42 protein-coding genes and 1 pseudogene (1 of these 43 running past the window's edge) are annotated in these 57,671 nt (G+C 72.8%); 22 read left to right on the top strand and 21 right to left on the bottom strand.

Translation table 11 applies throughout. The features are described 5' to 3' along the window. The 3 genes in view from AKI01S_RS08140 to AKI01S_RS08130 are tightly spaced (at most 14 nt apart) and all read right to left on the bottom strand, a layout consistent with a single transcriptional unit that may run on beyond the window. Window positions 1-335, bottom strand: the 5' portion of a protein-coding gene (locus tag AKI01S_RS08140) for a WXG100-like domain-containing protein (RefSeq protein WP_067813503.1). Its footprint begins 157 nt before the window's first position; the window shows 335 of its 492 coding nt (coding positions 1-335); it begins with the start codon at window positions 333-335; its stop codon lies beyond the left edge, outside the window. A 4-nt stretch (window positions 336-339) separates the two neighbouring features. Next, window positions 340-666, bottom strand: coding sequence for a hypothetical protein (locus tag AKI01S_RS08135; protein ID WP_067813501.1), 327 nt, complete (start codon window positions 664-666; stop codon window positions 340-342). 14 nt (window positions 667-680) lie between these two features. Then, window positions 681-1,532, bottom strand: a complete 852-nt coding sequence (locus AKI01S_RS08130; RefSeq protein ID WP_067813498.1) for a YbaB/EbfC family nucleoid-associated protein — start codon at window positions 1,530-1,532, stop codon at window positions 681-683. A 355-nt stretch (window positions 1,533-1,887) separates the two neighbouring features. Here AKI01S_RS08130 and eccD point away from each other — a divergent pair, with 355 nt between their 5' ends. The 8 genes from eccD to AKI01S_RS08090 all read left to right on the top strand — a co-directional run bounded on the left by eccD (window position 1,888) and on the right by AKI01S_RS08090 (window position 9,767). Continuing rightward, window positions 1,888-3,285, top strand: coding sequence for a type VII secretion integral membrane protein EccD (gene eccD / locus AKI01S_RS08125; RefSeq protein WP_067813496.1), 1,398 nt, complete (start codon window positions 1,888-1,890; stop codon window positions 3,283-3,285). 12 nt (window positions 3,286-3,297) lie between these two features. Further along, complete coding sequence (eccB, locus tag AKI01S_RS08120) at window positions 3,298-4,707, top strand: type VII secretion protein EccB (protein WP_067813494.1); 1,410 nt, start codon at window positions 3,298-3,300, stop codon at window positions 4,705-4,707. Window positions 4,708-4,946: 239 nt separating this feature from the next. Next, window positions 4,947-5,267, top strand: coding sequence for a WXG100 family type VII secretion target (locus tag AKI01S_RS08115; RefSeq protein WP_083999156.1), 321 nt, complete (start codon window positions 4,947-4,949; stop codon window positions 5,265-5,267). Window positions 5,268-5,319: 52 nt separating this feature from the next. Further along, window positions 5,320-5,607 carry a WXG100 family type VII secretion target gene (locus tag AKI01S_RS08110; RefSeq protein WP_083999154.1) on the top strand — a complete coding sequence of 96 codons (288 nt, stop codon included), beginning with the start codon at window positions 5,320-5,322 and terminating at the stop codon, window positions 5,605-5,607. 176 nt (window positions 5,608-5,783) lie between these two features. Next, on the top strand, window positions 5,784-6,158 hold the full coding sequence (locus AKI01S_RS08105) for a hypothetical protein (protein ID WP_067813490.1): 375 nt from the start codon (window positions 5,784-5,786) through the stop codon (window positions 6,156-6,158). A gap of 32 nt (window positions 6,159-6,190) precedes the next feature. After that, on the top strand, window positions 6,191-7,405 hold the full coding sequence (locus tag AKI01S_RS52630; protein WP_067813488.1) for a hypothetical protein: 1,215 nt from the start codon (window positions 6,191-6,193) through the stop codon (window positions 7,403-7,405). 100 nt (window positions 7,406-7,505) lie between these two features. Beyond that, window positions 7,506-8,843, top strand: a complete 1,338-nt coding sequence (locus AKI01S_RS08095) for a S8 family serine peptidase (RefSeq protein ID WP_067813486.1) — start codon at window positions 7,506-7,508, stop codon at window positions 8,841-8,843. A gap of 219 nt (window positions 8,844-9,062) precedes the next feature. Beyond that, a complete protein-coding gene (locus tag AKI01S_RS08090) occupies window positions 9,063-9,767 on the top strand; it encodes a hypothetical protein (protein ID WP_218009601.1) in 705 nt (234 codons plus the stop codon). Here AKI01S_RS08090 and AKI01S_RS08085 read toward each other — a convergent pair. Then, complete coding sequence (locus tag AKI01S_RS08085; protein ID WP_067813482.1) at window positions 9,754-10,584, bottom strand: class I SAM-dependent methyltransferase; 831 nt, start codon at window positions 10,582-10,584, stop codon at window positions 9,754-9,756. The genes AKI01S_RS08090 and AKI01S_RS08085 overlap by 14 nt on opposite strands. 69 nt (window positions 10,585-10,653) lie before the next feature. Between AKI01S_RS08085 and AKI01S_RS08080 the strand changes: the two genes are divergently transcribed. Further along, window positions 10,654-11,253, top strand: a complete 600-nt coding sequence (locus AKI01S_RS08080) for a TetR/AcrR family transcriptional regulator (RefSeq protein WP_067813480.1) — start codon at window positions 10,654-10,656, stop codon at window positions 11,251-11,253. Between the two features lie 49 nt (window positions 11,254-11,302). On the opposite strand, the gene AKI01S_RS08075 is transcribed toward AKI01S_RS08080, so the two are convergent. Beyond that, window positions 11,303-12,079, bottom strand: a complete 777-nt coding sequence (locus AKI01S_RS08075; protein ID WP_157419720.1) for a hypothetical protein — start codon at window positions 12,077-12,079, stop codon at window positions 11,303-11,305. A 1,240-nt stretch (window positions 12,080-13,319) separates the two neighbouring features. Here AKI01S_RS08075 and AKI01S_RS08070 point away from each other — a divergent pair. The 3 genes from AKI01S_RS08070 to AKI01S_RS08060 all read left to right on the top strand — a co-directional run bounded on the left by AKI01S_RS08070 (window position 13,320) and on the right by AKI01S_RS08060 (window position 16,067). After that, window positions 13,320-14,528 (top strand): MinD/ParA family ATP-binding protein, encoded by a 1,209-nt coding sequence (locus AKI01S_RS08070; protein WP_245681525.1) that lies wholly within the window; start codon window positions 13,320-13,322, stop codon window positions 14,526-14,528. Continuing rightward, complete coding sequence (locus tag AKI01S_RS08065; RefSeq protein ID WP_067813473.1) at window positions 14,525-14,971, top strand: hypothetical protein; 447 nt, start codon at window positions 14,525-14,527, stop codon at window positions 14,969-14,971. Before AKI01S_RS08070 ends, AKI01S_RS08065 begins: the two co-directional genes overlap by 4 nt. A gap of 238 nt (window positions 14,972-15,209) precedes the next feature. Beyond that, window positions 15,210-16,067, top strand: a complete 858-nt coding sequence (locus AKI01S_RS08060; protein ID WP_083999144.1) for an immunity 49 family protein — start codon at window positions 15,210-15,212, stop codon at window positions 16,065-16,067. 54 nt (window positions 16,068-16,121) lie between these two features. Here the strand turns inward: AKI01S_RS08060 and AKI01S_RS08055 are convergent, their stop codons facing one another. The 8 genes from AKI01S_RS08055 to AKI01S_RS08025 all read right to left on the bottom strand — a co-directional run bounded on the left by AKI01S_RS08055 (window position 16,122) and on the right by AKI01S_RS08025 (window position 30,882). Then, window positions 16,122-16,535: a hypothetical protein gene (locus AKI01S_RS08055; RefSeq protein ID WP_067813471.1), complete on the bottom strand. Its 414-nt coding sequence runs from the start codon at window positions 16,533-16,535 to the stop codon at window positions 16,122-16,124. Window positions 16,536-16,546: 11 nt separating this feature from the next. After that, the gene (locus AKI01S_RS08050; protein ID WP_157419718.1) at window positions 16,547-17,812 is read right to left on the bottom strand and encodes a hypothetical protein; all 1,266 of its coding nucleotides are present in this window, start codon (window positions 17,810-17,812) and stop codon (window positions 16,547-16,549) included. Between the two features lie 9 nt (window positions 17,813-17,821). Further along, the gene (locus tag AKI01S_RS08045; protein WP_067813467.1) at window positions 17,822-18,229 is read right to left on the bottom strand and encodes a hypothetical protein; all 408 of its coding nucleotides are present in this window, start codon (window positions 18,227-18,229) and stop codon (window positions 17,822-17,824) included. 250 nt (window positions 18,230-18,479) lie between these two features. Next, window positions 18,480-18,935 carry a TY-Chap domain-containing protein gene (locus AKI01S_RS08040; protein WP_083999142.1) on the bottom strand — a complete coding sequence of 152 codons (456 nt, stop codon included), beginning with the start codon at window positions 18,933-18,935 and terminating at the stop codon, window positions 18,480-18,482. Continuing rightward, entirely contained in the window at window positions 18,935-19,417 is a 483-nt protein-coding gene (locus AKI01S_RS48960) for a DUF6301 family protein (protein WP_083999140.1), read from the bottom strand. The genes AKI01S_RS08040 and AKI01S_RS48960 overlap by 1 nt, the downstream gene beginning before the upstream one ends. A 9-nt stretch (window positions 19,418-19,426) precedes the next feature. Beyond that, window positions 19,427-30,163, bottom strand: coding sequence for a DUF8616 domain-containing protein (locus AKI01S_RS08035; protein ID WP_067813465.1), 10,737 nt, complete (start codon window positions 30,161-30,163; stop codon window positions 19,427-19,429). Window positions 30,164-30,178: 15 nt separating this feature from the next. Further along, on the bottom strand, window positions 30,179-30,484 hold the full coding sequence (locus AKI01S_RS08030) for a WXG100 family type VII secretion target (RefSeq protein WP_067813463.1): 306 nt from the start codon (window positions 30,482-30,484) through the stop codon (window positions 30,179-30,181). Further along, window positions 30,481-30,882 (bottom strand): YbaB/EbfC family nucleoid-associated protein, encoded by a 402-nt coding sequence (locus AKI01S_RS08025; protein ID WP_067813461.1) that lies wholly within the window; start codon window positions 30,880-30,882, stop codon window positions 30,481-30,483. Before AKI01S_RS08025 ends, AKI01S_RS08030 begins: the two co-directional genes overlap by 4 nt. A gap of 674 nt (window positions 30,883-31,556) precedes the next feature. Here AKI01S_RS08025 and AKI01S_RS08020 point away from each other — a divergent pair. Next, the gene (locus tag AKI01S_RS08020; RefSeq protein WP_169813928.1) at window positions 31,557-32,732 is read left to right on the top strand and encodes a cytochrome P450; all 1,176 of its coding nucleotides are present in this window, start codon (window positions 31,557-31,559) and stop codon (window positions 32,730-32,732) included. A 143-nt stretch (window positions 32,733-32,875) separates the two neighbouring features. Here the strand turns inward: AKI01S_RS08020 and AKI01S_RS08015 are convergent, their stop codons facing one another. Continuing rightward, entirely contained in the window at window positions 32,876-34,120 is a 1,245-nt protein-coding gene (locus tag AKI01S_RS08015; RefSeq protein WP_169813927.1) for an MFS transporter, read from the bottom strand. A 200-nt stretch (window positions 34,121-34,320) separates the two neighbouring features. Between AKI01S_RS08015 and AKI01S_RS50320 the strand changes: the two genes are divergently transcribed. Together AKI01S_RS50320 and AKI01S_RS08005 are read left to right on the top strand one after the other, a co-directional pair. Then, window positions 34,321-35,067: a sulfotransferase family protein gene (locus AKI01S_RS50320; protein ID WP_067813456.1), complete on the top strand. Its 747-nt coding sequence runs from the start codon at window positions 34,321-34,323 to the stop codon at window positions 35,065-35,067. 16 nt (window positions 35,068-35,083) lie between these two features. After that, window positions 35,084-35,905: a 3'(2'),5'-bisphosphate nucleotidase CysQ gene (locus tag AKI01S_RS08005; protein WP_067813454.1), complete on the top strand. Its 822-nt coding sequence runs from the start codon at window positions 35,084-35,086 to the stop codon at window positions 35,903-35,905. Here AKI01S_RS08005 and AKI01S_RS08000 read toward each other — a convergent pair. Continuing rightward, window positions 35,902-37,260 carry a DUF1266 domain-containing protein gene (locus AKI01S_RS08000; protein ID WP_067813452.1) on the bottom strand — a complete coding sequence of 453 codons (1,359 nt, stop codon included), beginning with the start codon at window positions 37,258-37,260 and terminating at the stop codon, window positions 35,902-35,904. The two genes, AKI01S_RS08005 and AKI01S_RS08000, sit on opposite strands and share 4 nt — an antisense overlap. Before the next feature lie 100 nt (window positions 37,261-37,360). On the opposite strand from AKI01S_RS08000, the gene AKI01S_RS07995 reads away from it, so the two are divergent. Next, window positions 37,361-38,155 carry a hypothetical protein gene (locus tag AKI01S_RS07995; protein WP_174567362.1) on the top strand — a complete coding sequence of 265 codons (795 nt, stop codon included), beginning with the start codon at window positions 37,361-37,363 and terminating at the stop codon, window positions 38,153-38,155. A 21-nt stretch (window positions 38,156-38,176) separates the two neighbouring features. Here the strand turns inward: AKI01S_RS07995 and AKI01S_RS07990 are convergent, their stop codons facing one another. After that, window positions 38,177-39,127: a DUF6177 family protein gene (locus tag AKI01S_RS07990; RefSeq protein WP_245681524.1), complete on the bottom strand. Its 951-nt coding sequence runs from the start codon at window positions 39,125-39,127 to the stop codon at window positions 38,177-38,179. Between the two features lie 164 nt (window positions 39,128-39,291). On the opposite strand from AKI01S_RS07990, the gene AKI01S_RS48950 reads away from it, so the two are divergent. Continuing rightward, on the top strand, window positions 39,292-42,249 hold the full coding sequence (locus tag AKI01S_RS48950; protein WP_169813926.1) for a glycosyltransferase family protein: 2,958 nt from the start codon (window positions 39,292-39,294) through the stop codon (window positions 42,247-42,249). A 27-nt stretch (window positions 42,250-42,276) separates the two neighbouring features. Here AKI01S_RS48950 and AKI01S_RS07980 read toward each other — a convergent pair whose 3' ends face one another. The 5 genes from AKI01S_RS07980 to AKI01S_RS07960 all read right to left on the bottom strand — a co-directional run bounded on the left by AKI01S_RS07980 (window position 42,277) and on the right by AKI01S_RS07960 (window position 51,522). Continuing rightward, entirely contained in the window at window positions 42,277-44,070 is a 1,794-nt protein-coding gene (locus AKI01S_RS07980) for a DUF4434 domain-containing protein (RefSeq protein ID WP_067813449.1), read from the bottom strand. A 36-nt stretch (window positions 44,071-44,106) separates the two neighbouring features. After that, the gene (locus tag AKI01S_RS07975) at window positions 44,107-47,307 is read right to left on the bottom strand and encodes a sialidase family protein (protein ID WP_067813447.1); all 3,201 of its coding nucleotides are present in this window, start codon (window positions 47,305-47,307) and stop codon (window positions 44,107-44,109) included. Between the two features lie 48 nt (window positions 47,308-47,355). Then, complete coding sequence (locus tag AKI01S_RS07970) at window positions 47,356-48,501, bottom strand: glycosyltransferase family 4 protein (protein ID WP_083999129.1); 1,146 nt, start codon at window positions 48,499-48,501, stop codon at window positions 47,356-47,358. Window positions 48,502-48,610: 109 nt separating this feature from the next. Next, on the bottom strand, window positions 48,611-49,897 hold the full coding sequence (locus AKI01S_RS07965; protein ID WP_067813445.1) for a nucleotide sugar dehydrogenase: 1,287 nt from the start codon (window positions 49,895-49,897) through the stop codon (window positions 48,611-48,613). A gap of 29 nt (window positions 49,898-49,926) precedes the next feature. Further along, complete coding sequence (locus tag AKI01S_RS07960; protein ID WP_245681523.1) at window positions 49,927-51,522, bottom strand: glycosyltransferase family 4 protein; 1,596 nt, start codon at window positions 51,520-51,522, stop codon at window positions 49,927-49,929. 181 nt (window positions 51,523-51,703) lie between these two features. Between AKI01S_RS07960 and wecB the strand changes: the two genes are divergently transcribed. From wecB to AKI01S_RS50305, 5 genes and pseudogenes are all read left to right on the top strand, one after another. Next, window positions 51,704-52,786 carry a non-hydrolyzing UDP-N-acetylglucosamine 2-epimerase gene (gene wecB, locus AKI01S_RS07955; RefSeq protein WP_083999127.1) on the top strand — a complete coding sequence of 361 codons (1,083 nt, stop codon included), beginning with the start codon at window positions 51,704-51,706 and terminating at the stop codon, window positions 52,784-52,786. Continuing rightward, window positions 52,779-53,519, top strand: a complete 741-nt coding sequence (locus AKI01S_RS07950) for a hypothetical protein (RefSeq protein WP_067813443.1) — start codon at window positions 52,779-52,781, stop codon at window positions 53,517-53,519. The genes wecB and AKI01S_RS07950 overlap by 8 nt, the downstream gene beginning before the upstream one ends. A 258-nt stretch (window positions 53,520-53,777) precedes the next feature. After that, window positions 53,778-55,946, top strand: coding sequence for a glycosyltransferase (locus AKI01S_RS07945; RefSeq protein WP_067813441.1), 2,169 nt, complete (start codon window positions 53,778-53,780; stop codon window positions 55,944-55,946). A 234-nt stretch (window positions 55,947-56,180) separates the two neighbouring features. Further along, window positions 56,181-57,020, top strand: a complete 840-nt coding sequence (locus tag AKI01S_RS52750; RefSeq protein ID WP_218009599.1) for a helix-turn-helix domain-containing protein — start codon at window positions 56,181-56,183, stop codon at window positions 57,018-57,020. Between the two features lie 273 nt (window positions 57,021-57,293). After that, a pseudogene (locus AKI01S_RS50305) lies at window positions 57,294-57,671 on the top strand (hypothetical protein); the annotation flags it as partial.

Below are 57,671 nucleotides of genomic sequence, written 5' to 3'. Positions count from 1 at the left end.
TGGATGATCACATAGATCTTCAGCATGAGCACCACGACCGCGCAGATGGTCAGCCCGGCCCCGATGAGCATCGCGGCGGTGCCCGCGTCCGTGAGGGCCTCGGCGGGGGCGTCCTCGCCGGTCCACTTGCGGCGGAACGCCTCCAGGCCCTCGCCCTTCTGGCTCCACACCCTGGCGGCGTGGTCCTGTGCCTCGCCCACGGGCGCGCCCAGGCGCCCGGCGAAGCCGAACCAGGACCCGGCCATCCTGAACAGCTTCTCCTCGTCGGTCTCGGGCCAGTTGTAACCGAGCATCCCGAGCGCGGAGGCCAGCTCCCCCGACAGTTTCAGTCCCATCGGGTCACCCCAGCATCTGCCGGACGCGGTTGACCTCGACCGTGGACCTGTCCTCGGCCTGGAAGTACACCGAGGCCATCTCCACGGTGCCGTCGGCGTAGTCCTTGAGCCCGTCGATGTTGCTCTCGATGCACTCCACGGCCGCCTCGTAGATCGCGCCGTAGCAGCCGCCGATCAGCATGCCGATCATGTCGCCGCCCCAGGGTTCGCCGTGCCCCTGGAGCTCGCCCTGGAACGCCTGCCACTCGGACCGCAGGTGCTGGGCGGCGGAGTGGATGCCCTCACCGCCCCGTTTGATCACCTTCGGGTCGACGTCCAGTTCAGGAGCCATGGGACGGTCCCTTTCTAGGAGCGCTTCTCGACGCTGTTCATCAGCGACGTGAGGGAGCGGGTGAAGGAGGAGAACTGCTCCAGGCTCTGGTCCTGGATGCGGCGGACCTGCTCGGCCATCTCGTGGGGGCCGAGGACGGCGGTGGCGTCGACGGCGTTGGCGCGCGCCTCGGCCAGGGCGGCGTTCCCGGCGGTGACCACGTGCGCGGCCAGGGCGTGCGACCCCTGCCGCACCACGCGTTCGGTGAGCTCGACCGTCTCGACGAGGCCGCCGCCGGAGACGGTGACCCGGACCTCGCCGTCGGCGGCGGTGCCGACGGCCGGGGCGCGGCCGCCGCTCGGGCCCGCCGGACCGGCCAGCCGCCCCACCTGCCCGACCAGCCCCTCCAGGTCGGGGAGCGGGGCGTGGTCGCCGACGTGGGCGCGGTCCTGGATCCCGGCCAGCGCCTCGTCGAGGCCGCGCATCATGACGCCGAGCCGGCGCAGCCCCTCGTTCTGGACCTCGCCGAGCCGTCGCAGCAGCGTGGCGGGGTCGGCCGCGCTGTCGGCGGGATCGCTGGTGACCTTGCCGCGCACGTCGTTGAGCGCGGCGTTCACGGCGGCGGCGAGGGAAGCGCCGATCTCGCCGGGCGGAAGCCGGAGCACGCGCGGGTCGAGTTCGAGTGACTCCAGACGGCCGCCGCTGACGGCCACGGCGCGCACTCGTCCCTCGGCGGCCTCGCCCTCGCCGCGTACCAGAGGAGTCTCCGAGCGGGCGGTCACGGGTTCGCGGGCGGTGAGGGCGTCGCCCAGCTCCCGGCGTGCCTCGGCGAGCCGCTGCTCGAACGGGACGTCGTCACCGTCGTCCGGTTCGTCGTCCTTCCACATCCGTGCTCCCCCCGAATCGGTCGCCAGGCGGGAGGAATCGTATCGAACCGTGCAGGAAACGCGTGATCAATGGATTCAGGGCGTTCCCCGCGGGTAGACAGACCGGTTCGGCTCTCCGCCGGGCGTGCTTTCCGGCGACTCTGACTCGCGGGAGGCCCCGGTGGTTCCAGCGCCGTCCGATTCAGGGGACGCGGGCCGTGCCGCACGCGCATACCGGGGGTGAGGGAGGCGTGACCAGGGCGTGTGGAGCGTCACAGCTTGTTACCTACGGCTTGACAGAACGTCTATGTTGTTACGGTTTCCTCCCGTGATGGGACGGTCCTTGGGACCACAGGTGTACTTGTGAGGGAGAACTGTGGCAACAGTCACCGGGGCAGAGCTGTGCCGGGTCACGGTGGTGGCTCCCAAGCGCCGCATCGACATCTCGCTTCCCGCCCACGTGCCGTTCGCCCAGCTCTTCCCGGCGATCCTGCACTACTCGGGCAACCAGATGGCCGACGCCGGACTCGCGCACGGCGGCTGGGTGCTGCAACGGCTCGACGAGGCCCCCTTCGACGGGGCGACGACCCCCGCGCAGGCCGGGCTCCGCGACGGCGAGATGCTCTACCTGCGCCCCGGGATGTCACAGCTTCCGGAGCTGGCCTTCGACGACGTCGCCGACGTGGTCGCCACCGCCGTCAACGACCGCCGCGACCGCTGGCGGCCCGAGTGGACCCGCAACTTCGCGCTCTCGGTCGCGGCCGGGTCGTCCGCCTTCGCCGCCCTCGTGCTGCTGCTGTCCGGGCCGTCGTGGATCGTCCCGGCGGTGTGCGCCGGCGTCGTCGCCCTGCTGCTGATGATCGCCTCGGTGTCGGTGTCCCGCGCCTCCGGGGACCGGCAGGCCGGAACGGTGCTCGCCTTCTCGGCGTTCCCGCACGCGTTCCTGGCCGGGCTGCTGGCCCCGGCGCGCGACACCGCGCTGGCCGACCTCGGCCCGCTGCACGCGCTGGCCGGGTTCGGCGCGGTCGTGCTCGTCGCGATGATCGCCCTGGTCGGGATCAAGGAAGGCGCGACGATCTTCTGGGGCACGGTCGTGGGCGGCGCGCTCGGCGCCGCCGGCTCCGGCGTCGCGCTGCTGTTCGACGACCTGTCGCCGACCGGCATCGCCACCGTCGCCGTGGTCGTGGCGATGATGCTGACACCGCTCACCCCGACGCTGGCGTTCCGGTTCTCCAAGGTCACGCTGCCGCCGGTGCCGCAGAGCGCCGAGGACCTCCGCCGCGACACGATCATGGTGGACGGCAGGCAGGTGCTCACCCGCACCGGCCTGGCCGACCGGTTCATCACCGGGTTCACCGTGGGGCTCGGCATCGTCGGGTTCCTCGGGCTGCTGCCCGCCGCGTTCGCCGACGGCTGGCTCGGCCCCGTCACCGCCGGGGTCATCTCGGCGCTGATGCTGCTGCGCTCGCGGCTGTTCCGCGGCCGGATCCAGCGGCTGGCGCTGCTGGTGCCGGGCGTGCTCGGCCTCGGCATCCTCGCCCTGGGCCTGGCCGCGGGCGGCTCGCAGATCATGATGGTCGTCGGCGCGCTGCTGCCGGTCCTGGCGATCGGCGGGACGTTCCTGGGCGTCGGCCTGTGGCTGCCGGGCAACCGGCCCTCGCCGTTCTGGGGCCGCGCGGCCGACATCCTCGAAATGCTGCTGATGGTGGCGCTGGTGCCGCTGGCCCTCGGGCTGTGCGGCCTGTTCGGCTTCATGCGCGGCCTGGCCGGTTAAGGGGAGAGGCCAGTGCAGACACGCAAGGACCTGCTGCAGGCGCACCGGCTGATGACCCAGCGCGCCTCGCTCGCGCTGATCTCCGGGGAGCCCGACAACCCCGAACTGCCGCTGCGCCGGATGAACATCGCCGGGTTCAGCGGCGTCATGATCGCCATCCTGGTCTGCGCGGCGTGCGGGATCTTCGGCATCATCCGGCCCGGCGGGGCCAAGGGCCTGGAGAAGGCCGGCATGCTGATCGTGGAGAAGGAGACCGGCGCCCGCTACGTGTGGTGCCAGGACGGCAAGCTCTGCCCGGTCACCAACTACGTGTCGGCCCGGCTGGTCGCCGGCGCCGACGCCAAGAGCCGGCGCACCGTCTCCACCAACTCGCTGTCGAAGTACGAACGCGGCCCGATGATCGGCATCCCCGGCGCGCCGAACACGCTGCCCGACCGCAAGAAGCTCACCCGCGGCCCGTGGTCGGTGTGCGTGCGCGCCGTCGACGGCACCTCGACGGGCCGCCAGTCGCTGGTGACGCTGATGGCGGGCCGCGGCGTCGGCGGCACCCGGATGCGCGACGACCAGGCGGTCGTCGTGCAGGCCGACGGCCAGAACTGGCTGATCTGGCGCAACCAGCGGATGCTCATGTCGCAGTCGGCGCTCATCACGCTCGGCGCGACGCCCGTCCAGATCTCCGGCAAGTGGCTGGACTCGGTCACCCAGGGCCCCAACTTCGCCCCGCCGGAGATCCCCGACCTCGGCCAGCCCGCCGCGGGCCCCAACGGCAAGGCCCAGGTCGGCCGGGTCTTCGAAGTGAAGACCTCGTCCGGCGGCCAGACCGCGTACGTGCTGCGCAAGGACGGCCTCGCCCCGCTCACCCCGATCCAGCGGGACCTGATGCTGGCCGACCGCGGCACCTGGAAGGCGTACGGCAACCAGCGTCCCGTGCCCGTTCAGATCGACACCAGCCAGGTCGGCCAGATGGGGCAGTCCGCGCAGCAGGTCCGCGACCAGCGCCTGGACGGCAAGGCCCCGTCGCTGGCCACCTACAAGGAGAACAGCCCGCTGTGCGCCGTCTACGACGACCCCACGGGCAACTCCGACGCCAAGCTGACGATCGGCGGAACGCTGCCGACCCCGCCGCCCGGCCCGCAGCCGACCGGCGCGGACCAGCTGGTGTTCCCGCCCGGCAGCGCGTCGGTCGCGGGCCGCGTCCCCAGCCCCGGCAAGGCCGACAAGGTGGACACCTACTATCTGGTGGCCGAGGGCAAGCGGTTCCCGATCAAGAATCCGGAGACCGCCGGGAAGCTCGGCTACACCCTTCCCGGCGACGCCGCCAAGGTGCCCGCCGGGGTCCTGGATCTCATCGCACAAGGGCAGCCGCTGGACCCCGACAAGGTCTCGATCAACCTGCCCCTGACCACCCAGGTGGGGAGCTGAAAAAATGATCGAAAAGGGCTGAACCAGGGTGAATGGCGATGCGTCTGATACGCCAGGGAATCGATGGACACCTTGCGATCAGGCCCTTTAGTGTGATGGGACTCTGCGGCGCGACCCCCGCCTACTCGGCCACAGGGGTCCTCGTGCTGCCGGGACGGGGGCTTGGCGTGAAAGACCCGGCGCCTCTGCCCAGATCGTTTCCCGCGGGTCATGGCACGACGAGTCACTGGAGGTGACGGATGACGCAGCAGTCCGCCGTCGACAGAGCGGCAATGAAGCAGGCCGCGGAGGACATTGACGCTTCCGCGAACATCATCAAGGGCCTGCAGACGCAGCTCGAAAGTCACAAGCAGCAGGTCCGCTCGGCCTGGGAGGGCAACGCCTCCATGGCCTTCGAGACGGTGTTCAACCGTTTCAACGAGGACTTCACCAAGGTGCTGCGGGCGCTGGAGGGCATGCACCAGAGCCTGGTCCAGACCAAGATCACCTACGAGTCCAAGGAAGAGATGTCCGAGCAGGCCGTGAACAAGGTTCAGGCCCTGCTCAACGGCCGCACCTGATCCGGCGACCTTCCGACGACCCGGTGAACCAGGCTGGACAAAGGAGAGACACATGAGCTACATGAGGGCAAACTTCGGCGGTCTGACCGAGGGGGAGGCCCAGTTCACCCAGGCGGCGCGCGCGCTCATGGACGAGCTGAGCGACCTTGAGGGCAAGCTCAAGACCAAGCTGAACCAGTGGGAGGGCGGTGCGCAGGAGGCGTACTGGCGCTTCCAGAAGGACTGGGACACCGCCGCCAAGGACATGCAGACCGTCGTGGCGCAGCTCGGTGTCGCCATCCGCGACGCCCACGACAACTACCAGGCGGCTGAGCGCGCCAACACCGGCATCTGGGGCTGACGCCCCTTTCCAGGGTGCTGGAGGTAGCGGAACGGGCCTTGGTCGGCGCGACCGACCGGGGCCCGTTCCACTCGACGGTCCCGCATCCCGGATCCGGTCGTCACCGTGCCGTCTCGTCTTCTCGGACGGCCGAACAGTTGTTGAGTCGGCATCGGCCGACAGGAGGTTGAGCAGACATGGCACCCCCCGAGCGTCCCCGTAGCCTGCCCGACGCGGGCAAGGAGATCAAGGTTGACCACGACAAGCTGAAGGACCTGGCCGACCAGCTCCAGAAGGACCTGGACGACCTGCGCAACCAGAAGCTGGTCGAGGCGTTGGAGGACCACGCCAAGCCGGGCCAGAAGGCGATCGGCAACTACAACGCCGGTCAGGGCCTGAACATGACGGTCAACACCGCGCAGAACGCCATTGGCAACACCTACGACCAGTTCCTCCAGTCGTACCAGAAGGTCATCGACGCGCTGCGCCGGTCGAACCAGACCCACCGCGACGCCGACGACAACGCCAAGAAGGCCGCCAACAACGTCGGCGGCAAGCGTTACGCGACCTGACGGGCACGGAGAACTTGAGAGGGGTGCGCTAGGTGACCACAGGTCAGAGCAACAACGTCACGATCCGCAACGGCCAGATCCACGGCGACAACCAGGGCATCGGCGGCTGGAACTCGCTGAAGATCTGGGAGGACCAGTTCGCGAAGCTCCAGCAGATCGTCGACGGCATGGAGCCGGACAAGGTCCGCACGGCGGGTAACACGTACGGCAACCTGTCCCGGCGTATCAACACCACGGCCGACCTGCTGTACAAGAAGGCCTACCAGATCATCGAGGTCTGGGGCGGCGAGGACGCCCAGGCCGCGATGAAGGAGATGAACACGGCCTACCGGCAGGCCAACGAGATCTACAACAAGAGCCACAAGACCAGCCAGGCGCTGACCAGCCACGCCTCCCAGCAGGAGGGCTGGAAGCAGGCGTGGGGTTCGCAGAGCTCCACCGCCAAGTGGGTCCAGGAGGTCGTGGACTGGTCCAAGCTCGTCCCCCCGGCGGCGGTGGGCTCGTTCCTCGGCCGCAACATGGGCGCGGGCGACGCCATGGAGCGGATCAACAACGGCACCACGGCGACCAACGACAACTTCCCCGACGACATCCGCCAGCAGATGCCGAACCCGAGCGTCCGGGATCCTGACCTTCCCGGGCCGACGGACCCGGGCGGGAAGCCGCCCGGCTCGCCGAAGATGCCGGGTGGGGGCGCCCCTCCCGGTGGCCCGCCTGGCGGTCCGAACGGTCCGGGTGGCACTCCGGAGCCCCCGAAGATGCCGGACCCCAACGGTCCGAACGGGCCCAACGGTCCCCACGGCCCGAACGACCCGCCCAAGTTCCCGAACGACCCGAACGGCCCCGGCGGCCCGAACGGACCTGGTGGTCCCAACGGCCCGAACATGCCCAAGGGCCCGGGTGGCGACCTGTCGAGCATGCCTCCGGGCGGCCCCGGCGGTGGCCCCCCTGGTGGTCCCGGCGGCATGCCTCCGGGTGGCCCCGGGGGCATGCCTCCAGGCGGTCCCGGTGGCGTGCCGGGTGGTCCCGGCGGCATGCCCGGCGGCGGCTTCGGCGCCTTCCCGGGTGCCGGCGGGTTCGGCAAGAACGGCGGGGCCGGCATGGGCATGGGCATGGGAATGCCCATGGGCGCGGGCGCCGGTGGCCCCGGCGGCCAGGAGAACGAGCACGAGCGTTCCACCTGGCTGACCGAGGACGAGGACGTCTGGGGCGGTAACGACGAAACCGCGCCCCCGGTCATCGGCTGACGCCGGATCCGGTGACGCGGGAACGGTACGGATGGGTCAGGGATAGCCTGACCCGTCCGTACCGTGAGCGAGGTTTGTCGCGATGAGCGAGGAGTGTCGGATGCGACGCTGGAGCCGGGCAGTCGTTCGGTCGACATTGGCCCTGGCCGTTCTGGGGGCGGTGGCCTCACCCGGTGCCGCTGCGGCGGATTCCAGGCCGTTGCCGGAGCAGTGGTGGTTCTCCACCTGGGGCGTCAACGACAAGCTCTGGCCCAAGGCCAAGGGGCAGGGCGTCACGGTGGCGGTCAGCGACACCGGCGTTCAGGGGGACATCCCTGACATGTCGGGTGCGGTGCTTCCGGGGACCGACCTGGAGACCGGCAGTGGCGACGGTCGCACCGACAAGAACTCCAGCTTCGGAGAGCCCGGCCACGGAACGCACATGGCCTCGCTCATCGCCTCGCAGGGCAAGAGCACCCGCTTCCTGGGGGTCGCGCCGGAAGCCAAGATCTTGCCGATCGTCGCGCAGACGGGTCCCTCCATCGCGAAGGGGATCCGCTACGCCGCCGACCGTGGCGCGAAGGTGATCAACCTGTCGCAGGCGCTTCCCGGCGCGTGCCCGACCGATATGCAGGAAGCGATTCACCACGCCCTGGGCAGGGACGCCGTGATCATCGCGGGCGCGGGTAACGACGGGCATGCCTCCAACCCGTCGATGTATCCCGCCAACTGCAGGGGCGTTCTCTCCGTCGGAGCCGTGGACCCGCAGTTCCGTCCCTGGCAGAAGACGGAGAAGCAGCCTTACGTGAAGGTCGCGGCGCCGGGAGTCCAGGTGGGCGGGCTCGATCCCGAGGGCAAGATCGTGCGCAACTTCAGCGGGACCAGCCAGGCGTCGGCGTTGACCGCCGGCATGGTCGCGCTCATCCGGTCCAGGTACCCGGAGATGAAGAACCGCGAGGTCGTCCGCCAGCTCATCGCCTCCGCGCTGGACGTCGACGCCAGGGGCAAGGACGACCGGACCGGCTACGGCATCATCCGTCCCAACCGGATCTTCATCGGCGACGTGCCGAAGACCTCGGCGAACCCGGTGTTCGACGAGTACGACCGGTGGGCCGCGAACCACAAGCCGGACGCCGAGAAGCCGCTGAAGGAGATCGAGACCCCGATCGCCTGGGACGCCGTCGCCTACCTGGGCGGCCTCGGTGGCGCGGCCGTGATCGCCGTGGCCGTCGTCGGATTCATGGCGATGCGCAAGAAGCGCCAGGGGCCGCGGCCCGCCACCGGGCCCGGCCAGGGGATGCCCCCGGCCGGTTTCGGCGGTGCTCCCTATCCTCCGCAGGGCGGGCAGCAGTACCCGCCGCAACCAGGGCAGTTCCCGCAGCAGCCGCAGACTCCGCAGGGCGCGCCGCAGGCCCCTCCGCCCGGACGGCCGCAGTTCCATCCGCCGCAGGACCGGTGACCAAGGGAACGGCCTGGGAGAAGGCCATCCGGTACGCCGTCGACAGCGGGGTCGGGGTCATCAACATCCCGTAGGGCTACGACGGCATCTGTGGCCTGCTCCAGGACGACGTCCACCACGCGTCGCGCAAGGACGCCGCCTTCGTCCTCAGCGGTCAGATGGAGGCGGGCGTCGGGGTGTGGCCGAAGCGGTCCGGCGGGTCCCTGAGAATGTTTCATCGTGATACGTGCTGGTGAGGAGTTGACCGTCGTCCGGCGGAAGCAGCCCTGGGGATACGAACTGCTGGACGGCGGGCAGCGGAGGGTCGCCTCCTGCGTGCCGACCGAGGGCGGGCGGCGGAGCCTGTGGCAGAAGGTCATGAGCGGCCATGACGGGCCTCCCTACGGAGACCCGACCGTGCCGCGCGACACCGCGCGGGTCGTGCTGGAGGTGCGGGACGGCGAGGGGCGGCCGATGTTCTTTTTGGAACGTGCCGAAGCCCGTCCCAAGGCCGATCCCCGGTCGGTCATGCCGGGCCAGCATCCCGCCCAGGCCGCGAACGACCCGCTGGAGTGGGACCGGTTCGCCGTCGTCACCGGCGCGAACGGGGAGCGGCTCGGCGCGGTGGAGCGCACGGACGCCCCGCTCTTCCCCGGTGGCCCCGCCCCCACGCTCACGCTGACCAGCAGGCGGACCTACGAGATGGTCGGGCAAGGTGGACGCGTCGTCGCCCGGGCCGCCGCCGAGCCCGTCGAGGCCGGCGTGAACGTGCGGGGCGGCCGCTTCTTCGAGATCGTGAACCCCGTCGGCGCGCGGGTCGCGCTGCTGGAGGGCACGGTCGCCGGTTACCTGGACCGGCGCGCGAAGCTCGTGTTCGAGCTGGACGTCCGTCCGGAGACGGCGCCGCTCGTCCTCGCGTTCCCGTTCGCGCTCAAGCTGGTCTGACCGGGGCGTCGGCGCGGGTCGCGGCGATCGTCACCGTCGTGTAGTCCATCGTGAAACCGCCGCCCGCCGCGTCGATGACCTCGCCGACGCCCGCCAGGAGCTCCCGCAGCTTCTCGGGGCCGAGCTGGCCGGCGAAGCCGCTCGTGGGGATCTGGTCCAGCCACTCGTCGCGGGTGTAGGAACGCCGCCAGCCGAACTCCCACCGCTCCGGGGCGCCGAACGCGTTCGTCCGGCGGATCCCGTCGGCCGCCTTGTCCAGCAGCGCCGTGTACGCCTGCGCGGACGCGGCCGTCTGCTGGAGCATCGGCAGCTCGGGCACCACCCGGCGCGCGACCTCGGCGAACGCCTCCGCGATCTCGGGGGAGGGGACGCCCACGTTCCAGAACGCCGCCAGCAGGCCGCCCGGCCGCAGCGCGTGGGCCGCCCGGGCCGCGCCCGCCGCCGGGTCGATCCAGTGCCAGGTCTGGCCGGAGACGACCGCGTCGAACGTCCGGCCGGCGGGGTCCCAGGACTCGAACGCCGCGACCTCCACCTCCAGCCCGTCCCGGCGCGCCCAGTCCGCCATGCGCGGGTCGACCTCGACGCCGAGCACCCGGCAGCCGGCCGCCCGGAGTTGCCGGGCGACGATGCCGGTGCCGCATCCGACGTCGAGCACGTCGGGTCCGGGGGCGGTGGCGACGAGCCGTTCCAGCAGGGCGTCGGGGTAGCGGGGGCGGGCGCGGTCGTAGCGCTCGGGGTCCGAGCCGAACGACTCCGCCCACTGCCGGGCCTGGTGCGGTTCGGAGGGCAGGGAACGTCCCGATCGCGAAGTGGGCATGCGCCCACTCTAGTGGGCAACTGCCCACTCGTCGATAGTGGAGGTCTACGGAAGGCGAGGGGGAGTGCGGTGCCGACAGGGGTGGCCATCCGGGACGTGCGTCAGCAGCTGTTCGCCGCGGCCGAGCGCGTTCTGCTCCGGGACGGCCCGAGCGGGCTGACCAGCCGGGCGGTCACGACCGAGGCGGGCTGCGCCAAGGGCGTCCTGCACCGGCACTTCGCCGACTTCGACGCCTTCCTGGCCGAACTCGTGCTGGACCGCATCGCCCGCGTCGAGGACCGGGCCGCGTTCCTGCGCGCCACCGCCGGGACCGGAACCGTCGTCGACAACCTCACCGGGGCGCTCACCGAGCTGTTCGGGTCGGTCGTCGTGGCGGTCGTCGGGCTCGTCATCTCCCGGGACGGCCTGCGCGCCCGGCTGCGCGAGGTCCGGCCGACCGGCATCCCGCTGGTGACCGAGGCCGCCGAGATGATCGCCTCCTACCTCGCCCGGGAACGCGAGCTCGGCCGGATCGCCGCCGACGCCGACATCGACGTGCTCGCCCCCACGCTGATCGGGGGTGGGCACCTCATGTTCGCCGACCGGACGGGCGAGCCGCCGGAACCCGCTGCCGTGCGCCGGGCCGTGCACGCGGTCCTCGCCGGTGTCCTGCGCGAACCGCGCGCCTGAACGGCGAGGGCCCCGGCCGGGACGGCCGGGGCCCTGGCGGGAAAGGGGCTCAGCCCTTCCAGACCATCACGTTGGCGATCTCGCGGCCGAGCTCGCCCGCGGTCGTGAAGACCAGGCCGGTCCGGCTGCCGGGGTCGGTGCCGTTGGCGTTGTAGCCCTGGGCGTAGACGACGTACTGGCCCTGCGCCCAGCTGCGGTTCCAGACGCTCGGCTGGCGGGGCAGCGCGGGCAGGCCGCTGCCGGTCGGAGGCAGCAGGACCGTGGGGTTCGCGCCGCGGCTGGTGGCGTTGTTGACCGAGACGGCGGTGGTCGAGTCGGCGAACTTCAGCACCGACACCACCACGACGATCGTGCGCGAGGAGTTGGTGTAGAGCGCCGACGACATGTCGTCCACGCAGGAGTTGCCGCGCAGCGCCGTCACCAGGTCGGAGTCGGCGCGGCTGATGCAGCTGCCGGTGCGGATCGTTCCCGCGCGCGTGAACGTGCTGCCCGCCGCCGTGCTGACGATCGGCTTGAGCACCGAGTCCATCGCGGTCGTGGAGGTGCTCGGGCTGTAGGAGGGGGTGGTCAGCGGGGGCGGCAGCACCCGGCGGCGTTCACCGTCGTCGCCGCCGATCACGACGAACGCGCCGATCGCGACCAGCGCCAGCACCACCACCGCGCCGACGAGCAGCAACGGGACCAGCGGACCGCTGCCGCTGGGCGGTGGGGGCGGCGGCGGGAAACCGGGCTGGCCGGGGGGCGGGCCGTACGGCTGCCCCGGCGGGGGCGGGAAACCGGGCTGACCAGGGGGCGGGTTCTGGCCCGGCCACTGAGGAGGGTTCATGGCTTCTCCAGGCCGTGATGGGGGCTTTTGTGAGACAGGTTTGGAAAGGGTAGCGGCGTCACGACGGTGAGGGATGACACTGGTGTGCGATAGGTGAGACGCGGCGGAGCCGTCCGGCGTTCTGCCGAACGACCGGAATTTTGCTCGATGTCACGGTTTGGTGCGAGAGCGGCGGACGGTGCGCGAGTTCCCCGAAGTCTCGTAGGCTGGCGGAGGAGAGAGGAGGCAGGTGACCGACTCGGGTTGGCAGCAGGGCGTGCTGCGTGATCTCGGTGTTTCCCAACGCGGGTTCGCGGCCCTCAACACCATGGCGGCGGCCCCGGCGCAGGGCGCATGGGGAGCGGAAACCGCGCCGCCGCCACCGCCTCCACCCCCGCCGTTCGCCGGAGTCACGGGGGCAGCACCCGCCCCGATGCCGTCCGCCGCGCCCGTTCCGGAGGCGCCGCGGCATGCCGAGCCCCCGCCTCCGCCCGCGATGCCGGACTTCTCCGGCCCGCAGCCACCCGCGCCCCCGCCGATGCCCGAACCCGTCGCGCTGACGCCGGACGCGTCCGGACCGTTCGCGCCCCCCGCGCCCCCGATGCCGGACACGTCCGCCGCCCAGGGAACGGACACGTCCGGCCCGCAGTTCCCGCCTCCGCCGCCGATGCCGGGCACGGAGCCCGCCGCGCAGGACGCCTCGGGCCCGCAGGCCCCGGTGCCGCCACCCATGCCCGCGATGCCGGGCATGGACCCCGCCCGGCAGGATGCTTCAGGTCCGCAGTTCCCCGGCCCGCCTGCACCGCCGCCCATGCCGGGGCTGCCGGATGCGCAGGAGCCTTCGGGCCCGCAGTTCGCGGAGCCGCCCGCGCCACCGCCGGGCATGGAGCCCGCCCAGCAGGATGCTTCAGGGCCGCAGTTCCCCGGCCCGCCCGCGCCTCCTCCCATGCCGGGACTCCCGGATGCCCAGGAGCCTTCGGGCCCGCAGTTCGCCGAGCCGCCCACCCCACCGCCGGGCATGGAGCCCGCCCGGCAGGATGCTTCAGGGCCGCAGTTCCCGGGTCCGCCTGCGCCGCCGCCCATGCCCGCGATGCCGGGCACGCAGGACGCGTCGGCTCCGCAGTTCGCCGCGCCGCCTGCCCCGCCGCCGATGCCGGGGACCGAGGCGGCTCAACAGCAGGATGCTTCGGGGCCGCAGTTTCCAGGCCCGCCTGCACCGCCACCTATGCCTGGGTTGCCGGATGCGCAGGAGCCTTCGGATGTGCAGTTCCCGGGGCCGCCCGCGCCGCCGCCGATGCCGGGTATGGAGCCCGCCTCGCAGGACGCTTTCGGGGCGCAGTTCGCCGCGCCGCCCGCGCCTCCGTCCATGCCGGGCATGGAGCCCGTTCCCCAGCAGGACGGGGACGCCTCGGGGGCGCAGTTCGCCGTGCCGATGGCCGATCCGCCCGCCACGGGGGCGTTCGGGGCGTCGCTCGCGTTCGGGACGATCATCGGCACGGAGGACGACGGGGCCGGCGCCGAGCAGGCCGCGCACCAGCAGTCGCAGCAGGCCGCGCCCCAGCACCCGCAGGGGCACGTGCACGCGCAGGAGCTCATGCGCCGGGACCAGCACGGCGATCCGCTGATGCGGAGGGTCGGGCGCGGGGTGCGCAAGGCCGTCGGCGGGTCGTCGGCGGACCTGAAGCTGCAGAGCGACTTCGCCGACCTCATGGCGCGGCCCGTGTCGGGGTACCGGCAGATCGCCGTCGCCAGCGTGCGGGGTGGCGCGGGCAAGACGACCATGTCCGCGTTGATCGCGACCGAGCTGGCGCGGGCGCGCGGCGACCGGGTGCTGGCCGCCGACGCCGACGCCGAGCTCGGGTCGCTTCCGCTGCGGCTGGGCGTGCTGCCGGAACGGTCGCTGTTCGACCTGGCCGAGTACAACCCCCGGTCGTTCGAGGAGGCCGCGCAGTTCCTGTCGCGGACCCCCGACGGGCTGTGGGTGCTGTCGTCCACGCGCGGCGGGCGGATCGCCGGGGAGTTCGCGCTGGACACGTTCCAGAACGCGCTCGGCAAGGTCACCCGGTACGTGTCGTCGGTCATCGTGGACTGCGGCGCGGGCATCCTCACCGAGGTCAACCGCGGCGTCCTCACCCACTCGCACGGGCTGGTGCTGGTCACCCCCGCGACCGTGGACGGGGCGCTGAGCGCCAAGGGCGCGCTGGAGTGGTTCGCCGCCAACCAGCAGCAGGCGTTGATCACGCGGACCGTCGTCGCGATGGTCGCGCACGCCCCGCAGGTCGGCGCGGACCTGGACAAGGCCCAGCAGATGCTGACCGCCTGGGGCGTGCCGGTGGTCCTGGTGCCCTACGACCGGCACGCGGGCGCCGGCGGCCCGCTGGACATGGCCAAGGTCGGGGTGGCCACCCGGACGGCGGTCATCCGGATCGTCCACGAGGTCTTCGCGCGTTCGCTGGGGGCGGGCCGATGAGCTGTGATTTCGTCGCCCTGGTGCGGCGGCGTCCCGACGTGCACGCCGTCGCCGACGGGCTGATCGCGATGGGCGAGCAGCTCGGGCTGCGCGGTGGCGAGCCCGGGCCGTCGCTGCTGTACGACGCGCAGGGGCGGCTGCTGGTGGCGATCGAGCCGCCGGTGCAGGTGTCGGTGCAGAGCGAGATCGGGCGGCTGCTGGGCCCGGAGTTCGCGGCGCGGGTCGCCGTCCCGGTGTGGTGGGTGGACGTCCGCGCCATCGCCGACCTGCCCGACGCCGAACGGGTGGCGCGCCGCTTCGCCGAGGCGCTCGCGCACTGGACGGGCGGCACGTTCCACCCCGACGGCGCGCCCGACGTCCCGGCGCTGAGTTGGAAGGCCGCCGAGATGGCCGAACCGGAGGCCGAACCCTCCGGTTTCCCCGGCGGGGTCATCGGCGGCTGAACGCCGGATGTGATGTGCGTCTCGTCAGGAATGAGAGGGCCTTTCCCGGGTAAAGGGCGCGCGGGGTCGGATATGGAGAAAGGGCCCGTCCCGGGGGAGTGCGGGACGGGCCCTGTCCGTCGCACCGGTCCGTCGCCGATAGGTTGTTGCCCGTCCGCCGGGGGTCACCCGCCGACAGCGGACTCCGTGGTCCACGCAGCGCGGAACGCCCATTGGCTCTGAGTCGGAGGAGAGAACGGTGCGGACGGTTCAGCGGCACGAGATCGACGCGGAGTTCGCCGCCCGGCAGGCCGAGGAACTCCACGACACGGTCGTGAACTGGGCGCTGATCGATCTGGACAAGGCCCCCGCGCAGATGAACGAGGTCCAGTACCTCACCCGCTCGGTGTGGGGGTACCGGCTGGCCGGGGACGCCCCGGCGGCCCTGGCGGAGACGTGGCGGAGCACGGTGCTGGCCATGCAGGCCGGGGCGGCGGCGTTCCAGGCGGCGACCCGGCCCGCGGGCACGGTCGTGGAGTGCCGCTTCGGCACCGAGACGCTGCCGGTGCGGTCGGAGGGGCCGAGCTTCTGGACGACCGGCGGCGAGTGGTTGAACGCGTGCTACCTGGCGCTGGTGTGCCGGGAGAAGGAACGCCTCGACTTCCTGAACTCGGTGTCGCCGGACTTCCTGCGGGACTCGGCCGCGGGCGGGAGCGCGGCGCCGTACCTGTACCCGTGGATCCAGGCGTTGCAGGCGTTGTGGCGCGGCCGGGAGGACTGCCAGGAGCACCTGTACGCGGCCGTGGAGGCGATCGACCCGCAGGGCGGTCGGGACCGGGCGAACCTGATCGCCTTCCCGGCGATGCGGGTGTTCGAGGCGGTGATCGCCGAGGACGGCGCGGCGTTCAACGACGCCCTGTTCGAGGGGCTGGAGTGGCACCGCGAGCACTGGACGCGGGACGGGGAGCGGCGCCGGTCCCCCGAGGGGTTCGTGGCGTTGCCGCTGCTGGCGCTCGCCTGCCTGGCGACGGACCTGGGGATTCCGGTCGAGGTGGAGTCGGAGTATCTCCCCGGGCACCTGGTGAGGGGCGAGTGGGTGGGCGAGTTCCCCACCTGAGGGCGCGGACCGCACCCGACGGCCTCACCGCGTGCGCGGTGAGGCCGTCGCCGTTCAGGAGGCGGCGATGGAGCGGAGGACGCTCAGGGTGGAGGCGGTGGAGCGGGGGTTCGGGACCACGCGGCCGTAGTGCGAGGCGTCGGGGTCCAGCGGCAGGGGGGTACGGGCGAAGAAGTCCAGCAGCTCCCCGGCGGGGACGCCCCGGGCACGGGCGGCGCGCAGGTCCCGGACCCAGGCGACCGACTCGTTGGCCGCGTGGTCGCCGCCGTCGGCGCGGCGGACGAACCCGGCGGCGTCCCGGGTGGAGGAGGCCCACAGGTAGCCCAGCGGGCCGTGCCGGTCGGAGACGACCTCCAGGTAGTCCACCGGCCCCTCGGCGTCGGAGGGGTAGGACTCGATCGCGGGGCCGGCCAGCCGGAAGTGGACGTCCTCGTTGGCGCGGGCGGCGGGCTGTGGCTCGGTGCTCATATGTTCCCTGGTCAGACGGGTGGATGGCGGAGGACGCCGTGCATGGTCAGCGTCGTGAGCGCCCAGGGGACCGCCTCCCCGGCCGTGGGCGGGACCCGGTGGCCGTTGGCGCGGATGTGCTCCAGGAGCCCGGGCTCGGGGGTGATGCCGTGGTGCTGGAGGTGGTGGGCGACCGCCTCGGACCAGATCCAGACGCCGTCGGTGCGGTGGACGTCCGGGACGCGTTCGGGGCGGTCCGGCGCGAACGCGTCGGGGGCGAAACCGCCGTCGAAGACGACCGGCGCGCCGCGCAGGTAGCGCAGTACCGCGTCGCGTTCCTCCGGCGACAGCCCGGGGCGCCGCCACGCCTCCAGGTCGTCCGGGCGCGGGGGGCGGGCCAGCGGCATCGACTGCTGGTACCGCCCGGCCCAGTCGGCCAGCGCGCGCAGGCTCGGCGCCTGCTCGACGGCCGGCAGCGGCGTTCCGGCCTGGGAGTCCTCCGGCATGGCCGCGCAGCGTTCCAGGACCTCGGCCGGGGGGACGCCCTGCTCGAACAGCTCCCGCAGGCGCAGCCGCCAGGCCCCCCGGGCGACCTGCCCGGCCAGGGCGGCGTCGGCGCGTTCCACGAACGACGCGGCGTCCTCCGAGGCCCACACGTATCCCAGGTGCAGGTCGCCCTGGACGGCGGTGAGGTAGCGGACCGGGCCGTCGCCGGGGGTCTCGGGGTAGCCGGGCGGCAGCCGCATCTCCAGCGGGCCCCAGCCGTGCGAGCGGTCCACCGGTGTCCCGTCGGGGAACTCGCCGTCCAGGGGCAGCATCGCGTCCAGGACCGGGTCGACCAGGGACGGGTCGACCGCCTCCCACAGCTCGGTCGTGCTCGACGCGTACTGCTCGACGGCGTCGGCCGGGACCGCGCCGCCCTCGGGGTGCTCGGGCGCGCCGATCCAGGACCGGATCGCCTGGAGGGCGGGGACGCCGCGTCCGGCGGAGTCGGCGAGCCGGTCGCTCCACGTCTCGGGGGCCTTCAGGGCGTGGTCCACCGCGTCGGGGAACCGCACGAAACCCGCGGCGTCGGTGACCACGCCCGCCCACAGGTAGCCGATGTGCCGTTCGCGCAGCACCACCGGCAGGTAGGCGACCGGTTTGCGGGTGGCGTACGCGTAGGACGGCCGGCGCCCGCCCTCCTCCTCGCCCTCGTCGCCGGGCGGCGGGAAGGGCGGCGCGAACTCCTCACCGCCGTCGTCGGGGAGCGGCGGCACGCCACCGGACGGGGGAAGGGGAGGCGGGGTCTGGTTCATGCACGGGCCTCAGGAGAAGTCGGGTGAGGAGGTGATGGTGGCGACGGCGGCCCGGCGCGCGTCCTCGCCGACCTCCGGGAGCCGGAAGGCGTTGCGGCCGATGTGGTTGACCAGCTCGGGTTCGGGCGGGACGCCGTGCGCGGACAGGTAGTAGGAGACCGCGCCGGGCCAGATCCAGGCGCCGTCGGTGTGGAAGGTCAGCGGCACGCGAGGGGTGCGCTCGGGATCGAGGACGTCCTCGTCGTAGCTGCGGGCGGCCAGCACGATCGGCGCCTCGTCCAGGTAGCGCAGGACCGCCTCCCGGAACTCCTCGGGCACCTGCGGCCGCCGCACGGCGGGAGACCCGTCGGGGTTCACCGCGTCGAACAGCCGGGCCATGCGCAGGCCGCTGCCGTCGCCGGAGGGAGACTGTGTCATGACGGATTTCTCTCCTTCTCTCGCCTCGCGGGAGTCTAGTGGCGGCCCGGCCCCGTGAATCACCAGGTTATTGAGGTGTCGCCGGTGGCCGGTCCCCACGCCGGCCGGGTCCGGCGCGCTCGCGGAGCCGGTCGGACGGGACGTCCTCGGGCGGCTCTCCCGCGCTTGACGATCTCTTCGGCGGGCCGTCCCGGCGTCGCACGGCTGAACGGGGAGAAGCCGCTCGCCCGTGGCTGAGGACGTCGGGGCGTCAGGGGCGGTCGCCGCGCGGTAGTCGCAGGTGAGGGAGTTCGAGGGGGGAGTTCCCCTCTCGCTCGTTCCAGGCGTCGTAGGCCCAGGGGCTTTGGTCGCTCGCCCCGTAGCCGTCCCGGAGCGCGGTCACGACCATCTCCGACAGCTCTCGGTACCGGTCCGGCGGTGAGGGCCACGGAAGCGAGTACCACCAGATGTCGTGCCCCTCCCGGACCTCCGGCGCGCGCCACCCGGCCCGCCTGATCAGCTCTTCGCCGTCGGGGGTCGCCCGCACCTCCGGGACCAGGAACTCGTTGGTGACGATCTCGGCGCTCAGCCGGTCCTCGTCCTGGGCGAACTGGGCGAACCGGAAGTGCCCGGTCTCCTTGCCGGCCTCGTAGACGACCACCAGCGCCCCCGCGGGAAGGTCGGCGAGTTCCTCCGCCAGGGCGGCGGAGAAATGAGCCCAGTCCATCAGTGCCCGCCCTCTCCTCGACGGTCGTCCTCGTCCAGATAGTCGTTCCGCGCCATGAGCAGCTTGAGGTTGACCGTGGTCCGGGTGAGCCCGATCGTGTACTCCCCGCCGCGCCAGCGCACCTGAGGAGAGGGACCCGGGCGTTTCAGGGTCGGTTCGCCGAGGGCCCGCGTCATCACCCCGAGAACGTGCGCGAAGCGGTCGCGGAGCCACGCGCGATCGGGCTCCGAGTTCCGGTCGACACGCGATGTCACCGACAGCCTGAGGGCGTCGACGACGCCGTTCCCGTCGGCGTCGATGAGCCCCGAGCCCGGGCCGAGGCCGGTGTCCAGTTCGACGACCGTTTCGCTCTGGTATTCCACGGTCCATTCGAAACGGCGCGGCAGTTCCGTGGCCCTGTCCATTGGCAGTGGCCACTCCAGGGCGCGGAGCCCGGCCAACAGGTCAAGGATTTCCTGGTCGTCGAGAACCCGCCTGGTCATGCCGTCATCCTACACGTTGATTCCCGCGATCTCCGTAAAGCGGATCGGGGCCCCGTCCCGGTCGAGATGGAATCTGGCCCAATTGACTTCGCCCTGGTCGTTGACATGAACGTAGTAACTGCGGACCCGAAGATTCTCTTTCTCCAGTTCTTCCTTGAGCCTTTTCTGGAGTTCCGGCCGAGCGTCCAGGGCCGCCTTGAGGTCGATATCGCGCTTGAGGATGAAGCGGCTGTACTCGGGAGCCCCCTGCGCGGCCCGTTTCATGTCCTCCACCAGCCTGCTTCCCAGCTGGGAGCCCACGCCCTTGGCCTCGACGGTGTAGAGGACGGCGGTCTCCCCGCCCCTCCCGCGTTCGAAGGCCACGGCCGTGACATCAGCGGTGGTCGGTTTGCCCGGAGCGAGGCTCTGCGGAGTGAGAAGGGTCGCCCCGTACCTGCCGTCCAGGAAGTCCTTGGCCGCCACCATGCCCATCTGCTCGCTGATCCGGGACATCGCGCTGCCGGCCGCGTTGTATCTCCTGGCGACCTCGTACAGGCTGCGCAGGTCGTCGCGCACCCTGCGCCTCTCCTCCGGGGAGAGATCCCCGCTCTCCATTTCCGCGAGAATCTCTTCCCGCTTCTCGGCCAGCTTCTCGTCGCTGTTGACGTCCTCTTTCCTGATGCCGAATCTCGCGACGAGCCGCTTGAGCTCCCTGTTGTCCTCCTGGCGGGACGCGTCGATCTCTGATCGGCGTTCCACCAGGGCGTCCATCTCCCCGCGGGCGGAGGAGGACAGGGCGAGCGGGACCTTCCTGGTCCGCCTCTCCCCGTAGGTGATGTCCTTGCTCCGGTCGGCCAGGGGATCGTCGATGAAGCGCGCGCCGCACTTCAGCCTGTACGACTTCTCCGTCCGGTAGGTGCCGGGCTCGTCCTCGGGGTGGTGGAGCCTGTCGTTCGCCAGGTCCCGGATGTACGGCTGAGGATCACTAGCGAGGCGGTAGTGGCCCTCCGGGACCGGCCGAACGACACCGTCGTCGGCGATGTAGGTGTCGCTTCTCTCGGGCCGGGCGTTCGATGACCCGCTGCCGCCGTCGCCTCGGCCGTCCGCGTTCGGATCGGTGCCGTTCCCCGGGGGACGGTCGGTGGAAGCGCCACGGGAACGGCCGTCGAGGGGCGGACCCTTCGGGAGGTCCTGGCGGGGGTGGCCGGGGGCGAAGCCGTCGCGGCCGGACGGCGTTCTCGTGCCGTCGGGGCCGTGGGTGGTCCAGCCGCCGTCCGGGGGCCAGGTCGGGCGCGGGCGGTCGCCGGGGCCGCGGGTCTCGGACGACGCGTAGACGTTGCCGTCGGTGTCGGACCAGGCCTTGCCGTGCGGGGCGGTGACGGGGACGCCGAGGCGCTGGGCGAGGCGCCGGGCGAAGTCGCCGTCTCCCGTGTGGCAGGAGATCAGCATGACCTCGCGGCCGTTCCAGTTCGGGTCGTTGCGGATCAGGTCGGCGACCTCGTCCACGCCGAGGCGGCGGCCACCCGCGTTCACGCTGTCGGGGTCGCCGTGGCCGTCGAGGATGTAGCGGTTCGGGTCGGCGGGGACGCGCCGGGCCAGGTCCCGCATCTGGGGATCGGTGTGCAGGGAACGTCCGGCGGGCGTCTCGTCGCTGTTGCGCCAGACGTCGCGCAGGTTCTCCGGCAGGCCCTCCGGGACCGGCCGCGAGTCGCCGGTGTCGGGCCCCTCCCGGTGGGACGGGACGGCGTGCCCGTCGGCGGGAGCACGCGTGTCCGACGGGCCGTGGGCGGTGTCCGCGCCGTTGTGGGGACGCGAGGGCCCGTGGGTGGGTGAGGACGTCCCCGCGGACGGCGGCCGAGGGGACGGATCCGCATGCGAGGAAGGGCCCGGCTCTGGGGCCGGGGCGGCACGATGCGCGGCCGGCGAGGGAGGACCACCGTGCGTTGAGGGCGACCAGCCGTGCGACGCGGGCGTCCCGGCGTGCGACGAGGACGGCCCACCGTGCGGTGAAGGTGACACGTCGTGTGGCCCGGGTGACCCGGCGTGCGACAAGGACGGCCCGACATGCAGTGAAGGTGGCCCGCCGTGCGTTGAGGGCGGCCCGCCGTGTGAGGAGGGCGATCCGGCATGTGATGGGGGTGGCCCGCTGTGTGCTGAGGGTGGCCCGGCGTACGACGAGGGCGACCCGCCGTGCGCCGGGGGCGATCCGGCGTATGACGAGGGCGGCCCGGTATGCGACGAGGGTGGTTCGCCGTGTGCTGAGGACGGTCCGGCGTACGCCGGGGACGACCCGCCGTGCGTCGGGGGCGGTCCGGCGTACGCCGGGGACCGCTCGGCATGTGACGAGGGTGACCCGCCATGCGTCGGGGGCGATCCGGCGTGTGGGGAGGGTGGTCCGGCGGGTGACGGGGCCGGGCCGGTGTGTGGCGAGGGTGGTCCGCCATGCGTCGGGGGCGGTCCGGTGTGTGGGGAGGACGGTCCGGCGGGTGACGGGGACGGCTCGGCGTGTGACGAGGGTGACCCGCCATGCGCCGAGGGTGGTCCGGTGTGTGGGGAGGACGGTCCGGCGTGTGGGGAGGGTGGTCCGGCGGGTGACGGGGCCGGGCCGGTGTGTGGGGAGGGTGGTCCGCTGTGTGATGGGGGCGGTCCGGACGGTGGTGTGGAGGTCGGGGGTACGGGGCCGTGGCCGGAGAGGGGCGGGGTCGGGGCCGGGATCACGCTTGCCCAGATCGTGTAGGCGGGCCTGCCGTACGCGTCCACGTAGCCGTTGGGCTGGACCGCGTCGATCCGGTACTGCACGCCTCGGGGCAGGATCAGTTCACGCTGGTCGGGGTAGGCGCTCTGCGACCCCATCCACAGACCGGGGAAGCCTTCGGGGACCCGGATGTGGAGACGGTGGGGGAACGGGTTCTGGGCGACCTCGGCGGGAGTCGAGCCAAGCGAGGTCGACATCGGCGCGTGCTCCGTCTGCACCGTGCCGACCAGCAGTGACGGGTCCAGCCGGGAGCCCAGCGGGTGGCCGTCGGCTCCGACGAGGAAGCTCAGGTCGTGCAGGCCGCGTTCGACCTGGACGGACTCGGGGAGCGGGTGGCTCAGCGCGCGGTCGAGCTCGGCGATCCTGCGCTGGAACGCCTCCAGGGGAGGCTCGCCGAAGTAGCGGATCTGGTGGTCGAGCTCGGCGGACGCGATCTGCAAACGCCCGATGTGGGCGTCCGCGCTGCCGGACCGGTAGAAGTCGAACGCGAGCCTGCGCACGTCGGGATGGACGGTCGGCGCCTGGGAGATCCGGTACAGGTCCCCGGTGGTCGGGATCCTCCCGTTGTTGGCGTAGACCAGCGCATGCAACTGGTTGCGCTGGGCGATCAGGCCGTTGACGAACGCCCCGTAGTCACCGCCCGGCCGCAGGAACCGGTTCGGTTCCGACCGCACCGTGTATTGGTACACGGCCTGCCGCTGATCGGGCGGCAGGTTGCGGTAGGTCTCGGAGAGGTGGGTCTCGCCGTAGTGGGAGCCGTCGAGGTCGGTGGCGAAGCGCCGGACGCCGTCGGGGCCGACCTCGCCGGGACGGTGGGACGGGTCGTGCCCGCCCGGCGGGACCGTCAGCGGGTTCACGGAAGGGACGCGCGGCGGGCGCCGGTCGGCGGGTGGCTCGTGGATGGACCAGCTCGGGGAGATGACCCCGCCGTTCGGGTCCACGGCGATGGGGCCGTTGGGTGTCACCACGCGGGTGCCGAGGCGCTGGGCGAGTTCCCGCGCGAACGGGGAGCCGTTCGGCTGCTGGCTCAGCAGGACGACCTGGCGGCCCGCGGCGTTGGGGTCGCTGCGGATGAGGGCGGCGACCTCTTCCGCGCTGAGGCGTCGGCCGTTGAACGTGATGCCGTCCGGGGCCGCGCCGCGTCCGTCGACGACGTAGCTGCCGGGGGACGACGCGACGCGGTTCGCGCGGTCGGCGATGTCGGCGTCGTGCGGGGAGTGGAAGCTGCGGCCCGCCGGGGTCGGGGTGCTGCCGTGCCAGGCGTCGTGCAGGTGCGGGGGGAGGTTCCGCGGAACGGGGCCGTGCGGCGTCGGCGCGCCGTTCCGGGGCGGACCGCTCGGAGGTGTGGAGGAGTGCGGGTGGCCCGGCGTGGGGGTGTGCGGCCGGGCCGGTCCGCTGGCGCTGGACGGGGTGCGCGGCGGCGTGCCGGACGGGTTGCCGCTGTTGTGCGGCGTGGACGCGGGGTGAGGCGCCGTGCCGGGCGTGGACGGGTGCGGCGCGGGGGCCGGGCGGTTGGGCCCTGCGTGGGGCGGTGTTCCCGGTCCGGCGGGGGTGTTGAACCGGATATGCGGGAACACGGGCCCGTTGGGGCCGGGTGTGGAGGGACGCGGCGGCGTCCCGGCGGGGTCGGGTGCCGGGGCCGGGTTCGTGTTCGGGCGCGTCGCGGGTGCCGGTCCGCTGTCGGCGGGACGGCTGAACGCGATGCGTGGGTCGACGGGCGCGTTGGGGTTCCGGCCCGCAGCGGGGGTGGTGCCGGGGCCGTTCGGGACGGGGTTCGACCTCGGCGCCGTCCCGGAAGGCGTCGGCGTGGAGGCCGGGCCGTTGGGCCTGGCAGGGGACGTGGCCCACGGTGGTGCGCCGGGCGGTGTGGGCCGCGTGGCGGGACCCGACGGCGGGACGTTACGGGTGGGCGAGGCCGCCGGGGTCGCGGGCGGGGCGCCGTTGTTGTTCGAGCGGGGTGCCGTGCCGGGGTGCGGCGCGGACGGGTTGGGCGCGGGTGCCGGGGCGTTGGGCCTGGCAGGGGATGCGCCCCACGGCGAAGCGGCCGGTGTGGACGGGGTCGGCGCGTGGGGGCGGGAGGTCGACGGCGCGCCGGAGGCCGGGGGAGAGCCCGGCGTCGAAGCCGTGTGCGGCGTTCCGCCGGGAGCCGGTCCGGCCCACGAGGGCGTGGCGGAGGGCGCGTTCGGGTTGGGACCGGACGCGGGGTCGTTGGACCTCGGCGGGGTGGGCGCTGGGGGCGCGGTCGAGCTCGGGTTGGGAGCGGACGGGCCGGACGGCGGGGTGCCGTTCGGGGACGCGACCGGTGGCGCGGTGGTCGTCGGCGTAGCCCACGGCGGGGTCGCGGGCGGCGTGGAACCCGGTGTCGCGCCGGACACCGACGAGGGCCCGGATGCCGGAGGCGCGGCGAAGGACGTGTTCGGGGATGGGGCCGACGGCGTGGCCGGGCTGGAAGGCGGGGTGCCGTTCGGTGGTGTGGCGGGTGCCGGGGCTGCCCACGAGGGGGTTGCGGGCGGCACGGGACCTGGTGTCGCGCTGTGCGGTGTGGGGCCTGGTGTCGTGCCGGATGCCGGAGGCGTGGAGGAGGACGTGTTCGGAGCCGACGGCGTGGTGGGCGCTGGGGCCGCCCACGAGGGGGTTGCGGGCGGCACGGGGCCCGGCGTCGCGCTGTGCGGTGTGGGGCCTGGTGTCGTGCCGGATGCCGGAGGTGTGGAAGAGGGCGTGTTCGGAGCCGGAGCCGAGGGCGTGGCTGGGCTGGAAGGCGGGGTGCCGTTCGACGGCGTGGGGGGTGCCGGAGACGCCCACGATGGGGTCGCGGGTGGTGTGGAGCCTGGCGTTGTGCCGGGTGCCGATGAGGGGCCGGACGTCGGGGTCGTGTGCGGTGTTCCGCTGGGAGCCGGGGCGGTCCACGGGGTGGGTGGTGAGGAGGGGCCGGTCGCCGGAGAGGTGGCGAAAGGCGTGTTCGGAGCCGGCGAATTCGGCGGGGTGCCGTTCGGGGATGCGGCGGGTGCCCACGGCGGGGTCGCGGGTGGTGTGGAACTCGGCGTTGCGCCGGACGTCGGAGGGGTGGCGGGTGCCGGGGTCGCCCACGAGGGGGTCGCGGGCGGTGGGGGGTTCGGGGTCGCGTTGGCGGTCGCGGGGTGGGGCGCCGGGCTGGGAGCCGGGGCGGTCCACGGGGTGGGCGGTGAGGAGGGGCCGGTCGCCGGAGGGGTGGCGAAGGGGGCGTTCGGGGTCGGCGGTGTGGGCGTCGGGGCGGGGGCCGTCGCGGGGGTGCGGTCGGTGGGGGCCGTGACCGGGGTGTCCGCCGGGACGACGCTGGCGTAGACCTGCCACTTGCCGTCGATCCGGACGACCTCGTCGACGCGGAACTTCAGGCCGCGCGGCAGGATCAGCTCCCGTTCGCCGGCGCCCATCTCGGAGAGCTTCTCGACCCACAGGGCCGGGGTGCCCTCGGGGACGCGCATGTGGATGACCGCGTCCTTGAAGGCGGCGGCGCCGGCGGGCGGTCCGAGGGACGTGGACAGGAAGCCCGGGTCCTGGAACGTGTGGCCCACCATCGACTCGGGCGGCATGTTCAGGTGGCCCAGGTCGGTGCCACGGGTGACGACGATGGTCTCGGGCGTGGGGTGGGCGTTCAGCGCGCGGTCGAGCGCGTCGATGTGCCGTTGGACCTCGGGGGACGGCGTGGTGCCGTCGCGCAGCGCGCCGTTGATCTCCTTGTAGGTGGGGTGGTCGGCGGGCGGCTCGTCGGTGTAGTTCCGGACCGCGTCCTTCTGGTCCTGCGGCAGGTTCTCCGCGGACTCGTTCCAGTGCCGCCCGCCGTAGTCGTAGGCGGAGTCGCGGTCGGGGAAGGTGACCGCGTCGCGGGCGAGCCTCTCCTCGGCGTCGCGGGCGCGCTGGTCGGGGCTCCGGTCGTCCCGCGGCGGGGGCGCGTCGTCGTCCGTGCCGCGCGCCATCGCGCCGGGCGGGGGCTCCTGGGGCAGGTGGGAGGGGGTGTCGTCCGCCGAACGCGACCGGGGGTCGGGCGACGGGTTCTCGGTACCGTCGACGAACCGCTTCGCCGCGCGGTCGTAGTCGCGCCGGCTGTCCAGGTCGAACTGCTGGCGGTCGTAACCCCCGTAGACGGGGTTCTCCCTGGTCCCGATGTGCTTGTGCTTCGAATGGGGATCGCCGGGGTCCTCCTTCTCCCCGGCGGCGATCCGACCCTGGCCGGTCGTGCCGTCGTCGACCAGTGCCCGGACGACGTGGTACTCGACGGAGGAGTTCGGTGTCCTCCCGTTCAGGGCGTTGAGGATCTCCAGGGCGACCTTCTTGTCCTCGCCGCCCTTCTCGATCATCACCTTCAGGATGTCGCGGAAGTACTTGGGGTGGCCCTGCTGGTAGTCGACGTCGTCGATCTCGCGCTTGCCCAGGGGGGCGGTCGGGCCCTTGGCCTCGACGACGAAGTAGTGCGTGTGCCCGTCCACCGTCACCTTGTAGACGCGGTCGTACTCGCCGCGGCCGGGACTCTCCGACTGGGTCCCGACGTGCTCGTCGGGGACGTCGAACGGATCGTTGAACGGGTACAGGCGCTCGATCTCCGGGTTCCCGCCCTCGAACCGGTCCCTGATCAGGTCGTCGAACGCCTGGTCGGCGGCGCGCTCGCCCAGCCGCTCACCGAAGTTCCGCTGCGCGGTGAACGCGTCGGTCCGCACCTTCTTGTTCTCGGGCGTCGGGTCGCCCGTGTACTCCTTCTCCGCCCTGGCGACCTCGTTGATGGCGTCCCTGCGCATCTCCATGAGCCGCTCGTGCCGCTGGCGTTGCGCGTCGTCGGAACGGACCTTGGGCAGTTTCGGCCTGATGTGGTCGGCGATGACGAGCGGCCGGTTGGTGGCAGGTTCCCAGCGGCCCGTGTCCTTGTTCCACTGCAGCTGCGGGTGACCGTCGTTGACGTTGTTGCGGTGCGCCGACCCGTCGTTCAGGTGGTAGTGCTCCGAAAGCGGGGTGGTCGGGTCGGTGCTCGTCGGGTCGTTGACGTCGCCGAGGGTCTGCGTTCTGAGCTGCTCCTGCTTCTTCGCGGTCAGCTCGGGGCTGTCCTTCGGCTTCCCCGTCTGGCCGCCGGCGTCCTCGTCGGCCCTTTCGCGCGGGCTCCCGTTCTCGGGGGCGCGGTCCGGGGAGTCCGGCTGCCGGCGGTCGTTCTCCTGCGGGGAGGGAGTGTCGTCGCGGCGGGGAGGGGCGTTCTCCTCCCGGCCAGGTGGGGAGTCGCCGTCGCGGGAAGGTGTCCGGTCGTTCGAGGCGGGGTCGTCCGTCCTCCGCCCGCCGTCGCCGTCGGTGTTCGGGGCGTCCTGGCGGGGGTGGCCGGGGGCGAAGCCGTCGCGGCCGGACGGCGTTCTCGTGCCGTCGGGGCCGTGGGTGGTCCAACCGCCGTCCGGGGGCCAGGTGGGCTGCGGACCGTTGTCGGCGTCGGTCGTGGTGGACGAGGAGTAGACGTTGCCGTTGTCGTCGGTCCAGGCCTTGCCGTGCGGGGCGGTGACGGGGACGCCGAGGCGCTGGGCGAGCTGCCGGGCGAAGTCGCCGTCCCCGGTACGGCAGGATATCAGCATGACCTCGCGGCCGTTCCAGTTCGGGTCGTTGCGGATCAGGCCGGCGACCTCGTCCACGGTCAGGTGGCGGCCGCCGGAGCGCATGCCGTCGGGGTTGCCGTGGCCGTCGAGGATGTAGCGGTCGGGGTCGGCGGGGACGCGCCGGGCCAGGTCCCGCATCTGGGGATCGGTGTGCAGGGAACGCCCGGCGGGCGTCTCGTCGCTGTTGCGCCAGACGTCGCGCAGGTTCTCCGGCAGGCCCTCCGGGACCGGCGAGGAGTCGTCGGCGCCGTCGTTGGTGGGGTCGGGCTCGGAACGCGTGGGGGCGTCGTCGGCGTCTCCACGCGGGGCCGCCCCGGGGGAGACGCCGACCGGGACCTTCTCGGAGCCGGAGCGTTCGCGCGGCTGGCCGCCCGAGGGGGTGGGGTGGGGCGCGTCCTGCTTGTCGGTCGGGAAGCGCTCCGGTGCCTTTTGGGGCGGGGACGGCTGCTCGTTGGCGGGGGAGCGCCGGTCCGGGGTGGTGTCGGAGCCGGAGCGTTCGCGCGGCCGACTGTCGGAGGGCGCGTCCTGCTTGTCGGTCCGGGGCCGGTGCTCCCTGGAGGGAGCCCTGTCGACGGGGGAACGCGTCGTCTCCGGGCGCGAGGGCGCTTCGGTGTTGGTACGGGGGGCGCCGCCACGCGGGGGCGAGCTGGAGGGGACACCGGTGGGAACGGGGCCGGGCGAGGAAGTACCGCTGGAGGGCGGGGTGCTCGCCGGGGCGCCGCCGACGGGGGCGCTGCTGGGGGTGGTGGCCGGTCCGGACGGAGTGGTGCTCGGCGCGGACGACAGGTTGGAGGCCTGCTGGTTCGAGGGCGAGGAGGAGTTCGACGGCGAGTTGGGGGATCCGCCGTCGCCCGGGGAGGGGACGCTCGCGGGGGCCGGTGCGGGGGTGCTGGGCGCGGGGTTGTGAGAGGCGGGGTTGTGGGAGACGCCGTCGCCGTTGTTCGTGCTCGCCAGGGAGGGGGCGGCGCCATCGTTGCCGCCGTTGCCGAGCAGGCTGGAGATGCGGTTGGTGTCGCCCGGGTTGTGGGAGTTGCCTCCGTCCCCCTTGCTGGTGCCGCTGTTGTCGCCGCCGCTGTTGTTGGGCGTGTTGCCCGAACCGTCGTTGGAGGAGGTCTGGGAAGAGCCGGTGTTCGTGTTCGAGCCGTTGCCGGAACCGCTGTCCGGGCTGTTGCTCGAAGTGTTGGTGGACGAACCGTTGCTCGAAGTGTTGGTGGATCCGTCGTTGGAGCCGCCGCTGCTGTTCTGCGGGCCGTTGGAGCCGCTGTTGGATCCGTCGCCTCCGTGGTCGGAGGTCTGGGAGCCGCTGGTGGAGTCTCCGCCGGACGGGCCGTTCCCGGTTCCTGGGTTGTCGCCGGACCCTGGGTTGTCTCCGGGTCCCGGACCGTCTCCGGGTCCCGAACGGTCGTTGGATCCCGAGTTGTTGCCGGAGCCGTTGTTCGAGCTGTTGTCGCCGGAGTTGTCGCCGCCGGTCGAGCCGTTGCCGTCGCCCGATCCGCCTCCGTCGCCGTCGCCGCCCGCGGTGGAGGCCCGGTAGCCCTTGATGCCGTCGGTGCCGCCGCCGACCGCGCCGCCGGCGGCGCCGGAGGTGGCGCCCTTGGCGATGTCCTTCCAGCTCAGGTCCTCGCCGTTCATCCCGGCCGAGATGACGGTGCTGCCCACGCCGGCCAGGGCCTCGGAGGCGCCCTCGCGGACGGCGCCCTTGGCGAAGCCGCCCAGCGCGGAACCGCCGGGGCCGCTCAGGCCGGGGATCTTGCCGAAGCCGTGCCCGAGCCCGCCCGACAGCGCGCCGCCGATCGCGCCGTCGATCACCGCGCCCCGGGTCTTCCTGCCGTCCCACTCGGTCCGGTCGCCCTTGATCGCCTGGATGGCCTGGATGAGCAGGTCCAGGCCGAGGCCCTCGGCGATGCCCATCGCCACGCCCATCGCGATGGCGCGCAGCAGCGCCCGGCCGATGAGGCGGGCGGAGAGCTGGGCCAGCGCCTGGACGATCGGAATGCCCGCCAGCGAGCCGCCGAACGTGTAGACGGCGTTGGCGATCAGCCAGATGATCTCGATCGCCGTGATGATCAGCGTGGCGATGAACATGTACTTGGCGTACTCGATGTCGAGTGCGCCCTGGTCGAGCATCCTGCCGTAGCCGTCGCAGCCCTTCCGCAGGTTGGGAAGGTGCTGGGGGTCGACGTTCAGCCACTGCTCGAAGTACCAGCGGAACTCGTCGGCGCCCGCGCCCTCCAGGACGCTGAGCACCTCGTCGGTGGTCCGGCGCAGCTCCTCGATCAGCTCGTCGAGCTCGACGCCGGCGTCGTACCAGGCCTGCGCGGCGCGGCGCATGGCGGTCTCGTCGCCCTCGGGCCAGTCCGACCCGACGATCCAGGACAGCCACTTGACCGAGTCGGGGATCTCAAGACCCACTGATCACATCACCGGTCACCTGATGCGCGAACGTTCCTCGGCGTCCGCGTAGCGCTTGGCCATCAGCTCGATGTTGGCCTTGACCTTCTTGAGGCCGTCGGCGATGTCCGGGCCGCTGTCCTTGAACTCGTTCGCCTTGTTCGTGGTGATGTAGTTCTGGCTGAACTGCTGGCCGGTCTCGTCGCCGCCCCAGCACGCGCCCTCGGCGTCCAGGCGGCTCCGGAGCCGGTCGAAGATGCGCCGCACCTGCCCGCTGGCGTCCTCGAACCCCTTGGCCGCCTTGCGCAGGGCCTCGGTCTCGACCTTCAGCTCGTTGCTCATTTGGGCAGCAGCCCGTAGTGCTTGCGGACGTCCTCGATGCTGGTCGGGGGGTCGGCCATCAGCCGGGCGAGGTCCAGGCCGGGCTTGGCGTCGTCGTCCGGGCGCAGGTCGGCCATCGCGTCCTGGACCTGCTGGGTGACGAGGGCGGCGGCGGCGTCGGACGCCTCCAGGATCGCCTCGGAGAGCTCCTCCATGCCCAGCCTGCGTCCGAGGCGGGGGTTCAGCTCCAGCTTCCGCAGCCGACCCTGGCGGTCCACGGTCACCTTGACCAGGCCCTCGGCGGCCTCCCCGGTCGCCTCGACCGCTTCGAGGCGTTCCTGCAGGTCCTTGAGCTTCTCGCGCTGCTTGGCGTAGGTATCCAGCAGTTCGTCGATATGCGCCTGCCACTCAGCGCGCACAGCGAACCCCTCACGGTCGTCGGAACACCTCACCGAGCCGCGACCATGGCGGGATCACAGACACGGAGTCCGACCGTTTATAGGTCTTCGGGGTCGGGTGTGCAACTTGATCTGTCTGTGACTCCCAGGTTGGTACGAACGTTTTGCTGCTCCTGTGCCGCTTTGGAGATCAATGTGACATGCGCCGCAGCGGGCCCCGCCGGGCTCCGCCGCCAAGACGGCCGGGGCGCCGAGGTCGCGCCACCGGTCGCCCGCATCCACGGCACCCGGGATTCCACCGGCCCGGGAAGGCTGAACGCGCGGTGACCTGATAAGCGGGAACCGATCCTTCGTGAACTTTGCACAATTGGCCACCATCCCTATCTGAAATATTCAGAGGAATGGCCGGGAAATAAGCGCCACGGGCATGCGCCGAGCCACCTCGACGGCGAGGTGGCATACGAGGTCTTCCGGTGCAATGGAAACGTCCGGATACGGCCAGCCGGACACCTCCTCGACTGCCGGGCCAGTAATACGCAGGATCAATCACGGACCGTCAGCGCACTTCTGAATTTATGATCCTTGACAGTCTTGATCTCCGCGGATGACCATGACCTGGTCCGGCTGGCCGAAACCCCGACGGGGATCGCCGACCCGGTTCCGGCGCCAATTCCTTGATGGCGACAGGAGTGTGCATGGCGGTTGTGGACGATCCGCTGGAAAGGCTGCTGACCCCGGCGGCCTTGGAAGATCCATCGGCAGTGTACGCCGACCTGCGCGACAACTCCCCCGTGTACTGGCATCAGGGCATCGATTCGTGGATCATTTCGCGATTCGACGACTGCGTGCTCGTCATGAAGGACGATGCGCGGTTCGCCTGCGACGAACGACGTTTTGAGGGAACGGCGTCGCAGAGCGTCGGCATTCCCGTCGAGTTGCTGAGCCTGCAGAGCCTGGATCCCCCCGAGAGCGGCCCGCTGAGGAGTCTGCTCGCCAGAGGGCTGCGCGCCCAGATATCGCGAGACTTCGAACGGAATCTGGCCGCGCGGGTCGAGCGGGCGGTCGGCCGCCGGGCCGGCCGGGAGTTCGACTTCGTCGCCGAGTTCACGATTCCGATCGTGCTGGGCTCGATCGAGGAGATCCTGGGCGTCGAGCCGATGGAACCGTCCTGGTTCTCCGGAATCGCGGACGCCGTCACCGCGGCGATGGACTCGCCGTTGCGACCGGAACTCCACGAGCCGGGGATCGCGGCGCGCGGGGCCCTCTCGGAGATGGTCGAGGGATGGTTCTCCCAGCCGCCCTCCGGTGGCCTGCTGGGTTACCTGGCCAAGAACCGGGACTCCGAGAAGGTGGACCGGAGAATACTGGTCAACTCGGTGCGCGCCATTCTGCACGCCGGTTACGAGAGCATGAGCTCGGTGGTCAATCTCGCCATGGCGGCACTGCTGGACGTTCCCGGCGGGCTCGCGGCGCTGCCGGACGGGCGAAGCGATCCGGCGCTCCAGGAGCTGGTGAGGTTCACCAGCCCGGTGCGGATCGAGGGAAGGGTCGCGCTCGCCGACACCGTCCTTCACGGGCAGCGGATCACCGCCGGGTCCTTCATCACGATGATCATCGGCGCGGCCAACCGGGATCCGGCGCGCTTCGAACGGCCGGAGGAGCTCGACCTGGCCCGGACCGGCAATCCCCATCTCGGGCTCGGCCGCGGACCTCACGCGTGCATCGGCACGCAGCTGGCCCTGACGCAGATGCGGGTCGTCTTCGCGACGCTCGCCCGGCTCTGTCCCACGGCGACCCTCGTCGGCCGGCCGGACTACCGCGGCACCGCGACGATCCGCGGCATCGACCGCATGGTGGTCGCGTTCGACTGAGCCACCGACACGGATCTCTGGCGAAGGGGAGGTGAGTGGTCATGCGGCACGTTCACTGATGATCGCGGATGAGTGTTCGGACGGGCCTGTCGGGCGATGGCGCGACAGGCCCGTCGCATGGGCGCCGCCGGAGGGCGGGGCGGTCAGGTGCTCCGCACGTCCGGTTCGTCGGCCTTCTCCGTCACCGGGACGTCCGGCGCCTCCCCGGACCGGCCCCGGGCCGAGGTCCGGGCCAGCCAGAGCGCGGAACAGCCGGTGACGACGGCCATCGCGACCAGCAGGGTCCGGTAGTCCACGACCAGCGACACGCCCGCGCCGACCGCGATCGAGATCGTCTGCGGTGTGCTCACCGACGCGATCGCCGCCGACACCGACCGGCCCTGCATGTCGGCGGGGGTCCGGTTCTGCACGGAGGTGATCAGGGCCACCGTCATCCAGCACATGCCGGCGCCGAACAGCAGCGACCCCGCCACGACGGGGGCGATGTACGGCGCGAGGTAGAGCACGGAGGCGAGGGAACAGCCGGCGGTCCCCAGGATCACGACCTTCGTGTCGCCCAGCCGCCGGATCGCGTACCCCACCGAGAGCCCCGCCGCGACCGCCCCGGCGCCCTGCATGCTGACGAGAATGCCGACGAAGGCGGGCGTGCGGTGCAGGCCGCTGCCGACGATGGAGAAGATGAGCGTCTGGGAGAAGCCGGTGACCAGGTTGGCGAGGCCGAGCGCGATGACGATTCCGCGCAGGGCGGGCGTCGAGAACACATGACGCAGTCCCCCCAGCAACTCCGCCCGAACGGCGAAGGCGCCCACGACATGACGTTTGTCGTTCGGCGCCTTGATACGCCAGACGCAGAACGCCGCCATGAGAAACGTCGCCGCGTCGAGAAGGGCGATGACGTGCCCGCCGACCAATGTGTAGAGTCCCGCGCCGAGTAGCGGGGCCAGGAGTTTCACTCCGTCGCCCGAGGTTTGCAGCAATCCGTTCGCGTCCGGCAGTTCGGAACGGTCGAAGAGGGAGGCGGTGAGAGCCGACTGGGTCGCGGTGATGATGACGGCCGAGAATCCGTAACACAGGATCATCACATAGAGCAACCACACCTGGCTCGCGTCGTGCACGGCGAGACTCAGGAGCATGACGCAGGCCATCGCCAGGTTGGTGGCGATGAAGACCTGGCGCCTGGGGAAGCGGTCGACGACCACCCCGGCGAAGGGGGCGAACAGGAACGGGAACGCCACGAAGACGAAGGCCACGCCGGCGGCGGCGTCGCTGCCGGTCAGCTCCTTGACCCAGATGCCGAAGGCCAGGATCAGCGCCCGGTCGCCCAGCGTGGAGAGCGTCTGTCCCAAGAGCAGGTACCGAAAGCCGCGATCTCTCAGCACAACTTTCACAGCGGGTCCTTTCCGGGCCGGAGGGGCCGGCGTCAGGGGCGGTCGATCGGGCGACCGGCACCGGAGCGAGAGGAAACCGGTGGTCGGGCTCTTGGCATAATCGGCCGCGATTCAACCATAGGATTGCCCGGAAGTTAACCTCGTGAAAGTGGCCGGAACAGGACAGATCATCTTCTATATGCCTTGGTACGGTCAAATGCGTGAAGGTGATCAGCGTAGGTTTCTTGCGTACTGGTACGACATCGACCAAACTCGCACTGGAACAGCTCGGTTTCGGGCCCGCCTATCATCTGCGAACTGTCGAGGGTGAGCCGTGGCGGGCCGAACAGTGGGTCGCCGCCGCCGAAGCCGTGAAAAGCGGGGAGCCGGTCGACTGGGAAGAGATTTTCGCCGGTTTCCAATCCACTTCTGGAGATCCGGCGGCGCCCTTCTGGCGGCAGATCGTCGACGCGTTCCCCTCGGCGAAGGTGGTGCTCACGGTCCGGGACCCGGAGGAGTGGTACCAGAGCGTCTCCCGCACGATCATGCCCGCGCTGAAGCCGCCGCCCCTGCCGATCCGCCTGCTGACCTGGCGTCCGAAGGGCCGGTACGCGGACCATCTGGACCAGGTCCACCGGATGACCTGGGACGGCGAGCTGGAAGGCCGGTTCGCGGACCGCGAGTACGCGATCGGGATGTTCGAGCAGCGCGTCGCCGACGTACGGGCGCACGTTCCCGCCGACCGGCTCCTCGTCTACGAGGTGCGCTCGGGATGGGGGCCGCTCTGCGAGTTCCTCGGCGTGCCCGAACCCGAAGGCCCGCTTCCGCACGAGAACGACCGGGACACCTTCAACCGCCGCCAGCGGCAGGCGCTCGTCCAGCAGCTGGTCCCCCGCATGCTGGCCGGGACCACGGTGGTGGCCGCCGGCCTCGGGCTCGTGGCCCTGATGGCACGGCGTCGGCGTTAGGCATCGGAGGACTCCCATGACGAGATGGCCAGAAGACGATCATGAACTGGCGGCGGCGCTCGCGTCCGCGGCGGGGGACGTCCTGCTGACGGTCCGGGCCGAGAGGGGACACGGCGACGCGCGGGCGCTCAAGGAGGCCGGGGACCGCCGGTCGCACGACTTCCTGGCCGGGGCGCTCGCCGAGGCGCGGCCCGGGGACGCGGTCCTCAGCGAGGAGGGCAGGGACGATCCGGCCCGGCTCGACGCCGACCGCGTCTGGATCGTCGACCCGCTCGACGGCACCCGGGAGTTCTCGGAGGAGGGACGCGTGGACTGGGCCGTCCACGTGGCGCTGTGGGAGAAGGGACGCCTGTCCGCCGGCGCCGTCGCGCTGCCCGGCGAGCGCACCACGCTGCGTACGGCGGGTTCCGGGGCCCTGGCCGGAGACGCCCCGCTCGTGGCGCCCGCGCCCGACGCCTCGCGGATCCGCGTCGCCGTCAGCCGCACCCGCCCACCGGCCTTCGTCCAGAGGCTGGCCGAGAACATCGACGCGGAGGTCGAGCTGGTCCCGATCGGCTCGGCGGGCGTGAAGATCTCCTCGGTCCTCCTCGGCAGGGTGGACGCCTACCTGCACGCGGGCGGCCAGTACGAGTGGGACTCCGCCGCGCCGGTCGCGGTCGCGCTGGCCTCCGGCGCCCACGCCTCCCGGATCGACGGCGCCGAGCTCCGCTACAACCAGCGGGACACCTGGCTCCCGGACCTCCTGGTCTGCCACCCCTCGCTGGCCCCGCTGCTGCTCGCCGGCGTCCGGGACATCGCGGACCCGCCGCCGGTCCCGGGGCTTTCCAACACGGTCTAGGACCAGTCGCGTTCCAGGGGCAGGTCCCAGGGGACGCGCGCCCACGGGCCGTCCGGATCGGCGCGCAGCCGCTCCACCGCCGTCTCGTGGCGTCGCTGGTCCTCGCCGCCCGACCACAGCAGGCGGCCCTGGAGGTAGCAGGTCGCCAGGTCGTCCCAGGAGGCGTAGCGGCGCTGGACGTCGATGGCCAGCGGCAGCATCCGGTCCCAGCAGTAGCCCTCGGTCAGCCAGTCCGCCATCCGGCCCAGCCGGTACAGCGTCAGCGCGCGGGCGTAGTCCCAGATCAGCAGGCGGCCGACGGTGGCGCGCAGCGACGGGTCGTCGGCCAGCAGCTTCAGCCGGCCCAGCTCCTCGGCCGCGTGGTCGCGGTCGTTGAACAGCGACCCGAAGAACACCGCCAGCTCCGCCCCCTCCGGCGAGACGTCCGCGCCCGGCTCGTCGCGCAGCAGGCCCGGGACCAGCCGCGCGTACGCCTCCCCGGCCGCGCCGTACCGGACCCGGACCAGCTCCACCAGGCGTTCCACGAACGGCGGCCCCATCCGCTCCTCGGCGATCATCACGTCGATCTCGCGGAGCAGCCGGGCGTACTCCTCGCGTTCGGCGTCGGGGCGGGCGGCCAGCTCGGCGTCCTGGGCGAACGCGGCCCGGTGCCCGTCCTGCACCAGCCAGTTCACGGCGGGCAGGAGCTGGTCGAGGTCGTCGACGTTCCACGGGTCGGCCAGCAGGGCGTGGGCGCGGTCGCGGTCGGCCGCCGTGCCCAGCCGGTCCACGGGCAGGTCGTGCGGCAGGCCGTAGGGGGCCGCCGCGCCGAGGATCCACCGCTGCGTGGGCGTCAGGTCGGGGGCGGAGACCATCTCGGTCAGCAGCCGGTGGAACTCGGCGGCCCGCCGCCGTTCGCGCGTCGAGAACGCCGCCAGCCGCCGCGACAGCACCGGATGCCGCAGCAGCACCTGGAGGTACAGGGAACGTTCCCGCAGCACCAGGTGCTCGGGGCGGATCTCGGCGAACGGGAGCGAGACGTCCTGCCAGACGACCGCGCGTTCCCGGGGGCGGAACTCCAGCGGCGGACGCATCGTCAACGCCACCAGCGCGAAGAACAGCACCGTGAACAGGGCGAGCAGCATCGCGCCCGCGCCGAGCGCGTACCCGGCCGCGCCGGACCTCCCGAACGCCAGCAGCACGCCGCCGGCCACCAGCGTCAGCATCCCCGAGGCCCCGAGCGCGCCGTCCAGGACCATCAGCGGCAGGTGGCCGTCGCGCAGCCGCAGCACCGCGGACCCGTCCACCACGACGGCCCGGACGTCGCCCTCGGCGAGGCTGCCACGGGCGGCCTTCTCGAGTGCTTCGGGGTCCATGGCCAGGACCTTAGACCATCGTCTCGTGCCGGATCATCCCCCGTTGTCGGGGACTGTCGGTACCATCCGGGTTCATGTCGAGACCTCGGAGGATATCCCCGTGAGTGCTCCCCCTCCCCCCGGAGGCCCCTACCCGCCGCCGTACGGACCGCCCGGTCCCCCCGGGCCGCCCGGCCCGTTCGGCCCGCCACCTCCCCCTTCGGGCGGGAGCAGCGCCGGCCTCCTGCTGATCCTGGGCGCGGCCGGGCTGGCGGTCGTCGTGGGCATCGTCGGGTTCGTGGTGTTCGCCGCCGGCGACGACGACGATCCGCCCCGTACCCTCAGCATGCCGAGCTACACGGCGCCGTCCATCCCCAGCATCACCAACAGCCCGTCCTACTCTCCCTCTCCCTCCCCGACGACGACGCGCCGGAGCGACGGCCGCGCGGACGTCGGGCCGAGCTACTTCGCCACCAGCGTCAAGACCGGATCCGGCACGTTCGTGAAAGCCGCGTGGTGGACGCAGAGCTGCACCGGCGCGGCCAAGCCGGGCCTGGCGTCGGTGCTGCGGGGCACCCCGTGCCGGGGTTCGCTGTACGGGGCGCAGTACCGGGCCCCGGACCGCAACGTCTACGTCCAGCTGAGCCTGATGGAGTTCGACACCCAGGCCGAGGCCAAGCGGGTCGCCGACGCCATCAGCTCCGGCACCGCGCCGAAGATCCGCGTCTCCCGGGGCAGCGAGCCCGGCCACTGGTGGTCGGCCGCCTGGGCGGGCAACCACGTGCTGGTGCGCCAGTCGTTCCGCAGCGGCTCCAACCAGCCCGGCCCCCGCAGCGGCACCGTCCAGACCTACGGCGACGCGCTGCTGCGGATGATGCACGCCGAGCTGAAGAACATCTACCTGTGGAGCAACTGAGCGGCCTCCCGGGGCGCCCGCTCAGCCGCCCTGGAGGTGCTGGACCAGCGCCCGGTGGCGCTGCCAGCCCTCGGGGGAGCGGCCGTCGCCCAGCGGGAACAGCGTCATCGGCGCGTTCGCCGGACCGACCTGGCGGCCGGGCACGGCGGGCGGGCCGGCGACCGTTCCGGCGACGGCCATCGCGACCGGCGCGGCCGCGCCGGACCAGCGCGGCTCGGTGGTCAGATCGGCCCGGCCCGGCGTGAGCTGAACGAACAGCGACACGACGGGCTGGTCGGCGGCCAGCCCGCCGACCAGCTGCGGCAGGTGCTGCAACGGCGGCGGGTCGTCGGGGCCGTACCCGAGCGAGACGGTGGTGTTCTCGGCGACCGCGCCGCCCTGGACGGTGGCGAACTCGGCGACGGCCTGCGCGGGCCGGGGCCCGTCACCGCCGATCATCAGCCGCGCCCTCTCCCGGCCCCGCACGTACTCGGTGAACCGGTCGGGCTGCCAGGGGTGCTCCATCGGCTCCGCCGGACCCCAGCCGACCGGGTACTTGCCGGTGAGCAGCTGCATGAGGCGTTCCAGCGGGCCGTGCAGGTAGCCGTCGGCGTTGTGCCGGACGCGGTAGGTGAGGGTGAGCTGGGACCCGATCGGGGCGCTGGGCCGGGTGGTGAAGCCGGGCGCGTAGTCGCGGGCGTCCGGGACCGGAGCGAACGCCGACCCCGCCCACATCAGCGGCCGCCCCGACAGACCCTCGTAGTAGCCGTCGCCGTGCCGCACCACCCACTGGACGCCGTCCGTCCCGTCCGCGGCCGCCAGCGAGCGCAGCGGCAGCGTCAGCCGCGACTCCAGCGGCGTGACCAGCTGAAGGACGCGTCCGGAGTCGGCGCAGTCGTGCAGCGCCCGCACCAGCCACCCGCTCAGCGGAACCACTGACCGGTCCTGCAACACGACCATCGACTGGTCTGTCAGCACGTCAACGATGCTCATCTCGCCCCGAGTCTATCGATGTGGACTCGGTGGGATATCGGACCTGGGTGAGGAATGGGACTACTGAGTAGACTGCGGTGATTTCTGGTGTTCATTCGGGGTGAAAGCACGTATTCATGATCAAAGTTGGTCGACTGGGTGACTCGCCCGGGGATGGGAGCCTGATGGGCAACGGTGATCGCATCTCCGAGCTGTACAAGGGCGAGATCTGGAGCGAGCACGTCCAGCGTGCGGCGCGCGCCCGGATCGACTGGCTGGTGTCACAGGCGTCGGGACAGGTCCTCGACCTGGGGTGCTCCCAGGGCATCGCCTCCATCCTGTGCGCGCGCAGGGGGCTGCGCACGCTGGGCATCGACGTGGAGGCCGACCGGATCGCGTACGCCCTGGCCGACCGCGCCCGCGAGCCGCAGATCGTGCAGGACCTGCTGGAGTTCCGGGTCGGCGACGCGCGCAGGCCCGACGTCCCCGCCGGGTCGGTGGACACCGTCCTGCTCGGCGAGGTGCTGGAGCACCAGGCCGATCCGGACCCGCTGCTGCGCGCCGCCGGAGAGGTGCTGCGCCCCGGGGGTCGGTTGCTGCTGACAGTGCCGTTCGGCTACCACCCCCACCACGACCACCGGGCCACCTTCTACGTCGCCTCGCTGCTGGAGGCGACGTCCCCGTTCTTCACCGCCGAGTCCCTGGACGTGGTGGACGGCTACCTGCGCGGAGTTTTCGTCCCCGGCGCGATGGACGACGATGACCGTCGTGCGCTGGTCATGGCGATGCAGCCCGCGCTGGAGCACGAGTTCCTGACCGTGGAGAAGGAACACCGCGAACTGGCGGAGCGCGCCCAGAGACTGACCGGCGAAATGGCCGAGGCCCGCGAGCGGGCGGACGGGTTCGCCCGCATCGAGGAGCGCCTCAACACCATCGCCGAGCACCAGGACGGTGTGATCGCCGATCTGCGCGGCCGTACCGCCGAGCTGGAGCGCGAACTGTCGGAGGCCCGCGCCACCATCGACCGCCTGCGCGCCGACCTGGCCAAGGAGAAGGCCAACGCCGAGGAACGCGTCAAGCTCGCCCAGAAGCGCAGCGCCGGGCTGGAGAAGGCCGCCACCGAGCTCCACGATCTCAAGGGCCGTCTCGCCCACCAGGAGTACCGCACCCGCTACCTGGACTGGCAGCTCAAGTCCACCCAGACCCGCCGCTGGTGGCGCGTCGGCGAGTCGTTGTTCAACGTCAAGAAGGAGGGCGGCAAGGCGCTGAAGGCGCTGCCCGCCGACATCCTGCGCGCCTCGGTGAAGATGCCGATGCCGCAACCGCCGCAGAAGCCGGCCCGCCGCGCCGCCCCGGCCAGGCCCCCGGCCAAGGCCCCGGCGGTGAAGGCCGCCGGAACGCCGGCCCCCGTTCCGGCGTTCGCGATGCCGGACATCCCCGAGGTGCCGATCCCCGAAGGGCCGATCGCGCGTCCGGACCTGACCGTCGCGGTCATCTTCGACACCTTCTCGGAGATGGCGTTCAGGTACGAGTGGCGGCAGGTCGCCCCCACGCCCGACGACTGGCGCGAGGTCATGGAGCGGGAACGTCCCGCGATGCTCTTCGTGGAGTCGGTCTGGCAGGGCAACGGCGGCGTGTGGCACAAGCACGTCCACGGCCCCACCGCCCCCAGCGACCAGCTGCGCGAGCTCGTCGCCTGGTGCCGTGAGCAGGGCATCCCGACGGTCTTCTGGAACAAGGAGGACCCGCCGAACTTCGACCTGTTCATCGAGTCGGCCCGCATCTTCGACTGGATCTTCACGGTGGACGCGGGCAGCGTGCCGAGATACCGCGAACTGGTCGGGCACGACCGCATCGGCGTGCTGCCGTTCGCCGCGCAGCCGCGCGTCCACAACCCCGTCCAGGTGCCGGGCGGACGCGCCAACGACGTGGTGTTCGCGGGGACCTACTTCTCCCAGAAGCACCCCGCCCGACGCGTCCAGATGGAGATCGTGCTGGCTCCGGCGACGGAGTTCGACCTGCACATCTACAGCCGCGTGGACAGCAAGGACCCGCGGTACGCGTTCCCCGAGCCGTACGCCAGGCACGTGGTGGGCAGCCTCCCCTACGACCGGATGCTGGCCGCCTACAAGGCCTACAAGGTCTTCCTGAACGTCAACTCCGTCGTGGACTCGCCCACGATGTGCGCCCGCCGGATCTTCGAGCTGTCGGCGTGCGCGACCCCCGTGCTCAGCGCCCCGTCCCCGGCGATCGAGGCGACCTACCGCGGCCTGGTCCCGATCGCCCACACCTCCGCCGAGGCCCGCGCCCAGCTGAAGGCGCTGCTGGACAGCCCGCAGCTGCGGGACCGGCAGGCGCACCTGGCGATGCGCGAGACGTTCGCCGAGCACACCTTCGCCCACCGCGTGGACCACGTCCTGGAGACGATCGGGCTGCCCGTCCGGCGCGTCGAGCGCCCCGTCACGGTGATCTCCTCCTCCAACCGGTCCGGCCAGCTGAACCACCTCATCGACCAGGTCGCGCGGCAGAGGTACCGCCCGCTGCAACTGGTCCTGGTCCTGCATGATCTGGACCTGGACCCGCAGGTGGTCCGGGAGAAGGCGCTGACCGCGGGGATCGAGGACGTCGTGGTCCTGACCGCCGACGCCTCCCGCAACCTCGGCCAGTGCCTGAACATGGCCGTGGACGCCGCCGACGGCGAGATCATCGCCAAGTTCGACGACGACGACCTGTACGGCGAGCACTACCTGACGGACCTGACCACGGCGTTCACCTACACCGACGCGCAGATCGTCGGGAAGGCGGCCTACTACGCCCACCTGGAGGAGAACGACGCGGTCCTGCTGCGCCGCCCGCACCAGGAGCACAGCTACGTGGACCTGGTGAGCGGCGCGACCCTCGTCGTGCGGGCCGACCTCCTGCGGTCGCTGCGGTTCGACGAGGTCGGCGTGGGCGAGGACACGGGCCTGCAGAACCGCGCGGTCGCCGGCGGCGTGCGGATCTACTCGGCCGACCGCTTCGGTTACGTCCAGGTCCGCCGGGCCGACAAGGACACCCACACCTGGCGGATCACCGATGAGGAGATGCTCCGCACCGCCCGTCTGGAGTTCTACGGGAACCCGGAGGCCGCGGTCCTGTTCTGACCGGGCCCCGCGGCCTCCGGGCGGCCGTCAGGAGCGGAGACTGTAGCGGTTCGAGGCGACCTTCCCGGAGGCGTTCACCACGTCGATGTGGATCCAGGAGCCCCGCGCCAGCCCCGTGTCGGGGAACGGCACCCAGAGCTCCCTCATCCCGGCCGGGAGCGGGGAGGCGCCGGGCGGCGGGGGCGGGCCGGGCATCGGGCGCACGATCCGGCTCTGCTCCCGCCGGTGGTCGTCCTGCCAGGTCAGGGTGACGCTGCTGCCGTCGCCGAGCTGGTAACCGCGGACGAGCACGCCGCGCTGACCCTCGCGGCTGCTCCGCACGGCCCCGGCCAGGATCGGGCGGGTCGCGTCGGCGGTGATCTCGTCGGCCAGTGAGGACGGCCGGTTCTCCCGGCAGGTGTACAGGCCGTTCCACTTGAACGACACCACCTTGCCGACCTGCGCGCCCGCCGCCATGACCGCCTGGTCGAGCCGGACCTTGTCGGTGCGCCCCCGCGCGGTCCCCGGATCGCAGGGACCGGTGGAGGCGGGCTCGAAGCCCTCGACGTTGGCCCACAACTCCATGACGCGGCCCTCGCGCGCGAGTTCGGAGCGCGCCCGCGCCGCCGCCGCGTAGTAGGCGCTGATCGGCGCGGCGTACGCCTGCCGGTAGGTCACCGCCCCGACCCGCTCCACCGGCCGCAGCCGCGGGTCCACGGGCTTGTCGGCCTCGTGGTCCCAGTACAGCGCGCCCTTGCCGGTGCCGCGGCCGTCCTGCGGCGCGATGATGTCGGCGCCGGTCCGCGCGACCTCCTTGATCCCGGCGGCGACCGCGTCGGGGCCGGTGACGTCCCCCGTCTTCTTGCGGGTGTCCCAGTAGGGACTGACCAGGATCTTCCGGCCGGGGAGCAGCTCGCGGACCGCGGCGTGCTGGGCGGCGTACGCCTGGAGGTTGACCTCCTGCGAGGGCTGGGACCACCGGCGCAACCGGACCTCGAACGTCTGGTACACCCCCGCGAACGAGGCCCGCCCGCCGAGTCTGCTCGCGTAGTCCTTCAGCAGCACCCGGTTGAGCGCCAGGGCCACGTCACGGTGACCGGTGTCGACGTTCCAGGTCTGCTGCGGCTGCCGGGGCAGGGCGGGCAGGCCGACGAAGACCTTCATGCCCAGGGCGTCGGCCTCCGTCAGCACCTCGTTCGTCCAGTCCGAGGTCGAGGCCGCGATGAGCACCAGCGCGTAGGCGCGCCCGGCGCGCAGGTCGCAGGCGCCGCCCGCCGGATCGTCGACGGGCAGCAGCATCCGCTGGAACACCTGCGACCCCACGGTGAACCGCACGTCCTGCCCGGGGCACCGGAGCGCCCCCGGCCCGAGCCCGTCCCGCGAGCCCACCGCGTAGATCTGGGTGATGGAGTTGGCGGGGTTCCCGGACCGCACGGCCTCCAGCGCCGCCTGGTAGCAGGTCCGCCCGTCGCGGGCGCACGCCTTGAAGGCGGGGTCCACGGATCCGTCGGGCCGCAGCAGCCGCCCGTCCATGTCCACCTGCCGCGCCTCGATCTGGGGGCCCGAGGTGATGACCGTGTCGCCGGAGATCCGGCGCATCGCCCGCAACGCCTTGCGTGGTCCGCACGGGTCGTTGTCGGGGAACAGCCAGAACCCCGACACCGGATAGGAGACCGCGGGCCGCGAGTCCCGTGGCCCGCAGGGATCGGAGGCGCGTGGACCCCCGCCGTCCGCCCCGGACAGGACACCGGCGAGCAGGATGACCGATCCCACCAGCAGCCACAGCACAGCCGACAGGAGCAGGACACGGCCGGCCGACAGGGGAGCGGCCCTGCGAAGCAAGAAGGTTCCTTTCGACGGGAACGGGAAGGCGCCCGGTCAGGGAGCGGGGAAGCGCCACAGGGTGGTGCTGTCCCCGGCCGCGCTGGTCGTCAGCCCGGTACCGGTGACGGTACCGCCGGACTCGACGAGCCCGAGCACCTGCTGCGCGCCGGACCCCGACAGCCCGGCGCCCCGCGGCTCGGTCACCTGCCAGGAGGAGCCGTCCGCCGACGACCACATCCGCACGTCGTGGTCGGCGGCCTTGCCGGAGGTGCCGACGGCCGCGAATCCCTTGGCGGTGGCGACGACGTTCAACGCCGGGCCGTGCGCCTCCCCCTTGGGATCCTGCCCCGGAAGCTCGGCGGGCGTCCAACTGCGGCCGCCGTCGGTGGAACGCACGGCGAACGCCATGGAGCTCCCGTCCGCGCGGAACGCCGCGCCCAGCGCCACGGCCGTCGAGTCCCTCACCGCCACCCGGACCAGGTTGCCGTGCGTGGCGCCCTGCGGAACGGGGAGCTTCTGCACGGACCAGCGCCCGCCGTCGCCCGACACCCAGACCGCGGGCCGGGACTGCCTGCCGCGTTCCCCGGCCGGGTCGGCGATCGCGCCGACGGCCAGGTACCCGGACGGTCCGGACGCCACGTCCGCCATCCACCGCCACGCGCCGCCCACGCCCCTGAGGTCGCCGGTGTCGCTCCTCGCCCACCTTCTTCCGTCGGGGGAGGTCCACACGATCGCCGACTGCTGCTCGTTCTTGGTGGCGCTGCCGACGACGACGTAGCCGCGTCTCCCGGCGGTGACGGCGGCGGTCCGCACCGCGACGCCCCTGCTGGCGATGAACAGCCGGTCCGTCACCCGCTGCCAGTTGTCGCCGTTCTGCGAGGTGGCGACCAGCGCGCGCCCGGCGTCGTCGCCGACCGCCAGCCAACCGGCGGGGGCGTTGGCGGCGTCGAGCAGCAGTTGCCGGCCCGGTCCGCCCAGCGCGTTGCCGCCCGCCCGGTGCCACGACGTGGACCCGTCGGCGGAGTACCAGACGGCGGCGTCACCGGAGGTGCCGCCCAGCGCCAGGACCCGGCCGCCGTCGGCGGCGGCCAGGCCGCGCACGGTGCGGTCCGGGTTCACCGCGTCGGGGACCTTGGTGAGGTCGATCTCCTGGACCTGCCCGCTCCCGTCGGACAGCCCCAGGTAGAAGTTGCGGTCGGGGCCCTTGACCGCCCCGGCGACCAGGCTCGTGCCCGTCCCGGTCGGGGTCACGGCCGCGACGAACCGGCCGGCCGTCTTGCCCAGGTCGGTGCGCCGCCACCCCTCGCCGCCGTTCTGGAACAGCAGCATCCGGCCGCCCGCGGTCGCCAGTGCCGCCACGCCCCGCTCACCACCGGTGAAACGGTCGAACCGGGCATTGCCCGGCGCGGTGATCCGGTCGGCCCTCGCCCACGATCCGCCGTCCTGCGACGCGACGAGCACGCCGTGGCCACCCTTGGGGTTCTGCCGCAGCACGAGGAAACGGCCTCCGTCGAACGCCAGTCCGCGCGCCAGCCCGGCCGACCCGTCGGCCTGCGGCACGGTCACCTGGTCCCAGATGCGGCCGCCGTCGGTGGACCGCCAGAACCCGTCCACCGTGACGTCGCTCTTCTTGCCCTTGTTCTCCTTGGTGACGACGACGGTGCCCTGCATGACCAGGGTGCCGTTCCCGGACACCACGTGCAGCGCCTGCTCGGGCCTGCCGTCCTGCACCGGCAGGCTCAGCTTGCCGTCTCCGAGCCGTTCCCAGTTCGCGCCGTCGTTCGACCGCCACACGACCGGGCCGGGCCGGCGGCCCGCCTGCGTGTGGCCGACGGCGATCCAGCCGTCGGCGGTGCGCGCGGCCTGCTCGACGACGTCGCCCTTGACGAACGCCCCCGGCGCGACGGCGTGTTCGGTCCAGGATCTGCTGTCCTTGGAGGTCCAGGTCAGCATGCGCTCGGGGGAACCGCCGAGCGCCAGCCAGGCGCCCGCGGCGCCGGTGACCAGCTTGGGCGCGCTGCCGGACGGCTGACCGCCGTCGGCGGTCACGCCGCCGAGGTTCCAGGTGCGCCCGCCGTCGGCGGAGGTCAGGAACCGGGCACGGTTGCGCGGCCCGCCGTACTCGGTGCCGACGGCGACGACGGTCTTCCCGGCGACGGCCGCGTCGTTGAACGCCTGCTCGATCGTGTCGAACCGGCTCTGCGGACCGAGCCCGAACATGTCGTCGGCGATCCGGGCCTGCCGGGTGTCGCCGCCCCCGGCCTTCTCCGAACCGGTGAGGAAGAGCGCCGCGGCCCCGGCGACCGCGCCGAGCGCGACGAACGCCCCGACGCCGATCAGGGCCATCCGGGCCTTTCCACCCCCGCCGCCCGTGCCCGGGGCCTTGCTCTTCTTGTCCTTCTTCGCCTTCGGGTTCAGCCACGGCTCCTGGCCGGGCAGAGCGGGGGCGGGACCGGGGGCGGGTTGCGCGGCGTGAGGAGCCACCTCCCAGGGCTGCTGCACCGGTGGGGGAGGGCTGAACGGGCGGTGGCCGCCGTCGTTAGGGGCGGCCGGGGCGCCGACCTCCCACGGCTGCTGTACGGGGGGCGGCGGGCTGAACGGCTTGTGGCCGCCGTCGGCCGGGGGCGGGGGCGGGGGTGCGCTGACCTCCCAGGGCTGCTGCACGGGCGGGGGAGGGCTGAACGGCCGGGGCGCGCTCTGCACCGGGGGCTGCCCGTCGACCACGGTCGCGTCCACCGGGGGCTGCCCGTCCACCATGGTCGCGTCCACCGGGGGCTGTCCGTCGACCATGGTCGCGTCCACCGGCGGGTGGCCGTCGACCATCGTCGCGTCCATCGGCGGGGTGGGCTGCGGGGTGGGCTGCGGTGTCTGGACGGCCTGCGTCTGCTCCCCTTCGGCCTTGGGCTTCCGTGTCGGCACGACCTGGGTCTTGTCCTGGTCCGCCGGGGCCTCGGCCGGGCTCTCGGCGGGGGTCTCGTTCCAGGTGGGGGGCGGAGGCGGGGGAACGCTGCCCGCCGCGTCGCCCGCGTCGCCCGCGGTGTCGTCCACCGTCTCGGTCCCCGCGTCGTCCCCTCCGGCGCCCGGGCCGCTCGCCCAGGTGGGCGACGGCGGGGGCGTGGGGGCGGGGGCTTCGCCGGGCCGACCGGGGTCGGCGGCCGGGGCCGCCCAGGGAGGCGGGGGCGGCGGCGTCACGCCCCAGCCCGGGGCGGCCTCGTCGGCGGCCTGCCGGTTCGGGTCGTCCTCTGGCGTGCTCACGGTCCCCTCCGGAGGGAGTGCGTCGCGGGTCAAATCAGCGCAAACACTTTATGGGGTGCGCCCGCATGGGTTATCGACGGCCACACGGAAGGCGCGGCTCCGCGGCCGTCGCGCCGCGGCCCACTCCTCCAGTTGGGCGACGAAACGCTTGCCCTGGTCGGGCCAGTGGTAGCGCATCCGGGCGGCGCGGTGGCCGTTGGCGGCGAGGGCGAGCCGCAGCCGGGGGTCGTCGCGCAGGCGCAGCACGGCCGCGGCGGCGGCGCGCGGGTCGTCGAACGGCACCAGCAGCCCGCTGCCGTCGCGGTCCAGGATCGAGGCCGCGGCGGGCAGCGGCGTGGAGACCACCGGCACGCCGTGCGCCATGTACTCGATGATCTTCGTGGGGACCGAGTGGCGGTAGTTCGGCTCGTCGCGCAGCAGCGACAGCCCCGCCAGCGAGCCCTCGACCAGCCGCAGCGCGGCGTCGTTGGGCCGGTAGCCGTGCCAGCGCACCAGCCCCTCCCGCTCGGCCGCGCGCAGCGCCTCGGAGGTGTCCGGGTCGGCCGCGCCGATCATCTCCACGCGCACGCCGTGCGGGCGCAGCAGCCGCGCGACCTCCAGCATCTCGGCCGCCCCGCGCGCCCGCGTCAGGTGCCCCAGGTAGACGACGCGGTCGGCGCCGGGCGGGGGCGGGGTGCGCAGCGGAACGCGCGTGGTGTTGGGGACGACCGGGTGCTCGCGGCGGAACCGGGGCCGGTAGCCCTCCTCGGCCAGCAGCAGGTGCAGGCGCCGCTCGGCGATCCGCTCGGCCCACCGCACGAACGGGTACGGCGCGCGCCGCAGCGGCCGGGGCAGCCAGGTCTTGGCGACCAGCGCGGCGGCGGTGTCCTCGTGGACGTCCCACACCGTCGGCGGGCGCCGCCGCACGAACGGCAGCGTCAGCAGCAGCTCGGGGTCGTGCAGCAGCAGCACGTCGGCGTGCGGGGCGTGCTCGGCCAGCGCGCGGCGGGCGGCCAGGAACGCGCGGAGCCGCCGGCGACCGCCGGCGCGCGGCACGTCCACCGCCGTCACCTCGGGCCACGGCGCGGTCCCGGAGTGCCGGAACGGCGCGATGTAGGTGACCTCGTGGCCGGCGTCGAGCAGTGCGCGGATCTGCCGGTGCAGGATCCGGGCGTCGGCGGCGTTGTGGACCACCGTGCACACGCACACGCGCATCGGGCTCACCGCCTCCAGGGGGTCGGGTCGTTCAGTTGGACGCCCGACGAGTGATCAAGGATTACCTCTCACCGGTCACGGGGGTCACGGGAAACGCCGCAATCCCCGCTCACAGGGCCTCGACGGAGTCGCGGGCCGGGACGGCCCCGCGGGTGTCGAGCAGCAGGCGCGCGCGGTCGGCGAGCTCGGCGGCGTCGTAGTCGCGGTGGTCCTGCAGCAGCAGCGTCAGGTCCGCGCCCGCCAGCGCCACGCCCAGGTCCTCGGCGCGCGGCACCGCGAGGTCGTCCACCTGCCAGGACTCGACGAACGGGTCGTGGAACAGCACCTGCGCGCCGAGCTGCCGCAGCCGCCGCGCGACCGGGGTGGCGGGGGACTCGCGCTGGTCGGCGATGTCGGGCTTGTAGGTGACGCCGAGCAGCAGGACCGTCGAGCCGCGCAGCGCCCGGCCCTCGCGGTTGAGGAGTTGCTGGGCGCGTTCGACGACGTAGCGGGGCATGCGGTCGTTGATCTCCTGGGCCAGTTCCACGAAGCGGAAGGGGTAGCCCAGGGAGCGGACCTTGTAGGACAGGTAGTTGGGGTCGATGGGGATGCAGTGGCCGCCGACGCCGGGTCCGGGGCGGAAGGCCTGGAAGCCGAAGGGTTTGGTGGCGGCGCAGTCGATGGCGTCCCACAGGTCGATGCCCAGTTCGTGGCAGAAGACCGCCATCTCGTTGACCAGGGCGATGTTGACGTGCCGGTAGGTGTTCTCCAGCAGCTTGGCCATCTCGGCCTCGCGGGTGCCCTTGGCCTGCACCACCTCCTCCACGAACTTGCCGTAGAGGGCGGCGGCCGCGGCGGCGCACGCCGGGGTGTGCCCGCCGACGATCTTCGGGGTGTTGGCGACGCCGTACACCGGGTTGCCCGGGTCGATGCGCTCGGGGGAGAACGCCAGGTGGAAGTCGGTCCCGGCGGTCAGGCCGCCGGCCTCCAGCAGCGGCCGGACGACCTCGTCGGTGGTGCCGGGGTAGGTGGTGGACTCCAGCACCACGAGCATGCCGGGGCGCAGGTGGGTGGCCACCGCGCGGGTCGCGCCGACCACGGCGGTCAGGTCGGGGCCCTGGTCGCTGGACAGCGGCGTCGGCACGCAGATCACCACGGCCCGGCCGCGCCCGACCACGGTCTCGTCGGCGGTCGGGTGGAAGCCCCCGGCCAGCATCGCCGCCACGTCCCCGGGGGACACGTCGTCCACGTGCGAGGCGCCGCCCGCCAGGGTGTCGACCACCTCCGGAGAACGGTCCAGCCCCGCCACCCGCAGGCCCGCGCGGACCGCCTCCCTGGCCAGGGGCAGACCGACGTACCCCAGACCGACCACCACGAGATCGAACTCGGTCGTCCCGTTCCGCTCGACGTCGCTCACCGACGTTCCCCCTCAGCCCGTGCGGCCGGTCAGCAGGAGACCCCCAGGGACCGGTAGGCGTCCAGGAGACGTTCCATGCCGATGCGCCAGGTGCGTTCGTTGCGGACCCACTCGCGTGCCGCGTGTTGCATGTGTTGCGAAGACGGACTGTAAAGGATGTTTTGCAGAGCTTTGGCAAGCAGGTCGGGATTTTGGGGAACTGTTAGCAATCCGGTTTTTTCGTGCGTGATGATCTCGCGCAGCGCCGGAAGGTCGCTCGCGATGACCGGCACGCCGCCCGCCATGGCCTCCAGCGGCTTGAGCGGGGTGACCATCCGGCACACCCGCTCGTCCCGCCGCGGCACCACGAACGCGTCCAGCACCGCGTGGTAGCGGCGCACCTGGTCGGCGGGCACCCGGCCGGTGAAGATCGCGTCGGTGAGGCCGAGCCCGGCGGCGCGGGCCTGGAGCGCGGCGCGTTCGGGGCCGTCGCCGACCAGCAGCAGCCGGACCGGGTGACCCTGGTCACGCAGGACCGCCCCGGCCGCCAGCAGGGTGTCGAGCCCCTCGTAGGAGAAGAAGCTGGTGGTCGTCCCGGCCACCTTCTCGTCCGGCGCGATGCCCAGCTCGGCGCGCAGGCCCGCGGCGTCGGGCAGCGGCTCCAGGAACGCCTCGTCCACGCCGTTGGGGATCACCACGACCTTCCCGGCGGGCACCCCGCGCGCGACGATCTCCTCGCGCATCACCTCGCCCAGCGTCACCACCAGGTCGGCCGCGCGCATGCACGCCGTCTCCAGGTCCCGGCTGAACCGGTAGAAGTCCCGGTCGGTGGACCGCCGCGGGTCGCGCGACAGCCACGACTCCTCCAGGAAGCCGCGCATCTCGTAGACGACGGGGACGCCGTGCCGCTCGCGCAGGGCCAGGGCGATCTGGGCGTTCACGTGGTTGCTGGCGGCGTGCAGGACGGCCGGGCGCAGGCGCTCGACCAGCCGGGACGCGGCCGCCACGTTCGCCTCCAGCGCGGCGCGCGAGTGCGGCGGCAGCCGCCAGGGCACCAGCCGGTGGTAGGGCACGCCGTCCACCTCGGTCCCCGGCCGCGGGTCGGGCCTGCCCTGCACGACCGGATGCCCGAGCCGCGTCACCACGTGCGGGTCCAGCCCCAGCGCGCGCTGCGTCGCCGCGATCCGGTGGGTGCGGACGGTGTACCCGGCGTTGGTGGCGGGCAACGCGTTGGTGACGATGTGGAGAACACGTCCCGGCTCCGGGGTGACGGGCCGGGGCGGCGTGACGTTCGTCGCCGGACGCCAGGTCAGCGCCTCCACCCGTCCCGACAGGTCCCGCCGCAGCCGCGCCGCCGACCGCGTCCGGCCCCGGCGGACGGTGTCGAGCGCCTCGGTCAGCCGCCCGTCCTTGGACGCCAGAAGCCCCGTCAGATAGGGCTTGGCGGGATCCCGGTCGGGCAGCCCGGCCAGCAGCTTCACGGCGGTGTCGGGACGTTCCACCGCGACCGCGAACCCGGCCAGCCGCCGCAGCCGGCGCGGCCCCGCGCGCCGCGCCGCGGCCTCCACCACCGCCAGCGCCTCGTCCTGTCGGCCCTGGTCCCACAGCCCGTAGGCGCTCGGCAGGGGACCGGCACGCAGTAGCATTCCGCGCGTAATCCGTCGAACCGGCGCAGGAAGCACCCGCAGCGCGAGCAGGGGGGTGCGACCGGGCTCGGTTCGCAGATGCCGGACGGCCACCTGCGGGGCGAGCGTTGTCGCTTTCACCCACGGCATCGCCTTCACCCAGGACATGAGCCGTAAGTCAACCAGAACCTCCGGAGGTTCGATGCCGTCGCCCGTCCTGCACGTGATCGGCGCCCGACCCAACTTCATCAAGGCGGCCCCCGTCGTCGCGGCCCTCGGCGAACGCGGGGTCGCCCAGCGGGTGGTCCACACCGGGCAGCACTACGACGAGCGGATGTCCGACATCTTCTTCCGTGAGCTGGGGCTTCCCGAGCCCGACGTGGACCTCGGGGTGGGGTCCGGCAGCCACGGCAGGCAGACCGGCGCGCTGCTGGCGGCGCTGGAGGAGGAGTTCACGGCGTCCTCCCCGCGGTCCGTGATTGTTTACGGAGATGTCAACTCCACGTTGGCCGCCGCGCTCGCCGCCGCCAAGCTCGGCGTCCCGGTCGCGCACGTGGAGGCGGGGCTGCGGTCGTTCGACATGACGATGCCGGAGGAGATCAACCGGCGGCTCACCGACCAGCTCGCCGACCTGTGCCTGGTGACCAGCCCGGAGGCGGTCGGGCACCTGGCCGACGAGGGGATCGCGGTGGACCGCGTCCACCTGGTCGGCAACCCGATGATCGACACGCTGCTGGCCAACCTGGACCGCTTCGACCCCGCGGCCGTCCAGGCCGCCCACGGCCTGCCCTCCCGGTACGTCGCGGCGACCCTGCACCGGCCCGCCAACGTCGACGACCCCGCGACCGCCGCCCGCCTGGTCGCGCGCCTGCACGAGATCGCCGACCTGGTGGACGTGGTGATCCCCGTCCACCCGCGCAGCCGCGGCACCCTCACCGCCGCCGGGCTGGACCGGCACCCGAACGTGCACGCCATCGAACCCCTCGGATACGTGGAGTTCGTGGGGCTGGTGCGGGGCGCGGTCGCCGCCGTCACCGACTCGGGCGGCGTGCAGGAGGAGACGACGATGCTCGGCGTCCCCTGCCTGACGCTGCGGCCCAACACCGAACGGCCGATCACCATCACGCACGGCACGAACCGGCTGGTCACGCCGGACGAGGTCGTTCCGGCCGTGCGCAAGGCGCTGGAGCAGCGGCACCCGGTGCCGCGCGAGACCCCGCCGCTGTGGGACGGCAAGGCCGGACCCCGCATCGCCGACGTGATCATCGGGAGCCTGGGTGAGTGATCCGACGGGCCAGGAAGAGATCCAGCGGCTGCGGCAGCAGCTCCGCCGCCGCGAACGCGAGCTGCGCGACCGCGACCGCCTGCTCCGCCAGACCCAGGAACGGCTGGTCGCGCTGGAGGCGTCCACGGCGCTGCGCGTCGGCCGCCGCCTGGCCGCCGCCGCCCGCAAGCCCGCCAAGGGCCTGATCGGGCTGCCCCGCGACCTGTACAAGATGGCGAAGGGCCGGTCCACGGCCGGCCGCACGGCCGCGCCGTCCGTCACCGACGTCACCGGCTGGCCGCGCCTGCGCACCGAGGTGGGGCAGGACGAGCGGATGCTGTTCGGCGCGGGACTGCGCCGCCACGACCGGCCGGTCATCGCCGGGGCGTTCACCGCCGGGACCCGCGCGGCCCTGGCCGCCGACGCCGAGGTGATCCCGCTGCGCCCCTACGACGCCGGGGTGGTCGTGGACCAGTGCGACCCCGACGTGGTGGTCTTCGAGGCCGCCGCGTGCGTGGCCGGGCACCCCTGGGCCTACCTGGGCGACCCGGCGATGCTGGACCGGCAGCGCGCGCTGCGCGACGTCCGCGAGGCCGCCCGCCCGCTGAACCGCCCGGTCGTGCTGTGGAACAACGCCCCCGACGCGGCCCCCGTCGCACCCGCGCTGCCCCTGCTGGGCTGGGACGCCGTCCACGACGCCGAACCCGGCGAGGCCCCCGCCCTCGACACCCTGATCCGATCGGAGGCCCGATGACCGTCCCCGTCGCCGCGCCCCCGCGCGGCGGGTCCTGGCACTTGGACGCCGGGTCGTCCCTCGTCGCCTTCGCGATCGTTCGAGAGCTCCCGATCGTGACGCTCCCCAGTCCGGACCGGGAGGCGCCATGACCGTGCCCATTGCCGCGCCTCCGCGCGGCGGATCCCGGCGCTGGGACTCCAGGTCCTCCCTCGTCGCTTACAAGATCGCTCGCGAGCTCCCGATCGTGACGCTCCCCAGCCCGGACCAGGAGGCGCCATGACCCACCCCACCGTTCGTCGGGCCCTGGTGTACGGGGACGTCGACCTGAACCTCATCGACGGCTCGGCGATCTGGGCCCAGTCGATGGTGCGGGCGCTGCGCGAGGCCGGGTGCGAGGTGACCCTCGTGCTGAAGGCCCCCATCCGCACCGGACGCCTGGTGGACCCGCTGCTGGCGCTGGACCGGGTGACCGTCCGCCGTCCCCACGCCGAGGGCCTGGTGGAGGGCGAGGCGGGCATGACGGTGGCGCAGGCCCACCGCGTGCTGGCCGCGATCGACGCCGAGCGCCCGCACGACCTGGTCGTGGTGCGGGGCCGCGCGCTCGCCGCCTCGCTGGCCGGGGACGGGGCGTTCCAGGGGCGGATGTGGAGCTACCTGACCGACGTCCCGCAGCTGCTCGACGGCCTGGACAACGCGGTCCTCGGCGAGCTGGGCCGCATCGCCCGCGCCTCCCGCGTCCTGCTGTGCCAGACCGAGGAGCTGCGCTGCCACCTGGAGCAGGCCGTGCCCGCCGCGTGCGGCAAGTGCGTGCTGTTCCCGCCGGTGGTCGTGCTGCCGCCGGAGCTGGAGGGCCGCGCGCCCACCGCCCCGAACGGCCCGCTGAGGCTGGTCTACACGGGCAAGTTCGCGCTGCGCTGGAACACCTACGAGATGACCGGGCTGCCCGGCCGTCTCGCCTCGCGCGGCGTGGACGCCGAGCTCCACATGGTCGGCGACAAGATCCACGACGAGCGGTCCGACCCCGGCTACGCCGACCGGATGCGCCGCGCCCTGGAGGCGGGCCCCGGCGTGGTCTGGCACGGCGGCCACCCGCGCGAGAAGGCGATGGCGATCGCCGCCGACGCGCACGTGGGCCTGTCCTGGCGGCGTCCCGAGATGGACGCGAGCCTGGAGCTGTCCACGAAGGTGCTGGAGTTCGGCGCGCTCGGCCTGCCGGTGGTCCTGAACCGCAACCCGATGCACGAGACGCTCCTCGGCGCCGACTACCCGCTGTTCGCGCGCACCGAGAACGACGTGGTGAACGTGCTGGCGCACGTCGCCCGCGACGCCTCCGCCTACGCGCTGGCCGCCGAACGCTGCCGCGAGGCCGCCGCGCGCTTCACCCTCGCGCGGGCGGCGGACCGGCTGCGCGACCGGCTGGCCAAGGTGTTCCCGGCCCCGGCCGGCGACCCGGCCCGCCCGACCCGCGTCGTGGTCGCGGGCCACGACCTGAAGTTCTTCACCCGCCTGCTGGAGCACCTGGAGGCGCTGCCCGACGTCGAGGTCATCGTCGACAAGTGGCGCGGCCTGGCCGAGCACGACGAGGTCCGCAGCCGCAACCTCGCCGCCTGGGCCGACGTCGTGATCTGCGAGTGGTGCGGTCCGAACGCCCTCTGGTACGCCGAGAACAAGCGTCCCGACCAGCGGCTCTACGTCCGCCTGCACCGGTTCGAGCTGACCTCCGGATGGCCGCGCAAGCTCGACATCGACAAGGTCGACCAGGTGATCTGCGTCAGCCCGCACTACGCGTCGCTGACCCGCGCCGACACCGGCTGGCCCGCCGAGAAGGTCACGGTGATCCCCAACTGGGTGGACGTCGACCAGCTCGACCGGCCCAAGCTCCCCGACGCCCGCTTCCACCTGGGGTTCATCGGCGCGGCCCCGTCCCGCAAGCGCCTCGACCTGGCGCTCGACGTGGTCGAGGAGCTGCGCCGCCGCGACCCCCGCTTCACGCTCTTCGTGAAGACGAAGATGCCGTGGGAGTACTGGTGGATCTGGAAGCGCGCCGAGGAGCGCGCCCACTACGAGAAGCTGTTCGCGCGGCTGGCGGCATCCGACTCGCTGCGCGACGGCGTGGTGTTCGACCCCTACGGCCGCGACGTGGCGTCCTGGCTGCGCCGCGTGGGCTGGGTGCTGTCCACCAGCGACGACGAGAGCTTCCACCTGGCCCCGGCCGAGGGCATGGCGTCGGGCGCGATCCCGCTGCTGCTGCCCTGGCCCGGCGTGGGAACGATCTACGACGCCCGCTGGATCCACCCGGACCCGACCGCGATGGCCGACGCCGTCGAGATGACCGTCAAGACCGGCCGCTGGGAGGAGGAGCGCGAGCTGGCCAGGCGGCAGCTCCGCGAGACCTACGCCCTGGACGTGGTCGCCGACGCCTGGACGCGCCTGGTGCGCGGCTGACGGCGGCGGCGCGAGCGTCCGGCCGGTGGCCGCGCCCCGGCGGCCGCCGCCCGTTGGATCGGTCCAAGGCCGGTGGTTCCCCCGATGGCCGACGTTGGACAGAACGTGATCAAGCGGGCGGAATCTGGCTAGGGTGTGGGCTTGGTCGCGGGGGCGTACCGCGAGGTTCCGGTTGACCGGCCGGTGGGGACCGGCCCGGGGGCGGCCTGTTCGAGGCTGAAGGGGAGTGACCGCGTGGGCGCTTGGCAGACTCTTCCCGCTTCCGCGGAGCCCGCGCTCCGGCAGCTGACGGTGCGGCTCCGGGAGCTGAAGGACGACACCGGGCTGAGCCTGGCCGCGCTGGCGCGCAAGACCCCGGCCAGCAAGTCGGCCTGGGGCCGCTACCTCAACGGCCAGGCCCTGCCGCCCCGGCAGGTGGTCGCCGCGCTGGGCGAGCTGGCCGGGGCCGACCCGGCTCGGCTCATGGCGCTGTGGGAGCTGGCCGCGCACACCCACCGCCAGCCGGACGCCGCGGCGGACCCGCCCGCCGACCTGACCACTCCCGCCGCCGTCCCCGTCGCCACCGTGGCCGACGGTGGCCTTGAGAACCCGGAGCCCGCGGACGCGCCCTCCGGTGACGACCCGCCCCAGCCCGCCGGCGACCGGACGCCGGCGCGCCCGCCCCGGCGACGTCCGGCGGGATCCCTGTCCCACGTGCTGGCGCTGGTGATCCCCACCGTGCTGTCCACGGCCGCTCTGACCATCGTGATCACCCTGGTCTGGCATCCCGGCTTCGGCTCGGCACCGTCGGCGCCCCCGTCCGGCCCCTCGACCCCTCCGGCCGCCACGACGGCCCCCTCGACCGCGCCCACGCCCTCGCCGCGAGCCGCCCCCACCTCCTCGCCCAGGACCCGCGCGCCGGGGACCGTCGCACCGGTGCAGCGCCGACTCCGCTCCTCCGAGAAGGTGCGCGAGATCGAAGGGCCCTACGAGCCGCCCATCTACACCCCCAGCCCCGAGGAGATCGAGACCTGGACCGACGGCCCGCCGCAGCCGCCCGACCCCTCGTCCGGCGCTCGGCGGCCTTCCGGGTGACGCGCCGCCCCGGGCCGGGGCGGCACCCCGTCGCCGGACGATCGTGGCCGGAGCCGGCCAATCCGGTGTGACGGGACGTCCGTTGTTTGCCGCAGGTGAACCCAGTGACCGAATTGATGCCCAAAGTCGGTCATCGGGTCCGGTGTTCGGTTGAACGTGACACGTGACGCGACGAACCTCTTTACTCTGTCGGGTGGAGGAAACCCACGCGACACGTCCCCCAGACGTTCATCATCATCCCGTTGATTCCAGGGGTCTCACGACGTGACGGACATGGCGAGCGGGGCCGCGATGACGCGGTTCGTCCAGCCCGACCGCGTCTACGTCGGCTGGCGCTACGCACAGATGCATCCGGACCCCGGGCCACCGCCCACGCCGCCGGAGCCTCCCCCCGCGGCGCCGCCGGAGCCGCCGGCGCGGCGGCCGGGCGAGGAGATGGCCCGCCGCCCCACGCGCATCGCCCTGGCGGGCATCGCCGTGGGCGCGGGGCTGTTCGCGCTCTGCTGGACGGCGGGCGTGCTGCCGGGGTCGTTCGCGGTCGTCGGCCTGGCGGCCTGCGCGGTCCTCATGGGCCTGGTCTGGTCGGCGCAGTGGCGCGACGAACGCGGCGTCCGCGCCCGGCTGGCCGCCGAACGCGACCGCGCCGCCCGC

Origin of the sequence: Actinomadura kijaniata NBRC 14229 (genome assembly GCF_001552175.1) — a bacterium.
Taxonomy (GTDB): Bacteria; Actinomycetota; Actinomycetes; order Streptosporangiales; family Streptosporangiaceae; genus Spirillospora; species Spirillospora kijaniata.
Note: the sequence above shows the minus strand (reverse complement) of the source record. Positions and strands in the feature narration are given on the sequence as shown.

What these genes read in the sequence shown, in the direction of transcription:
- AKI01S_RS08135 (WP_067813501.1), bottom strand. Translation starts at nt 666, where the DNA reads ATGGCTCCTGAACTGGACGTCGACCCGAAGGTGATCAAACGGGGCGGT.
- AKI01S_RS08130 (WP_067813498.1), bottom strand. Translation starts at nt 1,532, where the DNA reads ATGTGGAAGGACGACGAACCGGACGACGGTGACGACGTCCCGTTCGAG.
- AKI01S_RS08115 (WP_083999156.1), top strand. Translation starts at nt 4,947, where the DNA reads ATGACGCAGCAGTCCGCCGTCGACAGAGCGGCAATGAAGCAGGCCGCG.
- AKI01S_RS08110 (WP_083999154.1), top strand. Translation starts at nt 5,320, where the DNA reads ATGAGCTACATGAGGGCAAACTTCGGCGGTCTGACCGAGGGGGAGGCC.
- AKI01S_RS08105 (WP_067813490.1), top strand. Translation starts at nt 5,784, where the DNA reads ATGGCACCCCCCGAGCGTCCCCGTAGCCTGCCCGACGCGGGCAAGGAG.
- AKI01S_RS08095 (WP_067813486.1), top strand. Translation starts at nt 7,506, where the DNA reads ATGCGACGCTGGAGCCGGGCAGTCGTTCGGTCGACATTGGCCCTGGCC.
- AKI01S_RS08085 (WP_067813482.1), bottom strand. Translation starts at nt 10,584, where the DNA reads ATGCCCACTTCGCGATCGGGACGTTCCCTGCCCTCCGAACCGCACCAG.
- AKI01S_RS08075 (WP_157419720.1), bottom strand. Translation starts at nt 12,079, where the DNA reads ATGAACCCTCCTCAGTGGCCGGGCCAGAACCCGCCCCCTGGTCAGCCC.
- AKI01S_RS08065 (WP_067813473.1), top strand. Translation starts at nt 14,525, where the DNA reads ATGAGCTGTGATTTCGTCGCCCTGGTGCGGCGGCGTCCCGACGTGCAC.
- AKI01S_RS08055 (WP_067813471.1), bottom strand. Translation starts at nt 16,535, where the DNA reads ATGAGCACCGAGCCACAGCCCGCCGCCCGCGCCAACGAGGACGTCCAC.
- AKI01S_RS08050 (WP_157419718.1), bottom strand. Translation starts at nt 17,812, where the DNA reads ATGAACCAGACCCCGCCTCCCCTTCCCCCGTCCGGTGGCGTGCCGCCG.
- AKI01S_RS08045 (WP_067813467.1), bottom strand. Translation starts at nt 18,229, where the DNA reads ATGACACAGTCTCCCTCCGGCGACGGCAGCGGCCTGCGCATGGCCCGG.
- AKI01S_RS08040 (WP_083999142.1), bottom strand. Translation starts at nt 18,935, where the DNA reads ATGGACTGGGCTCATTTCTCCGCCGCCCTGGCGGAGGAACTCGCCGAC.
- AKI01S_RS48960 (WP_083999140.1), bottom strand. Translation starts at nt 19,417, where the DNA reads ATGACCAGGCGGGTTCTCGACGACCAGGAAATCCTTGACCTGTTGGCC.
- AKI01S_RS08030 (WP_067813463.1), bottom strand. Translation starts at nt 30,484, where the DNA reads ATGAGCAACGAGCTGAAGGTCGAGACCGAGGCCCTGCGCAAGGCGGCC.
- AKI01S_RS08020 (WP_169813928.1), top strand. Translation starts at nt 31,557, where the DNA reads ATGGCGGTTGTGGACGATCCGCTGGAAAGGCTGCTGACCCCGGCGGCC.
- AKI01S_RS08005 (WP_067813454.1), top strand. Translation starts at nt 35,084, where the DNA reads ATGACGAGATGGCCAGAAGACGATCATGAACTGGCGGCGGCGCTCGCG.
- AKI01S_RS08000 (WP_067813452.1), bottom strand. Translation starts at nt 37,260, where the DNA reads ATGGACCCCGAAGCACTCGAGAAGGCCGCCCGTGGCAGCCTCGCCGAG.
- AKI01S_RS07990 (WP_245681524.1), bottom strand. Translation starts at nt 39,127, where the DNA reads ATGAGCATCGTTGACGTGCTGACAGACCAGTCGATGGTCGTGTTGCAG.
- AKI01S_RS48950 (WP_169813926.1), top strand. Translation starts at nt 39,292, where the DNA reads ATGGGCAACGGTGATCGCATCTCCGAGCTGTACAAGGGCGAGATCTGG.
- AKI01S_RS07970 (WP_083999129.1), bottom strand. Translation starts at nt 48,501, where the DNA reads ATGCGCGTGTGCGTGTGCACGGTGGTCCACAACGCCGCCGACGCCCGG.
- AKI01S_RS07960 (WP_245681523.1), bottom strand. Translation starts at nt 51,522, where the DNA reads ATGCTACTGCGTGCCGGTCCCCTGCCGAGCGCCTACGGGCTGTGGGAC.
- wecB (WP_083999127.1), top strand. Translation starts at nt 51,704, where the DNA reads ATGCCGTCGCCCGTCCTGCACGTGATCGGCGCCCGACCCAACTTCATC.
- AKI01S_RS07945 (WP_067813441.1), top strand. Translation starts at nt 53,778, where the DNA reads ATGACCCACCCCACCGTTCGTCGGGCCCTGGTGTACGGGGACGTCGAC.